This window comes from Alteromonas sp. Cnat3-28, from assembly GCF_022348265.1.
Taxonomy (GTDB): domain Bacteria; phylum Pseudomonadota; class Gammaproteobacteria; order Enterobacterales; family Alteromonadaceae; genus Alteromonas; species Alteromonas macleodii.
The window spans coordinates 1-57,671 of the sequence record NZ_JAKREY010000013.1; the positions used below are offsets into that span (position 1 = coordinate 1).

Annotated in this window: 51 protein-coding genes (1 of these 51 running past the window's edge); 34 read left to right on the forward strand and 17 right to left on the reverse strand. The window is 45.3% G+C overall.

Features of this window, described 5'->3' with window-relative positions; genetic code table 11:
• Nucleotides 1–231 precede the first annotated feature (231 nt).
• From rplT to thrS, 4 genes are all read right to left on the reverse strand, one after another.
• On the reverse strand, nt 232–588 hold the full coding sequence (gene rplT / locus MHM87_RS13710) for a 50S ribosomal protein L20 (RefSeq protein WP_012518092.1): 357 nt from the start codon (nt 586–588) through the stop codon (nt 232–234).
• Nucleotides 589–606: 18 nt separating this feature from the next.
• Nucleotides 607–804, reverse strand: coding sequence for a 50S ribosomal protein L35 (gene rpmI, locus MHM87_RS13715; RefSeq protein ID WP_012518091.1), 198 nt, complete (start codon nt 802–804; stop codon nt 607–609).
• 118 nt (nt 805–922) lie between these two features.
• Nucleotides 923–1,462 (reverse strand): translation initiation factor IF-3, encoded by a 540-nt coding sequence (gene infC, locus MHM87_RS13720; protein WP_075176350.1) that lies wholly within the window; start codon nt 1,460–1,462, stop codon nt 923–925.
• Between the two features lie 111 nt (nt 1,463–1,573).
• On the reverse strand, nt 1,574–3,490 hold the full coding sequence (gene thrS, locus MHM87_RS13725) for a threonine--tRNA ligase (RefSeq protein WP_239259623.1): 1,917 nt from the start codon (nt 3,488–3,490) through the stop codon (nt 1,574–1,576).
• Between the two features lie 449 nt (nt 3,491–3,939).
• Here thrS and MHM87_RS13730 point away from each other — a divergent pair, with 449 nt between their 5' ends.
• The 3 genes from MHM87_RS13730 (at nt 3,940) to MHM87_RS13740 (ending at nt 6,874) form a co-directional block, all read left to right on the forward strand.
• Nucleotides 3,940–4,824 carry a fructosamine kinase family protein gene (locus MHM87_RS13730; protein ID WP_239259625.1) on the forward strand — a complete coding sequence of 295 codons (885 nt, stop codon included), beginning with the start codon at nt 3,940–3,942 and terminating at the stop codon, nt 4,822–4,824.
• Nucleotides 4,825–4,946: 122 nt separating this feature from the next.
• Entirely contained in the window at nt 4,947–5,696 is a 750-nt protein-coding gene (locus MHM87_RS13735; protein WP_239259627.1) for a pteridine reductase, read from the forward strand.
• An 80-nt stretch (nt 5,697–5,776) separates the two neighbouring features.
• Complete coding sequence (locus MHM87_RS13740) at nt 5,777–6,874, forward strand: DUF3080 family protein (protein ID WP_275443704.1); 1,098 nt, start codon at nt 5,777–5,779, stop codon at nt 6,872–6,874.
• A gap of 153 nt (nt 6,875–7,027) precedes the next feature.
• Here MHM87_RS13740 and MHM87_RS13745 read toward each other — a convergent pair whose 3' ends face one another.
• Entirely contained in the window at nt 7,028–8,281 is a 1,254-nt protein-coding gene (locus tag MHM87_RS13745) for a mechanosensitive ion channel family protein (protein ID WP_239219798.1), read from the reverse strand.
• A gap of 47 nt (nt 8,282–8,328) precedes the next feature.
• Nucleotides 8,329–8,955 carry a CPBP family intramembrane glutamic endopeptidase gene (locus MHM87_RS13750; protein ID WP_014976215.1) on the reverse strand — a complete coding sequence of 209 codons (627 nt, stop codon included), beginning with the start codon at nt 8,953–8,955 and terminating at the stop codon, nt 8,329–8,331.
• A 426-nt stretch (nt 8,956–9,381) separates the two neighbouring features.
• On the opposite strand from MHM87_RS13750, the gene MHM87_RS13755 reads away from it, so the two are divergent.
• The 12 genes from MHM87_RS13755 (at nt 9,382) to MHM87_RS13810 (ending at nt 24,063) form a co-directional block, all read left to right on the forward strand.
• Nucleotides 9,382–10,215 carry a MurR/RpiR family transcriptional regulator gene (locus tag MHM87_RS13755; RefSeq protein WP_039230095.1) on the forward strand — a complete coding sequence of 278 codons (834 nt, stop codon included), beginning with the start codon at nt 9,382–9,384 and terminating at the stop codon, nt 10,213–10,215.
• 200 nt (nt 10,216–10,415) lie between these two features.
• Nucleotides 10,416–10,979, forward strand: a complete 564-nt coding sequence (locus MHM87_RS13760; RefSeq protein WP_239259631.1) for a DUF924 family protein — start codon at nt 10,416–10,418, stop codon at nt 10,977–10,979.
• Nucleotides 10,980–11,160: 181 nt separating this feature from the next.
• Nucleotides 11,161–12,426 (forward strand): amidase, encoded by a 1,266-nt coding sequence (locus tag MHM87_RS13765; protein ID WP_014949091.1) that lies wholly within the window; start codon nt 11,161–11,163, stop codon nt 12,424–12,426.
• Between the two features lie 168 nt (nt 12,427–12,594).
• Nucleotides 12,595–14,172, forward strand: a complete 1,578-nt coding sequence (locus tag MHM87_RS13770; RefSeq protein WP_168533446.1) for a gamma-glutamyltransferase family protein — start codon at nt 12,595–12,597, stop codon at nt 14,170–14,172.
• A 72-nt stretch (nt 14,173–14,244) separates the two neighbouring features.
• Complete coding sequence (locus MHM87_RS13775) at nt 14,245–15,063, forward strand: sulfite exporter TauE/SafE family protein (RefSeq protein ID WP_014949089.1); 819 nt, start codon at nt 14,245–14,247, stop codon at nt 15,061–15,063.
• 10 nt (nt 15,064–15,073) lie between these two features.
• Nucleotides 15,074–16,342: an alanine--glyoxylate aminotransferase family protein gene (locus tag MHM87_RS13780; RefSeq protein WP_239219792.1), complete on the forward strand. Its 1,269-nt coding sequence runs from the start codon at nt 15,074–15,076 to the stop codon at nt 16,340–16,342.
• A complete protein-coding gene (locus tag MHM87_RS13785) occupies nt 16,335–17,579 on the forward strand; it encodes an allantoate amidohydrolase (RefSeq protein ID WP_239259633.1) in 1,245 nt (414 codons plus the stop codon). Before MHM87_RS13780 ends, MHM87_RS13785 begins: the two co-directional genes overlap by 8 nt.
• A 36-nt stretch (nt 17,580–17,615) precedes the next feature.
• The gene (locus MHM87_RS13790) at nt 17,616–17,981 is read left to right on the forward strand and encodes an AraC family ligand binding domain-containing protein (protein ID WP_014976207.1); all 366 of its coding nucleotides are present in this window, start codon (nt 17,616–17,618) and stop codon (nt 17,979–17,981) included.
• A 216-nt stretch (nt 17,982–18,197) separates the two neighbouring features.
• Nucleotides 18,198–18,581 (forward strand): hypothetical protein, encoded by a 384-nt coding sequence (locus MHM87_RS13795; RefSeq protein WP_239259635.1) that lies wholly within the window; start codon nt 18,198–18,200, stop codon nt 18,579–18,581.
• Nucleotides 18,541–20,118 (forward strand): nucleobase:cation symporter-2 family protein, encoded by a 1,578-nt coding sequence (locus MHM87_RS13800; protein WP_239259637.1) that lies wholly within the window; start codon nt 18,541–18,543, stop codon nt 20,116–20,118. The genes MHM87_RS13795 and MHM87_RS13800 overlap by 41 nt, the downstream gene beginning before the upstream one ends.
• A 241-nt stretch (nt 20,119–20,359) precedes the next feature.
• Nucleotides 20,360–22,795 (forward strand): TonB-dependent receptor, encoded by a 2,436-nt coding sequence (locus MHM87_RS13805; RefSeq protein WP_239259639.1) that lies wholly within the window; start codon nt 20,360–20,362, stop codon nt 22,793–22,795.
• Between the two features lie 131 nt (nt 22,796–22,926).
• A complete protein-coding gene (locus MHM87_RS13810) occupies nt 22,927–24,063 on the forward strand; it encodes a purine nucleoside permease (protein WP_239259641.1) in 1,137 nt (378 codons plus the stop codon).
• A 14-nt stretch (nt 24,064–24,077) separates the two neighbouring features.
• Here MHM87_RS13810 and MHM87_RS13815 read toward each other — a convergent pair whose 3' ends face one another.
• The 3 genes from MHM87_RS13815 to MHM87_RS13825 all read right to left on the reverse strand — a co-directional run bounded on the left by MHM87_RS13815 (nt 24,078) and on the right by MHM87_RS13825 (nt 27,649).
• Nucleotides 24,078–26,081 (reverse strand): ATP-binding protein, encoded by a 2,004-nt coding sequence (locus MHM87_RS13815; RefSeq protein WP_061094750.1) that lies wholly within the window; start codon nt 26,079–26,081, stop codon nt 24,078–24,080.
• 159 nt (nt 26,082–26,240) lie between these two features.
• On the reverse strand, nt 26,241–27,161 hold the full coding sequence (locus tag MHM87_RS13820) for a diguanylate cyclase (RefSeq protein WP_239259643.1): 921 nt from the start codon (nt 27,159–27,161) through the stop codon (nt 26,241–26,243).
• A gap of 236 nt (nt 27,162–27,397) precedes the next feature.
• Nucleotides 27,398–27,649 carry a GGDEF domain-containing protein gene (locus tag MHM87_RS13825; protein WP_239259645.1) on the reverse strand — a complete coding sequence of 84 codons (252 nt, stop codon included), beginning with the start codon at nt 27,647–27,649 and terminating at the stop codon, nt 27,398–27,400.
• Nucleotides 27,650–27,819: 170 nt separating this feature from the next.
• Here MHM87_RS13825 and MHM87_RS13830 point away from each other — a divergent pair, with 170 nt between their 5' ends.
• Nucleotides 27,820–28,182: an Hpt domain-containing protein gene (locus tag MHM87_RS13830; protein WP_187447046.1), complete on the forward strand. Its 363-nt coding sequence runs from the start codon at nt 27,820–27,822 to the stop codon at nt 28,180–28,182.
• A 65-nt stretch (nt 28,183–28,247) separates the two neighbouring features.
• On the opposite strand, the gene MHM87_RS13835 is transcribed toward MHM87_RS13830, so the two are convergent.
• The gene (locus tag MHM87_RS13835) at nt 28,248–29,246 is read right to left on the reverse strand and encodes an adenosine deaminase (protein WP_239259647.1); all 999 of its coding nucleotides are present in this window, start codon (nt 29,244–29,246) and stop codon (nt 28,248–28,250) included.
• 322 nt (nt 29,247–29,568) lie between these two features.
• Here MHM87_RS13835 and MHM87_RS13840 point away from each other — a divergent pair, with 322 nt between their 5' ends.
• Complete coding sequence (locus MHM87_RS13840) at nt 29,569–30,900, forward strand: NCS2 family permease (protein ID WP_187447044.1); 1,332 nt, start codon at nt 29,569–29,571, stop codon at nt 30,898–30,900.
• A gap of 107 nt (nt 30,901–31,007) precedes the next feature.
• Here the strand turns inward: MHM87_RS13840 and MHM87_RS13845 are convergent, their stop codons facing one another.
• The 4 genes from MHM87_RS13845 to MHM87_RS13855 form a co-directional block, all read right to left on the reverse strand.
• Entirely contained in the window at nt 31,008–31,175 is a 168-nt protein-coding gene (locus MHM87_RS13845) for a hypothetical protein (RefSeq protein WP_231514267.1), read from the reverse strand.
• Between the two features lie 266 nt (nt 31,176–31,441).
• Nucleotides 31,442–31,576, reverse strand: a complete 135-nt coding sequence (locus MHM87_RS19895) for a hypothetical protein (protein WP_275443701.1) — start codon at nt 31,574–31,576, stop codon at nt 31,442–31,444.
• 52 nt (nt 31,577–31,628) lie between these two features.
• Entirely contained in the window at nt 31,629–32,558 is a 930-nt protein-coding gene (gene puuE / locus MHM87_RS13850; protein ID WP_014949074.1) for an allantoinase PuuE, read from the reverse strand.
• A 1-nt stretch (nt 32,559) separates the two neighbouring features.
• Nucleotides 32,560–33,204 carry a TetR/AcrR family transcriptional regulator gene (locus MHM87_RS13855; RefSeq protein ID WP_014949073.1) on the reverse strand — a complete coding sequence of 215 codons (645 nt, stop codon included), beginning with the start codon at nt 33,202–33,204 and terminating at the stop codon, nt 32,560–32,562.
• A 408-nt stretch (nt 33,205–33,612) separates the two neighbouring features.
• Here MHM87_RS13855 and xdhA point away from each other — a divergent pair, with 408 nt between their 5' ends.
• From xdhA to MHM87_RS13890, 7 genes are read left to right on the forward strand one after another with little or no spacing between them, the layout of a single operon-like run.
• The gene (xdhA, locus tag MHM87_RS13860; RefSeq protein WP_239259649.1) at nt 33,613–35,058 is read left to right on the forward strand and encodes a xanthine dehydrogenase small subunit; all 1,446 of its coding nucleotides are present in this window, start codon (nt 33,613–33,615) and stop codon (nt 35,056–35,058) included.
• Nucleotides 35,051–37,417 (forward strand): xanthine dehydrogenase molybdopterin binding subunit, encoded by a 2,367-nt coding sequence (gene xdhB, locus MHM87_RS13865; RefSeq protein ID WP_239259651.1) that lies wholly within the window; start codon nt 35,051–35,053, stop codon nt 37,415–37,417. Before xdhA ends, xdhB begins: the two co-directional genes overlap by 8 nt.
• Nucleotides 37,414–38,313: a xanthine dehydrogenase accessory protein XdhC gene (gene xdhC, locus MHM87_RS13870; protein WP_239259653.1), complete on the forward strand. Its 900-nt coding sequence runs from the start codon at nt 37,414–37,416 to the stop codon at nt 38,311–38,313. Before xdhB ends, xdhC begins: the two co-directional genes overlap by 4 nt.
• Nucleotides 38,303–38,806 (forward strand): 2-oxo-4-hydroxy-4-carboxy-5-ureidoimidazoline decarboxylase, encoded by a 504-nt coding sequence (gene uraD / locus MHM87_RS13875; RefSeq protein WP_061485521.1) that lies wholly within the window; start codon nt 38,303–38,305, stop codon nt 38,804–38,806. Before xdhC ends, uraD begins: the two co-directional genes overlap by 11 nt.
• A gap of 58 nt (nt 38,807–38,864) precedes the next feature.
• Nucleotides 38,865–39,191 carry a hydroxyisourate hydrolase gene (uraH, locus tag MHM87_RS13880; protein WP_014976192.1) on the forward strand — a complete coding sequence of 109 codons (327 nt, stop codon included), beginning with the start codon at nt 38,865–38,867 and terminating at the stop codon, nt 39,189–39,191.
• Nucleotides 39,192–39,196: 5 nt separating this feature from the next.
• Nucleotides 39,197–40,489: a guanine deaminase gene (gene guaD / locus MHM87_RS13885; protein ID WP_049588801.1), complete on the forward strand. Its 1,293-nt coding sequence runs from the start codon at nt 39,197–39,199 to the stop codon at nt 40,487–40,489.
• Between the two features lie 47 nt (nt 40,490–40,536).
• The gene (locus MHM87_RS13890) at nt 40,537–41,796 is read left to right on the forward strand and encodes a urate hydroxylase PuuD (protein WP_239259655.1); all 1,260 of its coding nucleotides are present in this window, start codon (nt 40,537–40,539) and stop codon (nt 41,794–41,796) included.
• A 43-nt stretch (nt 41,797–41,839) separates the two neighbouring features.
• Here the strand turns inward: MHM87_RS13890 and MHM87_RS13895 are convergent, their stop codons facing one another.
• Nucleotides 41,840–43,117 carry a diguanylate cyclase gene (locus tag MHM87_RS13895; protein WP_239259657.1) on the reverse strand — a complete coding sequence of 426 codons (1,278 nt, stop codon included), beginning with the start codon at nt 43,115–43,117 and terminating at the stop codon, nt 41,840–41,842.
• A gap of 293 nt (nt 43,118–43,410) precedes the next feature.
• On the opposite strand from MHM87_RS13895, the gene MHM87_RS13900 reads away from it, so the two are divergent.
• On the forward strand, nt 43,411–43,686 hold the full coding sequence (locus MHM87_RS13900) for an antibiotic biosynthesis monooxygenase (RefSeq protein ID WP_014949064.1): 276 nt from the start codon (nt 43,411–43,413) through the stop codon (nt 43,684–43,686).
• A 49-nt stretch (nt 43,687–43,735) separates the two neighbouring features.
• On the opposite strand, the gene MHM87_RS13905 is transcribed toward MHM87_RS13900, so the two are convergent.
• Entirely contained in the window at nt 43,736–44,095 is a 360-nt protein-coding gene (locus MHM87_RS13905; RefSeq protein WP_239259659.1) for a helix-turn-helix domain-containing protein, read from the reverse strand.
• Nucleotides 44,096–44,406: 311 nt separating this feature from the next.
• Here MHM87_RS13905 and MHM87_RS13910 point away from each other — a divergent pair, with 311 nt between their 5' ends.
• From MHM87_RS13910 to MHM87_RS13920, 3 genes are read left to right on the forward strand one after another with little or no spacing between them, the layout of a single operon-like run.
• Complete coding sequence (locus MHM87_RS13910; protein WP_239259719.1) at nt 44,407–44,898, forward strand: (2Fe-2S)-binding protein; 492 nt, start codon at nt 44,407–44,409, stop codon at nt 44,896–44,898.
• Complete coding sequence (locus tag MHM87_RS13915) at nt 44,895–47,192, forward strand: molybdopterin cofactor-binding domain-containing protein (protein ID WP_239259661.1); 2,298 nt, start codon at nt 44,895–44,897, stop codon at nt 47,190–47,192. Before MHM87_RS13910 ends, MHM87_RS13915 begins: the two co-directional genes overlap by 4 nt.
• 7 nt (nt 47,193–47,199) lie before the next feature.
• Entirely contained in the window at nt 47,200–47,949 is a 750-nt protein-coding gene (locus MHM87_RS13920; protein ID WP_239259663.1) for a hypothetical protein, read from the forward strand.
• An 89-nt stretch (nt 47,950–48,038) separates the two neighbouring features.
• Here the strand turns inward: MHM87_RS13920 and MHM87_RS13925 are convergent, their stop codons facing one another.
• Nucleotides 48,039–48,533, reverse strand: coding sequence for an acyloxyacyl hydrolase (locus tag MHM87_RS13925; protein WP_239259665.1), 495 nt, complete (start codon nt 48,531–48,533; stop codon nt 48,039–48,041).
• A gap of 554 nt (nt 48,534–49,087) precedes the next feature.
• Here MHM87_RS13925 and MHM87_RS13930 point away from each other — a divergent pair.
• From MHM87_RS13930 to MHM87_RS13955, 6 genes are all read left to right on the forward strand, one after another.
• Entirely contained in the window at nt 49,088–49,738 is a 651-nt protein-coding gene (locus tag MHM87_RS13930) for an NAD(P)H-dependent oxidoreductase (RefSeq protein WP_239259667.1), read from the forward strand.
• 1 nt (nt 49,739) lies between these two features.
• On the forward strand, nt 49,740–51,677 hold the full coding sequence (locus tag MHM87_RS13935) for a monovalent cation:proton antiporter-2 (CPA2) family protein (RefSeq protein ID WP_239259669.1): 1,938 nt from the start codon (nt 49,740–49,742) through the stop codon (nt 51,675–51,677).
• A 266-nt stretch (nt 51,678–51,943) separates the two neighbouring features.
• Nucleotides 51,944–53,077: an efflux RND transporter periplasmic adaptor subunit gene (locus tag MHM87_RS13940; protein ID WP_239259671.1), complete on the forward strand. Its 1,134-nt coding sequence runs from the start codon at nt 51,944–51,946 to the stop codon at nt 53,075–53,077.
• Between the two features lie 3 nt (nt 53,078–53,080).
• Nucleotides 53,081–56,128, forward strand: a complete 3,048-nt coding sequence (locus tag MHM87_RS13945) for an efflux RND transporter permease subunit (protein WP_239259673.1) — start codon at nt 53,081–53,083, stop codon at nt 56,126–56,128.
• Nucleotides 56,129–56,371: 243 nt separating this feature from the next.
• The gene (locus MHM87_RS13950) at nt 56,372–57,439 is read left to right on the forward strand and encodes an MBL fold metallo-hydrolase (RefSeq protein ID WP_239259675.1); all 1,068 of its coding nucleotides are present in this window, start codon (nt 56,372–56,374) and stop codon (nt 57,437–57,439) included.
• Nucleotides 57,440–57,634: 195 nt separating this feature from the next.
• Nucleotides 57,635–57,671, forward strand: partial view of an EAL domain-containing protein gene (locus MHM87_RS13955; protein ID WP_239259677.1) — the start only. 1,898 nt of this gene lie beyond the right edge of the window; 37 of the gene's 1,935 nt are visible here — the first part of the coding sequence; its start codon is at nt 57,635–57,637; its stop codon lies beyond the right edge, outside the window.

Here is a 57,671-nt window from a genome sequence, read left to right on the forward strand (position 1 = left end):
GAGCTTGTGCCTGTTTATAAGTGAATTCGCCTTTTTCTACACGCTCAACCACACCCAATTTAAAAGCTAATGTGTAATCACGCTGTGTGCGCTTAGGTCTTTGATTACTTGAAGTTGTCATAAAGAAGTCCTCTTTACGTCAACGTATTTTAGGACGGGACACTAAAACGAAAAAAGGCGAGCATCCTGCTCGCCTTTTTCCGAAAGAACTTAAACTTAATTAGTTAATAATTAAGCTAATGCGCCTTTAGCCGCTTCGACTAGTGCGCTGAAAGCTGCTTTGTCATGTACTGCGATGTCGGCAAGGATCTTACGATCGATTTCAACAGACGCTTTCTTCAAACCGTTAATGAAACGGCTGTATGACATACCATTTTGACGAGCAGCAGCGTTGATACGTGCAATCCATAGTTGACGGAATTGACGCTTGCGCTGACGACGGTCACGGTAAGCATATTGACCAGCTTTAGTTACAGCTTGTACCGCTACGCGATATACACGTGAACGTGCGCCGTAATAACCTTTTGCCTGCTTGAGGACTTTTTTGTGACGAGCACGTGCGATGGTGCCGCGTTTTACTCTAGCCATTAATCAGTCTCCTAAGTCTTATACGTAAGGCAACATGCGCTGAACCAATTTGGTATCAGAGTCATGAACCAGTTTTTTGCCACGAAGGTGACGTTTACGCTTAGAGCTCTTCTTAGTCAGAATGTGACGTAAGTGAGACTGTTTGCTTTTAAAGCGGCCAGAACCCGTTTTCTTAAAACGTTTGGCGGCACCGCTTACAGTTTTCATTTTAGGCATTGCTAAAACTCCGCATTGTTTAATATCGGTATTTTTCGTGTTGCAGTCACTTCATACCGGTTAATGTTTAGCAGCAAGGTGTTTAAGGGTGCAGATTCCTTAAAACTTTAGACCGTTACTACTTCTTATTTGGGGCTAGCACCATGATCATCTGACGGCCTTCCACACGACGTGGGAAAGACTCGCATGTAGCGATATCTTCTAAATCGGTTTTAACGCGGTTTAGTAGATCGATACCGATGTCTTGGTGCGCCATTTCACGACCGCGGAAGCGGATCGTAACTTTGGCTTTATCACCACCTTCAAGAAAGCGACGCAGGTTGCGCAGTTTGACCTGGTAATCGCCTTCATCAGTGCCAGGGCGAAATTTAATCTCCTTGACCTGAATTTGCTTCTGTTTTTTCTTCTGCTCTTTCTGAGCTTTACTTTTTTCGAAGAGGAATTTGCCATAGTCCATAACTTTACAGACTGGCGGCTCGGCATTCGGACTGATTTCTACTAGATCTAGGCCCGCGTCTTCTGCGTTACGAGTAGCTTCTGCTAAAGAAACCACACCAACCTGTTCACCGTCTTTGCCAATTAATCTTACTTCTCTGGCTTTAATCTCATCGTTAATGCGGGCTTTGTCGCCCTGAGCCTTGTTGTTAGCGCCTTTAATGTGCTATTCCTCCAAACATTTAATTCTTTTGTCTGCTTTTGGGAGGTCGGTTGACCCAAAGTAAAACCAAAAGCAGACACCTTGATTGTGTATTATACACAATTTGCTCAACTACTTAATCGTCTTTTCAACAACTTCTTGTTGAGCCATGGCAATAAAGTCTTCCAGGCGCATTTTGCCTAGGTCGTCACCGCGACGAGAGCGTACTGCTACTTCGCCCGCTTCCATTTCTTTATCGCCCACAACTAGCATATACGGAATACGCTTCAAAGTGTGCTCGCGGATTTTAAAGCCGATCTTCTCATTTCGCAAGTCAGACTTTGCTCTAAAACCTAATTCTTGCAGTTTTTTTACACAATCTGAGGCATATTCAGCTTGTTTGTCGGTAATATTCATTACCACAACCTGCTGAGGTGCCAACCAGAGTGGGAAGAAACCTGCAAATTCTTCGGTCAATATTCCAATGAAGCGTTCTAGTGAACCCAAAATAGCGCGGTGAATCATAACCGGTACTTTGCGTTCGCCATCTTCTGCTACATAAGTAGAGCCCAAGCGACCTGGCATTGAGAAATCTAGCTGTACGGTTCCGCACTGCCATGCACGGTCTAAGCAATCGTGCAGCGTAAACTCAATTTTCGGCCCGTAGAACGCACCTTCTCCAGGCTGATAATCGAACTCGATGTCATTAGCTTTAAGTGCATCTGCAAGCGCAGCTTCTGATTTGTCCCAAATCTCGTCAGCACCTACGCGCTTTTCTGGGCGAGTAGACAACTTAACTTTGATGTTTTCGAAACCAAACGCAGCGTATGTCTCGTACACCATCTTAATACAGCCACTCACCTCTTCTAGGATCTGTTCTTCAGTACAGAAAATGTGAGCATCGTCCTGCGTAAAGCCACGAACTCGCATTAGACCGTGTAGTGCACCCGATGGTTCGTTACGGTGACAGCAGCCAAACTCAGCCATACGAAGAGGTAGATCGCGGTACGATTTCAAACCTTGGTTGAAAATTTGTACGTGGCCTGGGCAGTTCATTGGCTTAACGGCATATTCACGCTTTTCAGATTCAGTCGTAAACATGTTTTCAGCGTACTTGTCCCAGTGACCTGATTTTTCCCAAAGCGAGCGGTCCATCATTAATGGGCCTTTAACTTCGTCATAATCGTATTCACGAAGCTTCTTACGCACATAGCTTTCTAGCTCGGTGTAAATTGACCAACCGTCGTTGTGCCAAAACACCATACCCGGCGCTTCTTCTTGCCAATGGAAAAGGTTAAGTGCTTTACCAATTTTACGGTGGTCGCGCTTTTCAGCTTCTTCTAAGCGCTGTAGGTAAGATTTAAGCTGCTTTTTATCTGCCCACGCAGTCCCGTAAATACGCTGAAGCATTTTGTTGTCGCTATCGCCACGCCAGTAAGCACCTGCCACTTTCATCAGTTTGAAGTGATGGCAGAACTTCATGTTTGGCACGTGAGGGCCACGACACATATCTGTGTATTCTTCGTGGTGATACAGTGCTGGGCGGTCGTCCTTGCTGATGTTCTCATCAAGAATTTCCATTTTGTAGCTTTCGCCGCGCGCTTCAAATGCGTCGCGTGCTTCTTGCCAGCTCACTTTATTCTTAACCACGTTGTAATTGGTTTTAGCCAGTTCAAGCATACGCTTTTCTAGTTTGGCTAAATCTTCCTGGGTTAGGCTTTCTTCCATATCAACATCGTAGTAGAAACCGTTGTCGATAACTGGGCCGATAGCCATTTTGGTGTTAGGCCAAAGTTGTTTGATAGCGTGACCTAACAAGTGCGCGCAACTGTGACGAAGAATTTCTAAACCTTCATCGTCTTTTGCAGTAATAATTTGAAGTTGTGCGTCCGCGTCAATCATATCAACGGCGTCAACTAACTCACCGTTTACTTTTCCTGCAATGGTTGCTTTGGCTAAACCAGGGCCAATATCATTCGCAACATCTAATACAGAAACAGCATTATCGAAAGCGCGTTGGCTTCCATCAGGAAGGGTAATTACAGGCATTTTAATTCCTTTACAGTGGTGACGCCTACTCTGCGCCACATGCATTTTTTTAAAAAAATTTAAACGTGCTTGTTAGCACTCGAAACTTACTTTATTTGCATCGACCGAATTACAGCATGTAAGCACAGCAAATTAGGTACAGTAAAAACGTACACGCGTCGAACTTACTGAGTTTTCTCAGTATTAAAGCAAGTGGTGGATTATAACTAGTGTAGGGGCAACTTCAATATCGAAAAGCCTTTATTGGCTAATTTGTGAAGGTTTGATTTCGTTTAAGAAGATTTTGAGTAGGAATTTATGCATTTCACCGTTTTTATCCCATACTTTAGTGTAAGGCGATAAAGGTTGCTGGACTGGCTCTTCGCTGGTGTTCTAGTGTGCCATAGGAAAGAGTCACTCAACACTCCAATCGCCTTGAAAAAAGCATTAAAACAAGCAGAGCGTGCAATATGTGGCATTTTATCAGCGAGCATATTTCAGATGAAACCCAGCAGTTTTTTAGCTGCCAAAAAGCCGAACGAGTAAGTGGCGGAGATACACACGAAAGTTACATCATAAAAGATACGACCCATCGCTACTTTGTTAAAACCCGCAAATATGATGATACTCAGCAATTATCTCATGAAGCCGAAGGACTAGCGGCCATCGCTAACACGCAAACCATTGCTTCCCCGCGAGTCATTTGCCATGGAATTACAACCAATGAAACGCCTAATATGGAATATTTGGTACTTTCTCACGTTCGATTTATTGAACCCACTGATAATGACTATTTCATTTTAGGACAGCAACTCGCTGCACTTCATGCGGTTAATGCCTACACCAGCTATGGATGGCCGCATGACAATTACATTGGTGCCAGTGTACAAACCAATGGAAGAATGGCGTCTTGGGCTGACTTTTTTGCAGAAAAACGGATTGGTAGTATGCTAGAACGCTTGGCATCAATTGGTACATGGAAAAGCGAAGATGGCAATATAGACGATATTGTTACTCGAGTAAGACACCTCTTGAGCTTACATCAACCTCATCCTTCACTACTTCATGGCGATTTATGGGCGGGTAACGCGGGATTTAACAAGAAAGGGCCAGTCTTATTCGACCCAGCGGTGTACGTTGGGGACGCCGAAACCGACCTTGCCATGGCTGAATTGTTTGGTGGCTTTCCCCAATCATTCTTTGAGGGTTACCATCACCACACCCCAATCGAAAAAAATTACCGCTTAAGAAAACCAATTTACCAGCTTTACCATATTTTAAATCACGGGTTATTATTTGGCGCGCACTACATAGCGCAAGCAAAACAAATATTAGACGACATTTACAAGCGTTAATGTAACAAACAAATTCGCTTGCATTTGTTGCCCATCAGCCTTTTTACCTGCGGATTAGGAAAGAAAGCACCGCAAACTGTAAATAGATATAAGTCGATTTAAAATAGAGAGTAGCTTTTATTATGACAAACTCAGGCCCTGTAGCACTCATAACCGGGGCAGCAAAGCGAATTGGCGCCGCCATGGCGTGTCAGCTTCATAGCGAAGGCTATCGCGTTATTATCCATTATGGGCATTCTAAAGACGAGGCACTTGCACTGGCTGAAAAGCTAAATAGTCACCGGGAGGACTCTGCTACCTGTCTCCAAGCCAACCTTTGTAATTCAGACGAAGTAAGTGCACTTGGGCAGCGAGCATTAGGCATTTGGGGTCAGATAAACGTTTTAGTAAATAATGCTTCTAGTTTTTACCCCACTCCGGTGGGCGAAATTTCAGAAGACGACTGGGTATCTCTGATAGGCAGTAACGTGAAGGGGCCATTGTTTTTGTCACAAGCATTGGCACAAGCATTAGCGGTAAATGAAGGCTGCATTGTCAATATGGTCGACATGCATATCGACCGTCCACTCCCCAAACACAGTGTTTACCTTATTGCTAAATCCGGTCTTGCCTCACTAACCCAATCGTTAGCTATAGACTTAGCCCCCAACGTTCGCGTAAATGGTATTGCGCCAGGAGCAATTTTGTGGCCAGAACGGGAAATGGATGAGGACGAAAAAGACAAACTGATATCAAGTATTCCACTGGGTGAACTAGGTACACCAAATGATATTGCTAAAACATTGTCGTTCTTAGCATCGGCCCCTTACATTACTGGACAAATCATTTATGTCGATGGAGGGCGCGGACTTCATACTGGTGCCTCCGCGTGAATATTTCCCAAGTAAAACCATGGCACCTAAAAGTTTCGCAACTAAGAAACGCTTGCCGCGCTGGTGTCATCAGCGTTGCTATGTTTGCTTTGCTAGGCTGTTTTGGCGGTAGTACCGTAAAGCAAAGCATTGACGATTACGCCGCACGACTCTCGCGTGTACTCGATACGCCCCTCCCCGATTCGTTTAACGATAAGATCACCACCCCGCTTCCCAAACTTGCTGACTCCGCCACGCTTAAACACACTATTGAGGGCGTGAGTATAAACTTACGCGAGTTTTATGCGCTGCAAGATTGTGAGTTAGGCACAGTGGTTGCCGAACGCAATACGTCGCTAGGAAAAAGTCAGCTGCCATCACAGCGGCTTGTTTATGAGAGCAAGCTGCTTAATGTACTCAAAAGCTGTGAAGCAATGCTCACGAGAGAAAACGAGTCTAACCAGAGAAACGCGGCACTAACAGCAACCATCGCATCGTGGCGTGAACAAAAGACACAAAACTACAGTAAAACCTGGGCAAACCTAGTCCAAGGGAGCCAAGAGTTGCGTCTGGCGCTTAATACACCTGAACGTCTTTTCTCAGTTGAAAATAATAAAGACACACTTTCTAGCGTAAACGCGCTTTATTACATCAATAGCTTAAGTAACAAAGAAGTGCTCTTGAGCGATATGTATTTCTCAAATACAGCACCGAGCGATACAGAAACAGAGGCTACGAATGAAAATAATAGTGAGAGTATTATTGAGAGCAGCGAGCTTGAACAACAGTTGAAAATTATACGCTCAGCCAGGTTACCCGCTACACTTTGGCATACACAACAAACCTTAACGCAAAACCTCTCATTGCTTACAAATATGCTTGAAACCGAGCTTGATGCGGTAAGCTGCCCAGAAGGCCGCGCCAGCGACAAAGCAAAAATATTGCGTAATGTATTCTATCTTTTTTTTATTGAGGAAATTCAACCTGTAGGAAGCTTGGTAAATCAATACCACTACAAACTAGCGCCATTATGGGAAGAGTGGCTTGCGCAGCCGTCGCTGCACGAGGAATTCAAACGCTACATCAGGCAACAGTCACAAGACGGATTCAACCAATACAGCAGCGTAATGAAAGCGCATGTCAACTTATGGCAAGGATTCCTTGGTAGATGTAATCTATCGCCCGTCGCGCCTATTTAATAGCGCGACGAGCAAATCCACCAGCCCAGCTTTTGCTGAACATCTCCTCACCTCTGGCTAGCTTTGCCGAAGCACGCTCAATTTGCACGGTTCCCTTCTAGATTTGAAAAGAGGGCAAATTACACATTCCAATAATCCTTCACATAACAAATGCTAAAGAATATTTTCTCCTGCTTCCGGGTCTCTCGACTTACGGGCCTGCTCTCGAATCTCATGGGCTTCGGAAGACACATCATCATTGACTTTCGATTCCTGTGGACGCGTTGTTCCAGCCCCTTTAGCGCTTGACCTCTCGTTTCGATTTTCTGTGGCCTCTCCACTATTTTGTTCACTATCAAAACTTTTTACGTTCTTTTGTTCAGTCGTACTTTCACTTAACTCATTTGCTACGTTTTCTGAAGAGTTAGCGCTTGAAGCGTCTTTCTCGGAAGCGTGGTAAATATCCATACCCTCAGGGAAAATGCGCTCTCTCGCGTCATCAGGCATACTGATATTCGCCTCTAAGAAGGCTTGGGTGATTTTACGCATCAGCACCGACGCCATTTTTAGTACACTCGTTTTCTCTACATCCACCCAAAAATAAACCTTGATGTTGTAGGTCGAGGGGCCTAATTCGTCGATAAGAATTTGCGGTTCAGGGTCGATTAACACGTTGTCTTGTGCTGACGTAATTTCTTGTGCAATTTGCTGCGCCTGTTGTATATCAGCATCGTAGCCAACGCCAATAACAAACTGCCCTCGCATTAGCGGGTTGGCCGTAAGGTTTTTGATTACCCCTTTGTAAATAGTCGCGTTAGGTATTTGAATATGGTTGCCGTCAAAATCCACCAGTGTAGTCGCACGTGCCGTAACTTTCTGAATGATGCCGGTGAAATCGTTGATTTGTACGATATCCCCTATTCTAAAAGGGCGTTGAATAGTAAGCAGTAGACTAGAAATAAAGTTTTCTGCGATGTCGCGAAAGGCGAAACCAAGAATAAGCCCCACCACACCTGTACCACTCACCACCGCGATTGCAAAACCAGTGAGCCCAGCTAAGAACAAAAATAGATAAATACCGAGTAAAATTAAGACTAAACTGACACTTCTTTGAATGACTGAGCGCAGCAGTGGAGATGTGGTCGTACGGGTTAACGGTTTAACTAAAACCTTGGCAATATGTGGCGCTAAAAGGATAAACGCCGCCATGATAACTAAACCTAGCGCCAACCCCGGTAAACGATAAACAAAGTTCTCCCAAAGCTGAGAGAGTAGCGACTGTGCACTTGATAAACTGCTTATTGCGCCACCTTCGTCACTTTGTTGAAGCAAAGTTTGTATAAAAGGTTCGCTGTCGGTTTGCGAGAAAGAAAGCCCCGTTCGCTTATTCAAAATAGAGGGCTGTAATATTTGTTGCGCACTGAACATCACCTCACTCCTTGGCGTTCATGTGTTTCGGTTTTTAATATAAATAACTACGACGCGATAACTAAATAAGATCCCAGCCCGATGGTAAATAAAAAACTGCCCCATATAGCGTGTTCTATAACCACCACGGGCGTCGAGTTAGTTTGCATATACCTATAACCGAAAATGCCACCGCCAATCCAAGAAATGACTACAGCAATCCAGTTACCGTACACTAAGTGGGCTAAACCAAATAAAAAAGTACTTAAGGCCCACCTTGCATATTTCGAAGGCAGTATTCGCTTGTAACGGTGAAAAAAGTACGTTCGAAAAATGATCTCTTGCGGGATGACCGACACTAACGGATAAATCAATAATGTAGCTACCCACATCCATGGCTGGTTCATAGGCCAATGTAGGAACAATTCCGGTTTAAAAAAGTAAACTACCAGCGCCAGTAAGCTCGCCCAAGGCAAAAATAACCTTAGCGTACTTTTTAAATGCGTTCGATAGTCTTCCCAATGCCACAATTTAATGCGTTTAAATTGCTTATCTGCTAACAAGATAGCTAAGCAACAAAGTCCCATAACACCTAAAATAGGCATGAGATAATTTGCAAAATGCTTTATCCAGTAGAGAACGGCAAAGGGAATCACCACAAAGAGCAAGATCAATTCAGACCACAGCTTTGCCACAACTCACCTCTTTCTCTCAATCATGCTAGGTTCGCTGATCTATTCCCCAAACGTTTTTACTAACTAGAATCGATGCTAAACCAACAAGATAATTACCAACCGATGACACTTTTGTGAATTTTTACGGTTTATGTCTATGAAAGTGTAGTGCCAATTTGCAAAGCATGAGTGATTAATTAAGTGCTACTTTAGCCCTATACTTTACTGCGCATTCGTAACTCTCTATATAGATAAGGTTTTTTAAGAGTAGTGGAAACTTGTAAGCGTTTTTTAGTAATGAGCAACAACGCTTATTATAGTGTTCTACTTCAATAAACGGCTTCGAAAAATCTATTTTGAAGTACGTGAACGCGTTGAATTCAGGTAGTGTTTGTATATCGCACAAAAGTCGTGAAATAATTGCATAAGATGTATAAGGCGATACCAATGACAAAAAATAGCCCTAGCGACGTTTTACAGCAAATTGAAAACCACTATGCCTCTTTGTCCCCTTCGGGCAAGGCTATTGCGCATTATATTCAGCAGAATCCTATCGCAGTATTAAGCCAATCTACGTCTTTAATTGCAGAAAAAACGGGGACGTCAAAGGCCACAGTCAGTCGCTTCTTTCGCCAGCTGGGTTTTGACTCGCACCAGCAAGCTAAAGAGGCGCTTGTTCAGCTACGTGAGCAAGGCGTGCCTGTTGTAAGCCCTTCAAGTGGCGTACTTCAGCATGAGAATGATAGTAAGAATTTGGCCAATACATTTGATAGCACTTCCTCAGAGGCATTGACAGATATTGCTAAATTGCTGGCATCAGCAGGCCAAGTCACCTTGATTGGTTTTAGAAACGCCTACCCCATTGCACTTCATTTTAGGCAGCAACTCAAACAAATTCGTGCGTCGGTCCGTGTGCTTCCCCAGCCCGGTCAAACACTTAGTGAAGATATTATCGACCTAACCGAAAATGATCTTGTCGTACTTTTTGGTTTTCGTCGTAGAACCCGACAATTCAAGTTTGTTTTAAATAGCATTAAACACTGTAAAACCGTATTAATTACCGATCCAACGGGGCAAGGATATCGTCACGATGTCGACCACCTGCTGGTTACCCACATTGGCAGTGATTCGCCTTTTGATAGTTACGCGGCTCCAATGAGCCTGGTTGCATCACTGTGTAACCTTACCTACGAAGTATTAGGAAGCCAGGCCGCAGACCGCGTCGACGCTATTACTGACATCTACATTCAAATGGATGAACTAGAAAGTCCAAAGCGTTAACCCTTCCCACAAAACACTTTTTAAGCAATACTATAAAGAGAGCGGATAGCAGAGAATTGTTATTTTGCAAGCGTAAAGGGAACTAAAGCGCTTAAAAATGGGTATAAGTATTAATTCACAACGCTTATTTTGGGTTTTAATGCATAAAAACGTACCTGTTAATTTAATTTCACTGCTAAAAGCGTGTGGTTGGAGTTGATATGGATAAAACGCAAGTAGTCATGGAAGAAGCTAACGGTGTGCTAGACTTTTGGTTTGGAGAACTCTCCCCAGAGCAATGGTTTAAGGAAGATGCAGCACTAGATAAAACGATCACTTCGCGATTTTCAAAATTGCGCGCAGCAGCCATAAAGGGCGAGTTGTGGCCTTGGCGAGCGACGGCTACCGGTCGTCTTGCCGAAATAATTCTTCTCGATCAATTCTCGCGAAATATTCATCGCAATGACAAAGATGCATTCAGTGCAGACAGCATTGCTTTGGTTCTTGCGCAAGAAGCGGTAAGTGTTGAAGCCGATAAAGTACTTACACCGCAGCAGCGCGCGTTTCTGTATATGCCGTTTATGCATAGTGAATCACTCGCAATCCACGACGTCGCATTGGAACTATTTTCACAAGAAGGCCTTGAAAGAGAATTCACCTTTGAAAAGCGCCATCAACAGATAATTGAAATGTTTGGCCGCTACCCCCACCGCAACCGAGCTTTAGGGCGCGAGTCGACACCAGAAGAAGTTGCATACCTGAAGCAAAACCCCCAAGGTTTCTAGCAACTTATCTAGTTTTTTAACGATTTACTCAGCGCTTTACCAATTATGTAACTCACAGAGAATAATGTACGTACTAAAATGCCCAATGAAGTAACGTTCGTTTCTCTTGACTTTTTAATGAAACAGTTGTTTCATTAATCTAAAGACGAATAAAGAAACAATAACGAATAAGTAACGCGCTGTGAGCTCTCCTTTTGTACTGAAGCCCTGTGATGCCAAGTTCACACAGGCAATTAAAAACCTAGAAATCGCATTCAGTCTTGACGGTAGTGTTAAAGATGACGCATTTTCGGCGTCAGGAAAAGCGCTGAATCAGGCAAAAAGTCAAAGTAAATTGCCGCTTAGCGGACTAGGTCTGGCAGTGAAAGATTTGTTTCACATTGAAGGATTGCCAACTGCAGCAGGAAATCCTGATTGGTTAGCCACACACGCGATTCCGAAAAACACAAATCGTTGCGTAGCAAAGATGCTTCAAGCGGGTGCCACGTTCAAAGGCAAAACCATCACTGATGAACTTGCCTACAGTTTACACGGGCAGAATAAGCACTACGAAACACTGGTAAATCCAGTGGCACCAGCTCATATACCTGGTGGTTCTTCGTCAGGTTCAGCGGTGGCCGTTAGCGCGCACCTTGCCGACATAGGGCTTGGCACCGACACCGGCGGCTCTATTCGCGTACCGTCTAGCTATCAAGGGTTATGGGGGCTTCGCACCACGCACGGCGTTGTGGCCTGCGACAATATGGTGGCACTTGCTCCGTCGTTTGATACCGTGGGCTGGATGACACGCGACCTAAACACGCTGACTAAAGTTGCCAATGTCTGCATAGATAGCGCAACACAAAGTGAAATATCAGGTTCGCCTCGATTTGGCATAGCAGCGCATTTATTTGAGCAGGCCGCTCACAAATCGCTGTGCAAAACATGGCTTGCAGCGCTGGCTGATAACAACGACTGTATTGTATTGTCAGAGACACAGCTAGATTTAAAAACCTTACAAACTGCCGCTACCTTTCGTACCTTACAGGGCAATGAAATATGGCAGCAACATGGCGAATGGATTGAATACACTCAACCCGATATCGCCAAAGATATAATGTTGCGCTTGAATTGGTGTAAAACCATAACAACGCAAGAAGTAGAACAAGCTAAAGCGCAACAATCTGTGGTAATCAATCATTTAAACACGCTGTTTGAAGAAATAGATGTATTGATTATTCCCACGACACCCGGTGTAGCACCTCGATGTGATGCCGATGAAACAACGCTGGCAAATGATAGAAACGCTCTGCTCGCACTCACGGCGATAGCTGGGCTTGCGGGATTACCCCAACTTCATTTGCCGTTGTTTACCCTACACAACGCCCCATGCGGATTATCGCTAGTGGGCAAAAAAGGCAACGATCTTGCACTTCTCGCGTTAGCAAAAAAGCTAACCACTCGCTAAACGTGTAAAGCGCGCCTGTTTTTTTAAGTTGCACTTAAAAAAAGCATTAGCGCCCTATCGCATTCAAGTTGAAACTAGAAAGCGGAAGTAAGACCTAAGCGCCCGTCATTTTGCCTGATTTGGGCTTAAACTGACTGCGCGGTTGCCGAGTTTTTGAAGGAATTAAAAATGAGTGAAAAACCAAATATAGCGTTTACTGCCCCTCACTTTGCGGCATCGCAAGTGGGCTTAAACATATTAGAAAAAGGCGGCACCGCTATTGAAGCTATGGTAGCTGCTGCAGCCTCTATCGCGGTTGAATACCCGCACATGAATGGCATGGGCGGTGATGGATTTTGGCTAATCAGTGAACCTGGTAAAAAGCCGATTGGCATTGATGCATCTGGCGTAGCAGCAAAGGGCGCGACACCTTCTTTCTACGAGGGTAGCGATGCCATACCTAGCCGAGGCGGAAAGTCAGCATTAACCATGGCAGGCGCAGTTGCTGGTTGGCAAGCCGCGCTTGAATTAAGTCACAAATGGCAAAGCGGTTTACCGTTAAGCACATTGTTCGATACGGCGATTAGTCAAGCTAACTGGGGGATTGAAGTTACCCAGAGCTTGGTGGATGCCAGCAACAAAACCTTTGAAGAGCTAAGTGCGGATGAAAATTTCGCTCAGTTTTTGATAAAGGGGAAAGCCCTTAAAAAAGGTAAAATTTTAAAGCTAACAAAGCTCTCTGAAACTTTGAAGCATTTAGCAGAAAAAGGGTTAGATGATTTTTATCACGGTGAGTTAGCTTCACAGCTGGCTGAAGACTTAGAAGCCGCCGGCTCCCCTATTCGTCTTGAAGATTTTAACAATTACAAAGCGACAATTGTTGAGCCATTGTCAGTGTCCACCAGCAAAGGCAAGCTTTATAACTTGCCGGCGCCCACACAAGGTGTGGCGTCGCTCATTATTTTAGCCCTGTACGACAAAGTTCAGCATTTAGGGAGCACCGATGCTGACATGGTGCATTTACTTATCGAGTGCACAAAACAAGCTTTTATTGCGCGCAACGCGAACGTTACCGACCCGTCTCGTACGCCCGTTAACTTACAAAGCCTGTTAAGTGATGATGTACTTGATGAAATGGTGAAGAACATTTCTTTAGATAAAGCACTTCCTTGGCCCCATGAAGCCAAGCACGGCGATACTATTTGGATGGGTTGCTGCGACTCTGAAGGTCGAATGGTGAGCTATATACAGTCGCTATATTGGGAGTTCGGCTCGGGCGTAGTGAGCCCGCAAACAGGCATTGTGTGGAACAACCGTGGCACTTCGTTTTCACTCGATCCAAACAGTAACCAATATTTGGCGCCAGGCTTAAAACCATTTCACACACTTAACCCCGCTTTCGCTGAGCTTGTTGACGGTCGACGCATGAGCTACGGCACCATGGGTGGTGAAGGTCAGCCTCAAACCCAAGCGGCGCTGTTTGCTCGTCATGTGTACCACGACCAACCTATCGCCAAGGCTATTTCCCTAGGCCGTTGGCTACTTGGTAGAACATGGGGCGATCAGAGTCACAATTTAAAAGCAGAGCGAGATTTAGTTGAGTATGTGGGTGAGAGCTTACTGGCACGGGGCCACGATATGGTGACGGTAGATCCTTGCAACGAACTCATGGGTCATGCTGGTGCAATTATTCGCGACACAGAAGGTACGGTTAGCGGCGCAAGCGACCCAAGAAGTGACGGCAAAGCCTACTTTGGACATCGCTAGTTTATTCCCAGTGGCTAAGACGCAGCACTGAAAAATAGTTAAACCAACAAACGTTAAAGAGAAAGAAATCACATGCAGTTTTTAATGGATAACCTAACGGTTATATTATCGCTAGCAGGAACAGGCGTGTTCGCAGGCATACTAGCAGGAATGCTTGGCGTAGGTGGCGGTATTGTCATCGTGCCGGTACTGTTTTTCTTGTTCCAAGCCCTCGGTGTGTCCCCTGAGAGCGCAATGGTTATAGCCACGGCAACGTCTCTGGCAACCATCGTCCCTACTTCAGTAAGCTCTATTCGTGCTCATCACAGTAAAGGCAATGTAGACTTTGCATTGCTAAAAGCGTGGGCAGTATTCATTCTAATTGGCGTGCTTGCCGGAAGCTATGCGGTGACGGCTGTTAACCCGACGTTCCTTACCTTACTGTTTGGCATTATTGCAACCTTGTCTGCCATTAATATGCTTATTGGCAAGAAAGACGCGCTATTTAAAGGGCTACCGGGCCGCGCGGGTCAGTCGATTATGGCAACCTGCATTGGCCTATTTAGTTCTATGGTAGGCATTGGTGGCGGTACGTTAACCGTGCCGACTCTCACATTTTGTAACTACCCAGCACACAAAGCGGTGGGTACCGCTGCTGCAGTCGGTTTAATTATTTCGCTTCCAGCGGCACTCACGCTGCTATTTGTTGGTACCACTCCTGTTGATGCGCCCTTCGCTACGTACGGCTATGTAAACTTGCTGGGGTTTGTCTGCATTGTTCCGCTCACCGTGTTATTTGCGCCTGTCGGAGCAAGCATAGCCAACAAGCTAGACGCTGGCTTACTTAAGAAAATCTTCGCCGTTGTTCTCATCATCACTGGCTTGCGCATGCTAGCGCAAGTGCTTATCTAGGAGTGCCCACATGTCTAAAGAAGCTTCTAACAGAACGTTTGCTCCACTATCCCCGCCGCCTCGCTTGCTAATGGGCCCGGGCCCAATTAACTGCTACCCCCGTGTGTTAAGCGCCATGTCTACCCAGTTAGTAGGTCAATATGACCCTGTAATGACTGGCTACATGAACGAGGTGATGCAACTTTACCGCGATGTTTTCAATACGAAAAACCAGCAAACTTTTTTGGTTGACGGTACGTCGCGCGCTGGAATTGAAGCTGTATTGGTTTCGGCAATAGAGCCAGGCGATAAAGTCCTCGTGCCTATCTTCGGGCGTTTTGGGCATTTGCTTGCTGAAATTGCAGAGCGCGCCGACGCTGAAGTTCACACCATTGAAGTGCCGTGGGGCGAAGTGTTTTCACCTGAACAAATTGAAAAGGCGATAAAAGACGTAAAACCAAAACTGCTTGCCATTGTTCAAGGGGATACGTCCACCACCATGCTGCAACCGCTTGCAGAAATTGGCGCGATTTGTGAAGCAAACGATGTGTTGTTTTACTGCGATGCAACAGCGTCAATAGGTGGGAACCCGCTAGACGTTGATGCTTGGAAATTAGATGCGGTGTCAGTTGGCCTGCAAAAGTGCTTAGGAGGCCCATCAGGCAGTGCTCCTATTACACTAAGCGACAAGTTTGTTAAAACCGTGCGTACCCGTCACCACGTTGAAGCCGGCATTCGCGATGCTCACCATGAAGCTGCGCGTGGCCCTAAAATTCGTTCTAACTACTTCGACTTGCCCATGATCATGGATTATTGGGGCGAGGAGCGACTAAATCACCACACCGAAGCGGCCAGTATGCTCTATTGCGCCCGTGAATGCGCGCGCCTGCATTTAGAAGAAGGCCAGGAGAGCGTGATTGCTCGTCACAAAGTAGCGGGCGACGCGATGCTAGCCGGTATTCAGGCCATGGGACTTGAGCCCTTCGGCGACCTGAAACACAAAATGTACAACGTTGTAGGTGTTCATATTCCCGAGGGTGTTCATGGCGAAGAGGTACGCGAAACCTTACTTCTGCGTTTTAACATTGAAATAGGCACTAGTTTTGGTCCGCTAAAAGGAAAAATTTGGCGCATTGGCACTATGGGCTATAACGCCAGAGAAGATGCCGTGTTACATACCCTCCAGTCCCTTGAAACTGTTCTTCGTATGCAAGGGTTTGCGCTACCTGCTGGTAAAGGTGTAGATGCTGCGCTTAGCGTTTATGCTAAGGCTAAAGCGGCGGGAGTCACCAATGGGTGAATTCGCAGAATTTGCTGAATTGGCTACGCAAGTCATGGCAAGGTGCGAAACATTAGGCACCTTAAGCCAGGATCCAGCCTGTTTAGACAGGCGCTATTTGACCGAACAACACAAGCTTGCAAATCAACTCACCTCAGGGTGGATGATTGAAGCCGGAATGACCACCTGGCAAGACGCTGTTGGCAATATATGGGGGCGCTATACATCAAGCGTGCCCAACGCACCGCGATTAATTCTAGGTAGCCACCTCGACACTGTGCCTAACGGCGGAAAGTACGACGGAATGCTAGGCGTGGTCGCCGCTATTTCGCTGGTCGCTATGTTTGATGGCACGCAAACCAAGTTCCCTTTTCATATAGATATTGTGGGTTTTTGTGATGAAGAAGGCACGCGATTTGGCACCACCCTTTTAGGAAGCCGCGCGCTCACCGGTAAATGGCAAGAGCAATGGCGTCATTTAAAAGATGAAAATGGCGTGAACTTAGAGCAAGCCATGGCGAACTTCGGCCTTAATTTCGACGCAGTAAACAGTGCCGCTATTTCCCGTACCGACATTTTGGGCTACATAGAGCTTCACATTGAACAAGGCCCTGTTTTAGAGCAAGAAAATCTGCCAGTTGGCGTTGTCAGTGCTATTGCAGGTGCAAAACGTTTTAATTTTTCAATAGAAGGCATGGCGGGTCACGCTGGCACTGTGCCAATGTCTATGCGACGAGATGCGTTGTGCGCAAGTGCAGAGATGCTATTGGCTGTAGAGAGCATAAGCTTGCAGCGTCCGGGCGTTGTAGCCACGGTAGGTAAAATTGAAAATGCGCCAAACGGCGTTAACGTCATTTCTGGTCGCACACGTTTTTCTCTCGATATCAGAAGCGAAGATGATGAATTGCGAGATTCTGTATTGGCAGAAATATTGCAAAAGTTTGATGCCATTGCGCATGCAAGACAAATAACGCTAACACGGGAGCAAACCCACAGCGCACCTGCGGTGCATTGCGATAGCCAGCTAAAAGAAGCGCTAGTTCGAGGCGTAGAAGAAAGCGGAATTAAGCCAAGAGTCCTTGCCTCGGGAGCAGGTCATGACGCTATGGCTATTGCTGATATTTGCCCTGTGGCCATGTTGTTCACACGTTGTAAGGGCGGAATAAGTCACCACCCTGCAGAATCTATTACCATTGATGACGTGGCCGCAAGTTTGTCAGTACTTTATAAAACCATTAGCAAGCTCAAGCATACGTAGTGGTCAAATCAGTAAAGTTTCAATGAAGGGTTAATAATGAAAATAACAAGGATTTACAACGATGAAGCAGGCAAAAGTCACTTTGGCGAAGTGGAGATTGCGCTAAAAGACGGCGGTCCTATCGGCATGCTTTCAGAAAAATTTGGAGCCGATAAGATCATTTTTCGCGAAACGCCTGCAGATTATGATTTTAAGTGGCATCCAGCGCCGGCGCGACAACTCCTTTTCATTATTAAAGGGCGTGCTGAATTTACGGTGTCTAACGGTGAACGCCACGTGTTTGGAGCAGGTGACGTACTATTGCTAGAAGACACAGAAGGCGAAGGCCATTGTTCCCGCGCAATGTACAATGAAGTGCGCCACTCAATTTTTGTGACGTTAGATGAAGGCGTAGTCCTATAAAACGACCGTTCGCACTGCTCTGAAAAAATGCGCTAATTTAGCGCATTTTTTTGTTTAGGCACCAAAATGGGGCTTACGAATTGCCTAATTATTTGCTCCTACCCCAAACCCACATAAAAAACACTTTAAAACAACAACTTAAAAACACATTACTAAGCAGACCAACTGGTCAATATCTTGCAACTACAGAGCAACTATTGCTAAGAAAAATTGCTCATGTCATTTGTTGTACGAACCCTGTTCATTCTGTCTTTATCCTTTGTTGGTCTTTATTCCGCCGCAAGCCCCTTTGCTACTGAAGAAGACGCAAACAGTTGGTTTAAGCAATATACACAGTCATTGACCGACTCACAGACCTATCAACTACTTAAACAGTTTCCAAAAGGCGGTGACTTGCACCATCACTTATCAGGTTCGGCGTACGGCAAATGGTGGTATGAGCTAGCAACTAATCAAGCGCTAAACGGCGGCTATCAGTACTTCACTAAGATAAATCATAGCGAGTGTGACTCGGCGCCGTCTCCGTCTTCGCCAATTAAGGAAATAACAAGGAATAACCATGTCTTCAAATCACAGCGAACTACTTTACGATTTACATGATAGTCCGGCATTTCTTCCTTCACTTACCGCGGCATTTCAGCATTTACTTGCAAGCTTTGTCGGTGTCATTACCCCGACTCTTATTGTTACATCAACACTGGGCCTTACTGAATACACGCCTTATCTTATCAGTATGGCCTTGTTTGTAAGCGGCTTAGGCACGGCAATTCAAACAAAGCGTATAGGCCCGGTAGGCAGTGGATTGGTAGCCATCCAAGGTACCAGTTTTGCGTTTATTAGCGCATTGATACTGGCAGGAAATCAGGTCAAGGCGGATGGAGGAACATCCGAAGATGTCTTGTCTTTGTTGTTTGGATTAACTATGGCGGGTGCCATGGTCGAAGTGGTGTTTAGTCTATTTGTACATAAGCTCAAACGTATCATTACACCATTAACTACAGGAATTGTAATAACTGCTATTGGGCTAAGCTTGATAAACGTAGGCATGACTGATCTTGCGGGAGGCTTTCACGCCGCTGACTTCGCCAGCACAGAAAACTTAGCCGTCGGCCTAGGCGTGTTGCTCATCATTGTTTTCTTGAACGCCTCAACAAATCATTGGCTGCGTTTAAGCGCCATCTTTATTGGTATGGCGATTGGCGCAACCTATGTTGGCATTACAAAAGGATTAGATTTCAGCGGCCTTGCTTCGCTTTCCGTCGTAGCGATCCCCACCCCTTTTGCCTTTGGCATTGCATTTGATATCACTCTCTTTTTACCTATCGCGCTCATCTATTTGTTTAGTGCAATAGAAACGGCCGGCGACTTAACCGCAAATAGTCTTTTCTGCAAGCAGCCTGTGAGCGGTCCGATTTATCTTGCAAGAGTGAAGGGCGGGATTTTGGGCGACGGCGTTAATTCGTTACTTGCTGGCATGTTCAACACCTTTCCAAATACTACATTTGGCCAGAATAACGGGGTTATCCAATTAACCGGCATCGCCAGCCGTAAGGTCGGCTTTTTTGTTGCAGCGCTATTCGTTGCTATTGGGTTCTTCCCCATTGTAGGTGGTGTGCTGCAGGCTATTCCCAAGCCAGTTCTTGGCGGTGCTACTCTGGTTATGTTTGCCATGGTGGCCGTGGGCGGTTTAAAGCTATTAGCCAGCTACGCGCTTGATAGGCGCAGTAGTTTGGTGACAGCGTGTGCGCTAGGTATGGCGATTGGTGTAATGATGGTACCAGAAGCCCTTTCTGAATTGCCTTCATGGCTTGAAAATATCTTACTTTCCCCAGTAACCTCGGCCGGCCTTACCGCCGTCATCCTTGATTTAACCTTACCTGGAAAAAAGCCCCTTGCTTCCCCACACGCTAGTGCACAAAAAATTGAAAGCAGCACTGGCGTTGCTCAGGACACCCCTGCTTACGAGCTTATTCACAACCCAAAGCCAGAAGGTAACCGTAGGGCGCCGAAAGCACTCAATGAAAAAGCCGTTGTAAACCATGAGGTTGTTAAGCACTCAGCTCACTCGACATCCATTTTAAGTATAGACGGGCAACCGGGCGTAACCTCTGCTCTTTTTAGTGCAAAAGCTCGCTAAAAATCACCTTATAAGTGCATGCATTTATGCGATTGAGTTTATTTACATAAAAACAACAATATAAGAACAACATTATATATTTTTATCCCTATAATTCAGCAACTTAAGAGAAGGTTAAAAGTTGACCAACTGGACAAGTAGTTGGCACTCATCCTGCTAACTCTCTTGCCAATAACAAAACGCATATAAAAATGCGTGAAAAGAGCCCTAAAAAGGGGCAACTAAAAATAACGAGGAAACCATGAAAAACACTACATTCAATTTATCTCCTCTAGCAAAAGCTTTTGCAATGACTACCGCGGTCGCGCTATCGTCGCAAGCTTTTGCTCAAGAAGAGACAGAGGTTAAAGAAAAAGATGTTGAAAAAATTCAGGTAACAGGATCCCTTGGGAGCCTTCCTGGCCAAGACGTTGAGTCAGTTTTTGGCTTTGGCAAATCTATTCTCGAAACGCCTCGCTCAGCGTCCACGATTTCTCAAGAGCAAATGGAGCGCTTCAACGTTTCAGACATTGATGAACTCGTCGCGTTCGCACCAGGTACATTCACACAGTCGTTCTTCGGTGTTGCAGGCTCTCTGGATGTGCGGGGCACGCCCGGGGAAACTTACTTCCGCGGTGTTAAGCGCTTAGACAACCCAGGTAACTACCCTACGCCTATTGGCGCGTCCAGCCGAATCGACATCGTTCGTGGTCCGGCATCACCTATTTACGGCCCATCAAAAATTGGTGGTTATCTGAACTTTAATCCCAAGTCTGCCCGTGCGTCATCGGGGCAGTATTTAGATGCACCAACAGGCGCGTTGTCTTACACAACGGGGTCGTGGAACAAGAGCATTTTAACCGCAGAAGTTGGCGGACCGACTAGTGTTGCCGGTAAAGAAATGGGCTATTACATATACGGTGAGCTAGAAAACTCTGACAGTTACTACGACAATACCCAGACTGATCAAACCGTACTTCAAGCATCATTTAATATCGATATTACCGATAACCTTCGTTTCGAATTTGGTGGTATGTACCACGACTACGATGGTAACCAAGTGGCCGGCTGGAACCGATTAACTCGAGAGTTAGTTGACGACGGAACCTATATTACAGGTACGGCTCAACCATTAGATACGGACGGCGACGGTCAAATCAGTCACGAAGAATATGCTGAAGTCGCCGACTTGATTTCACCGTTTATTTTCACGCCAGCTGTCCCATTAGATTCGGTTACAGGCGACTTTTTCGATCCTCTAATGGCATTACAAAACCCAGGTACTACGACCTTAAGTGGTAGCCAAACTTTGGTAGCACCTGATGACCAACTTGGTAACGAAGCCATAACGCTCTACTTCGACACCATTTACTACACGGATAATTGGGAAATTCGCAACCAGCTTTTCTATGATGCATACGACAACATAAACGAAAATGCTTATGGCTTCTCACAATTCCATGACAGCTGGGTTATAGAAGACAAACTAATTTTTGCGACAGAATATGAGAACGACGGACTATTAGCGCAATTTCAATTTTCTCCATCTGTGCGCTATACCGACTTTGAGCACGGCGATGACTTCACTTACGAGTTCTTTAATCGTCGCGACCTAACCATGCCGTCTTCAGCGCTCGATCGCCGCCTTTTGTCTACCCGCTCGGGTAAAAACTACGACAACTATGACGTAGGTAATTACTTAGACTTAGGCATTGCTGCAATGACCGATTTAACTTGGGACTGGGGTTTAAACTTAGTACTAGGTTTACGATACGACACTATTGATATTGAAAGCACATCACGCACGGATTTACTTCTGGGTGCTACTGGAGATGAAACACCAGTTTATGCTGAAGAAACCGTAGATGGATGGTCTTGGAACGCTAGTATTTCATATGAATTTGAATTTGGCCTTATTCCTTATATCACTGCAGCAGAGCAAGCTACCCTTGTTGCAGGCCAGGGCGCCGAGATTGGTGTTGGCCAACTCAATCAACCTGGTGGTGGTGGTGCATTCGACACGTCTGAGCTGATGGAATACGGTATTAAAGGTTCTCTCGTTGACGATACACTCTATTTTGCCCTTTCATTCTTTGAGCAAGAGCGTACCGACTTCAATACTCAGAATACGGTTACCAACAACACAACCAATAACGAAGGCACCGAATTTGAACTTCGTTGGGTAGTCAATGAGAACCTTGTTGTTTCTGCTGGCTATACAAATATAGAAGTTATTAACTTAACTGCACTTGCCAATGGAAACCAATTTGGATTCTTAGGTGCTGACGATTTAGTTGCTCTTGATGATCCTTCGTTAATTTTTGGCGGGAACGTAGTAGGTCTTAACCTTGTTGGTGAAGGAGAAACAAACTCTGACGGTCGAAAGGCCGGTATTCCTGAAAATATTTACACGCTGACAGCAACCTATGACTTCCAAAATGGTTATGCTGCCAACGTGAGTATTGTGGATGTGGATGAGGTCGCGTCTGGCTACTCAGCTGCAGTGACACTTCCAGCCTACACGTTAGTCAATGCTGGCTTGTCATATCAGGCAGAAGATTGGTCGTTGAACTTAACCGTTAAAAACTTAACTGACGAGCGTTATTTCCGCTCTAACTTCCCTGATCTATTTGGTAGTCAAATTGTACTACCTGAACTACCGCGTCACTGGAATGCTAAATTTACTTACTCATTCTAAGTTCGCATACTCTTTGAGCGTGGTCGTGCTTCATGTGTAGATTGAACGTTCGACACACGCTCTCAGGCCTGTAAGTTTTTTCGATAAGAAGCCCAGTTTGATTATGCTGGGCTCTTTTTTAGGAGTACTAAATGCATCTTTCTTTTTATCCACTGCTTAAACAAAAACGGTCTGCCTTTTTCAACGCTTTGCTTATTTTGGCTATGTTTTTGGGTTTCTGTAGCAGTAGTTATTCTGCCAATGTTAAAGCCAATGACGCTAAGCCGCCAATGAAAGTGAAGGTTGTTGTAGTAAGTATGTTCGAAATTGGCAACGACGAAGGCGACGCGCCTGGTGAATTTCAATTGTGGAAGGCTCGCCAGAAACTCACAACCCAATACCCTTTGCCTCATGGATTTCACGATATTTACGCCAATCCTGATACAGGTGTAATCGGTATGGTTACGGGAATGGGCATTGCGCGCGCTTCAGCAGCAATAATGGCACTAGGTCTTGATCCTCGCTTTGATTTATCCCAAGCCTATTGGTTGGTCGCTGGGATCGCGGGAGTCGACCCAGCGGATAACACCATTGGAAGTGCAATTTGGACCGATTATGTAGTCGATGGCGACCTAGCACATCAAATTGACGCTAGAGAAATTCCGTCTCAGTGGAGTACGGGTTATTTCCCCCTCTTCACTCATGCGCCCTTTGAAAACGCTGATGCTGTAGACGTAAACAACAGCCCAAATGGCGAGGTGTACGCGCTGAACTTACCGTTAGCAAAGTGGGCCTATTCGTTGACAAAAGACACCAAGCTTTTAAACAACGAAGCGATGGATGCACTGAGAGCAAAGTACACCAACTCAGCTAGTGCTAAAGCACTTCCAAATGTGTCGATGGGTGCGCATTTATCTGCTTCTACCTTTTGGCATGGCGAAAAACTAAATGCGTGGGCAAACGATTGGGTAGCATACTGGACGCAGGGCAAAGGAAATTTTGTTACCTCGGGCATGGAAGACTCAGCAACACTTCAAAGCTTGAGCTACTTGGACAATGCAGAGGTAGTCAACAAAGACCGCTTACTTATTCTTAGAACAGCGAGCAATTTTACCATGCAGCCACCATCGTTGAGCGCTGCGGAGAACTTAAAGTTAGAGAGTTCTGGCGATGGATATGCAGCAATGGGAGCCGCTATAGAAGCCGCCTATAATGTCGGCTCGCAGGTTACAGACTATATTGTAACGCATTGGGAAACCGTAAAAGATACGCCCCCTTCAGCGGAATAAACACACATTAACCTCTACGCTGTCACTGATTTGGCCTTTAGTGCATGGCGCACCTGAAGGGTAACGTCATTTTGTACCACGGGCTTGGCAAGAAAATCGGCCATGCCCGCATTGCTACAATCAGTCTTATCTTCAGGTGTAGTATTTGCCGTTACAGCCACAATGCGGCCGTGCTTAGGCAATAAGTTTTCTTGAACAATAATCTTAGTCGCACTTACCCCATCGAGCACTGGCATAGCGCAATCCATAAATATAATATCGTATTTTTTAGCTCGGGCCATTTGAACGGCCACTTCGCCATTTTCGGCTTCATCTGGAAGGTAATTAAACTTCTCTAGCATGGATGCAAGCACGAAACGGTTTATATCGTTGTCATCAACAACCAAAACGTTAAGAGGAATACTAAGCAGGTCTGAAGAGAGGACAACGTCACTTTGCTTTTCTTTATCTAAAACTGCCATTTCTACAGGTATAGCAATATCGAAACAGGAGCCTTTCCCTACGCTTGACCGCACTTCAAGCTCGCCATCCATTTTGTCAACAAGTTGATTGACGATAGACAACCCTAAACCGTTTCCATTTAACTCTTCAGAGGCACTGGCGGTATCGTTTTGAAATGGTCTAAAAATACGTGACAATATTTCATCACTCATGCCCACCCCAGTGTCTTCAATTGACGCAAGTAAGATAGGCACATCGCCTTGATGCTTTAACGTAACTTGCACCGAAATATACCCTTTCGGTGTAAATTTAACCGCGTTCGATAACAAATTTGTAATGACTTGACTGATTCGGGCGGCATCTCCGTGAACATAAGTGTTTTCGTCAAAAGACAGCACTGCGTAAAGCCTTACGCCTTTCTCTACGCATTTTGTTTTAAATACATCCAGGATATCTTCAATTAACGAACGTGCACAAAAGTCGCTATATTTTAGTGAGAATTCGCCGTTAATGATGGAGGTGTAATCCAAAACATCGTTTATAAGAGACAATAAACGGTCTGCGCTATGAAGCGCCACATCCGCTTTGCGCATTCGTACATTTTCTTTATTTTCGAACTTAATCGCCTGCAACATGCCGGTTATGCCATTGAGCGGCGTCTTTAACTCGTGGCTTATACGAGATAACAATATGCCACGTTCTTTAGACGCAGCTTCGGCTTCTCTTCTTCTCTCTTCCAATTCGAGTCTAAGTTGCACCGATTTGTTAACGTTTTGGCAAGTTCCAAACAAACGAACACACTTTCCGTGCTTCATCTCAGCCATGCCGTGGGTTTCTATCCAAACCGAATTACCTTTGGCGGAGACAAGTTCAAGCGTTGCACTCCACGGTTCACCCGTAGCCACCGCGTGGGAGACAATGCGGTTAATCTCATCCCTATCAAACCCCTCTTTATAGAAGTTGATAGCTGTTTCTAATGTGGGTTCAAAGTCCTCTGAGACTTCGTGAATACGCCGAGTTTGTGAAGACCAGCTAAGTGCATTAGTGGTCAAATCAACTTCCCATGTGCCTATGTTCGCTACACTTTGTAACTTTTCGTACAACGTGTTTTGATTGGTCTCTGCTTTTTCGAGATGAAACTTATTCAACATCACGCTCAGCCAATCGTCTAACAGCGACAGCTTGTCGAGGTTAACCGGCTGTTCCGGGCACGCATTAATAAAGACCAAGCACACTTGGCTTCCATCCAGGGTATGAACACGGCCTCGGATGTACTTTTCGGCATTAAAATAAGTAAAAAACCATTGTTTAAATGCAGTAGAACACTTAGCGCTGTTTACAGGAAAGCAGTTGTCTACAGGTACACAGGTAGAGAAAGAAGGGACCGACTTAAAGTTGGGTGCATACGCCGACGAAGCTTTAACCAATATATTAACTGTCTCTTCGTCCAACTGTAGAAGTAAACCTTGAAACACGCCAAACGAATCACAGCCTCGCTGTACCAAACTGGTTAGCGATGCCTTCAACTGGTGTTCCAGTTTCACATTCAAACTCGATTGTTCGTCAAAATAAACCATGGTTCGCTACCCAAGCGTAAAGACCACAAGATTCTTGCCGCCTTGCTCGATTCATGCATAGCGGCCCCGCATTTATAAAGATAGCTTGGAATTTGAATACGGGATATTAAACAATAGGCTAGAAATTCTATTTTTATGATGGGATATTGGACGGTGGCCTCAGCCCTTGGCTTGGTTTCGCCCTAATTCTTTTGCTTCAAACAGTGAAATGTCAGCGTCTTCTATAAGCGCAGCTACATCGTCTTCAACCACATCCGTAGCTTTCCAAACTGCAAAGCCTGCACTTATTGATACGCGGTTTTCTATCCCTTTACCATGTGGAATTTTTGCATGGGCAACAGCCTCAACAAGCTGATGTGCCACTAATTTTGTGCCCTGATGGTCGATATAGGGGAGGACGACTAAAAACTCTTCGCCGCCAAAGCGAATAACGGCGTCTTTGGGGCGTTTAACTGTATCCGATACAGTTTGCGCCACTTTTTGAAGGCAAATATCGCCTTCAAGGTGACCGTACGTATCGTTGAAAAGCTTAAAGTAATCGATATCGATCATTATTGCTCCAACTGTACCATTGTCTCTCGCAACTTGCTTAATAAGTAACGGAATTTCGTTGGTTAAATACATGCGATTGTACAAGCCCGTTAGCTGGTCGTGAAATGTCATCATTTCAAGAAATTCGGTGCGAAGCTTATTTTGCAGATGTGTTCTGATGCGATGCGTTAACGTGGAAGCGTTAACCGGTTTCATCACAAAGTCTGACGCCCCTACTTCCCAGCACGCATTTTCACTTTCAATATCCATTGTAGATGTAACGAAAATGACTGGGATATGATTCGTTTCAGGCGAGGCCTTTAAGGCTGTGCAAACGTCTAGACCATCAATATCTGGCATGTTCATATCCAGCAAAACTAAATCCGGCAAATTAGCTTTACAGTAAGATATGGCTCCTTCTCCCGACTCGACTGTAGCACAGGTAAACACCGACTCAAGGATGGATTCAAGCAGCATACGGCTCATCGGCTCATCATCCACAATAAGCACGTTACACTCTGCGTAGGGTTTTATTTCTTTTCGATTCATCGGGTACTTTTATTGTTACTACACCAAGGCGGCCATTCTCGCTTGCGTTGTTTCTGCTTTTACAATATCAAAGTAATGACAACGCTTTATGCAAGTCTAACACCTTACATCCAAATTTGTATCGAAAAGTCAGCTAGTTTGCTTCCAAGTAGGTATGGTTTGAAAGACAAGGTTATAAAGAAGGTCTATCGATAGCGTTCTGCACGCCGCCGAGTGAACCTTACGCAACTTGGCAATCATCGATGAACTTTGTGAAGAAATCCGCCACCACCAAGGGACGACACATAAAATAACCCTGCCCTAAGTGACACCCAAGAGCTTTGAGTGCAGCTAAGTTGATGGGCCTTACCGTTTATTTCAATGGGCTCTCTACCCGCCTTTAAACACGCCATAGCAATACTGTCTGCACTGTAACCCGAGCCAATTTCAGTAAGTAAGCAGGCAAACTCATCGCCACCCACGCGGGCCAGCGTAGCGCTATAAGACATAGCTACCGGGTTAACAAAAGTTACATTGCCTGAGATACGTAAAAAATATTAGTCTTTCGTCTAGGTTTTGCCGATTTATGAACCGTTGTTTGCTAAGCGGCTGAACTTGCTGTTTTTTGTTTAGAACATTTATTGTACACTGGTATAACGCTTCAATTACGGTGGCACATATGGACACATCTAACTCAAACGATACGCCCACTCGAGAACAATTATGGAACCGCGATGCCGCAATAAGCAGGCTGGGTGGAAATGAGGGGTTATTGAACCGTATTGTTGAAATGTTCCTAGCGCAAATAGAACAAAAACAACAAGCACTTCAAAGTGCAGCGACCGCATTAGATATTGAAGCCGTTAGATTCAACAGTCATGCTATGAAAGGTGTGTCGGGCGATGTAGGTGCCGATGCCATTCGGGAAAAGGCATCGTCTATTGAAAACAAAGCCAAGCAAGACGATTTAAGCGAAATCGTTCAAGATATCACAGAATTAGACAGTTTGATTAAGCAAACTATTGCAGTCATGAAATCGTAAAATCACATTAGCTCCTCGCATTAATCGCCAGAAGCTAACTCGACTATCATCCACTCCTCGCCTTGCTAGGCTGAAAGAACCTTTTCAACAAACTGGTTTTTCTGCTCCTGCGGTAAAAAACTTGCCTTGAAACTATTTGCTACCAACGTACGAATTGTTTTTTCGTCAATACCCAGCGACTGGTGCAACGCTTCAAAATTGTCATTTAAGAAACCACCAAAATACGTAGGATCATCAGAGTTAACCGTGACCAGAAGCCCAGCATCAAGAAGCTGGACAATATTGTGGTCTTTCATGTCATCAATTACGCAAAGCTTGAGATTGCTCAACGGGCAAACAGTAAGTGGAATTTGTCTTTCTTTCAAGAGGTCCATAAGCGCCTCGTCTTCTTGGCAGCGCACACCGTGATCAATACGATCAACGTCCAATAGCTCGATGGCTTCCCAAATGTAAGATGCCGGTCCTTCTTCTCCAGCATGGGCGACAATTTTAAATCCCAGCGCTTTGGCTTTTTTGAAAACACGTTCGAACTTTGATGGCGGATGGCCAAGTTCGGAGCTGTCTAACCCTACCGCCGTGATGTGCTCGTAGTAGGGCTCTGCTGCAGAAAGCGTATCGAAAGCAGCATCTTCAGGCAAATGACGAAGAAAAGACATGATTAAATAGCTACTGATACCGTATTCATCTTTTGCTTTTTCCATCGCCTTCAAAAAGCCTGGCATGAAAATATCGAAACCTATGTCACGCTCTGTATGGGTTTGCGGATCAAACATAATTTCTGTGTGGACGATATTGTCCTCATGACACCGCGTTAAGTATTCCCACATTAAAGCAAAGAAATCATCCTCATCGCGAAGCACGCCCGCCCCTGCATAATATAAGTCAAGGAAGCTTTGTAGATCTTCAAAGTTATACGCCGCTTCTATCTCTTCCACGCTAACATAAGGAAGTGATACACTGTGCTTTTCAGCTAGGCGCCACATAAGTTCAGGCGTTAAGCTACCTTCTATATGCAGATGCAGTTCGGCCTTTGGAATGTTTTTAATTATTGATGACAGCGACATGGCCCCTCACTTATTTGCACCACAACAATGCAATGGCATTTAATTGGTGCGTAATAGTTTATCTTTAATGCTATCTGTAAACGAGTTCTATTGCTCATTTAGGTTTTGTTTGCGGTTTTTTTGACTTCATCTATGTTGATTACTAACCGTTTGGCTGGCTTTGTGCTGCCTGGCTAGTGACCTTGAGTCACGCAATGGCTATTAATTAGTCATTGTACTGAAAAGTAAGTTAGCACAAAACACACCAACAAGTTGACTAATTGGTCAGTTTATTGCTTTCAACGCACAAAACACACAATGAAATACTAACAGAGAACTCTTGATGTCCAACAACGTAATCGAACGGCTATTTAAGCTGCAGGAACACGGAACAACAGTAAGAACAGAGATCATTGCAGGACTTACTACGTTCGCAGCCATGTCTTATATACTCGTGGTGAACCCAGGTATTCTTGGGTTAAGTGGCATGCCCGTAGAGGGCCTAATTACAGTGACAGCAATAGCGGCGTGTATTGGCACTTTAATGATGGCGCTAATGACTAACTACCCTATTGCGTTGGCACCAGGTATGGGCTTGAACGCCTTTTTCGCGTTTACCATTTGTCTTGGTCGTGAAATTCCATGGGAAGCAGCGCTTGGTATTGTATTCTGGAACGGCATTCTCTTTTTACTCCTTTCTCTCACCGGAGTTCGAACCAAAATAGCCGAGTCTATACCGCCTTCTCTTAAAATCGGCGTGCAGTGTGGCATAGGTTTGTTCATTGCCTTTATCGGCCTTAAAAATGCGGGGCTGATTGTTGATAATCCCGCAACCTTCGTACAGCTTGGCGACCTTTCTGAGCCAGCAGTAATGTTAGCGCTCATCGGCATTATTTTTACTATCGTTTTGATGGTGAAACGCGTTACAGGCGCTATCTTAATCTCTATCATAACACTCACCTTAATTGGTGCTTTTATCCCCACTGAAAACGGTACCTTAACTGCAACGCCTTCTGCTGTAGTTGGCATGCCAGAATCTATTTCAAACACCTTTATGGCAATGGACTTTTGGTACCCAATCGATCACCTTGCTGAAACGTGGGACCTCATTTTCGCACTTATGTTTGTGAACATGTTCGATACCATAGGTACCTTAATCGGCGTATCTCGAAAAGCCAATCTACTTACACCCGAAGGCAAGCTACCGAAAATTGGCTCAGCAATGACAGCCGATGCATCAGCGAGTATTGCTGGCGCATTAGTGGGTACATCTCCAGTAACTAGCTATGTGGAGTCCGCTACGGGCGTATCGGCGGGCGGCAGAACCGGGCTTACCGCAGTAGTGGTTTCTGTCTGCTTCTTACTCTCGCTATTTTTAACACCGCTAATGAAAGTTATCCCGCTAATGGCCACTACGCCAGCGCTATTGATGGTAGGTATTTTAATGATGGAATCGATTCGACAGGTTGATTTCGACGACTTAGGTGCGTTAGCCACTGCTTCTGTTGCACTTATCGCCATGCCGCTCACATTCAGCATTAGCGAAGGCATTGCCCTTGGTTTTATTACTTATGTTGGCATTAAGGTAGGTACGGGAAAATTTAAAGAAGTAACACCGCTCACTTATGCACTAGCGATTGTTTTCTTATTACGATACTTATTGGATTTAAAATAATTCAACGGCGCTTATTGCGTGCCTGTAAGTTAACGCTTTAGATACAAAAAAGGTGGCTTTCAACGCCACCTTTCTTATTAGACTAGGCAAGTGAAAAAGATATACGTTTACTTCAATCCATCGTAAGTGAAGGTAACGGCTTTATCACCCATAAATACGATTTTAACGTGCTTACTGTCTTCATTGCCCCATGTACATGCCATGGTACCCATTGTTTTTCCGCAGTTGTCAGCTGAACCCAGAATTGCTTCAACTTCGTCCTGAGACATACCCATATTAGGGGCTGTTAACCTTTTCTGTGCATTTTTGCAGCGTCTGTATGTCATCTAGACAAGGAGGATGTTTGAAGGTCTAGTGGGCCTAAATCGAAAACATTCAACGCAGTATAGATGACATACAGGCGCTGCCCGGAGGGGTCGTCATGGAAGCCTTTTACTCTTTGTCACAGCCCTTTAACTTAGCCCACTAGGCCTGCAGGACTGTTTCGCGATTAAAAGGCTTCCATTTAGACCAAAACTGCACAGAAAAGGATAACAGCCCCTTAGTTATCGTAGTTTTCTTTAGCCAGCTTTGAGCATGCTGTCAGCGCTAGCGCCCCAAGGGCAATAATGGCTAGTTTTGTTTTCATGGTTTTGTCCTTTATTAAGTGAAGGCGATAGCGCTCCATTTGTTTCACTTTCGTCTCTTCACTTTACTGTACTTCAAATATAGTAGGCGTACTGTAAACGCTACGTACGCGGCTTGTCACCACCATCTTTAGGATGAAGCTCCAACCAGTGACGGGCAATTTGCTCTCGTGTCGCTAGCCATACTTTATCATGAGACTTAACGTACTCGATAAAGCGCTTAAGTGCGGCGAGTCGAGCAGGCCGTCCTATTATGCGATTATGAAGGCCGATAGATAGCATCTTAGGCGCTTCTTCTCCTTCTTCATATAACACGTCAAACGCATCTTTTAAGTAGGTGAAAAACTGTTCCCCACTGTTGAAGCCCTGAGGCGTGGCAAAGCGCATATCATTGGTGTCTAATGTGTACGGCACCATCAATAACGGCTTGCTGTAATGGCAGTCGTAGTAAGGTAAGTCGTCAGCATATGAATCGGCGCAATATAAGATATCGTCGCGCTCTGCAATCAACTTCAGCGTATTCGGACTCGTTCTTCCTGTATACCAACCTACAGGTTTACTGCCCGTTAACTGCTCATGAAGAATAATCGCCTCATCAATTTGTTTACGCTCTTGCTCTTCGTCCATGTCTTGATAATGCACCCAGCGCATGGCGTGGCTGGCGATTTCCCAACCTGAATCCATCATGGCTTTTACGGCGTCAGGGTGTCGTTGCATAGCCATAGTGACGCCAAACACAGTAACGGGAATGTCGTATTTATTAAGCAAACGGTGTAAACGCCAAAACCCTGCACGACTACCGTATTCGTAAATAGACTCCATGCTGAGGTGGCGGTCTTTATACGCTTGTGCGCCGATAATTTCCGATAGGAATATTTCCGACGCCTCGTCACCATGAAGCACGCAATTTTCGCCACCTTCCTCGTAATTTAATACGAACTGAATCGCGATTTTTGCTTCGCCCGGCCACTTAGCGTGAGGTACATGTTGACCATAACCAATCAGATCACGAGGGTAAACAGACTCTGTCATGCTACACCTCGAAGTTTTCTGGCACAGATAACCCACAGCCACCGAGCACGAGTTTTACCACTTGTTTTGTAGCGTCTTCAAAATCTGATTTTGTCATCTTTTTACCGCGTAGACGGGTTATTTGCGCAGAGAAGTCAGCATAGTGCTGGGTACTAGCCCAAATAGTGTAAAGCAAGTATTCACCTTCAACAGGAGGCAGTTTGCCGGCCTTTACCCATGCATCAATAACCGCAAGTCGCCCCTTCATCCAAAGCGCATGCTCTTCATCAAAGTAGCCACTTAAGTTTTGTGCACCATTGATAATTTCCATCGCAAAGATCTTTGAGGCCATTGGATGCGTTCGCGACACTTCCATTTTCTCGGCGATATAATTGGCGAGTACCTCGGCTGGGTCGTCTTCTACTGTGGCTTTATCAAAACGTGAGTTCCACAGCGAGAGGGTTTCTTCTAGTACCGCTACGTAGAGCTCTTGTTTTGTTTTGAAATAATACAAAACGTTAGTCTTAGGAAGTCCTGCTTCATCAGCAATTTTTTGTACTGCTGTGCCTTTGAAGCCAAACTGTGCAAAACATTTTTCAGCGGCTTGGAGTATTTTTCTTCTGTTCATAGCGCCAACGCCAGCGTCAGCACTTTTTACCTTCATCATTATTATTAAAATTCCTTTGCAATCTACTTTGCAAGCGCACGGGCAGTATAAATGCTGCATGCCTTTTCGATAGGTTAGCATTTATTGCCGACGAGTTGCTATGCTCTTATAGATCATACATACCCTATGCAGGGAGTGTTAACCATACTAAAACACGAATTACGCGAATAGTTCAAAACCTTGCACGAATCTTGCCTTATTCTTTATTAACAAATCGACGTAGTGCTTAGCAAAAGAAAAATAGAAAGGTATCACTTCTTTTTTTCCAATCAAATTTGCGCAAAATCATGGCCTTTTAGAACTCGGCCTTTTTTTATAAGCAATAAATTGACCAAATGGTCTACTTTTATTGAAAAAATACAGCTATATTAATGAATACAAGAATGAATATAACAAGAAGGTGTGAGTATGATTCGCTTTCTAATAAATAACGATGTCGTTGAATTAAATGAAGCGCGGGCCGACCTCACCCTTCTACAATTTATTCGCGAACATCGCAAAAAAACAGGCACAAAAGAAGGCTGTGCAGCAGGAGACTGCGGTGCATGTACCGTAGTACTTGTGGAACCAGCCTCTTCAAATAGCGCTGCAGAACTTAATTATCGAACAGTGAATAGCTGCATCACGCTAATGAGTGCAGTTCATGGGAAGCAGCTTTTATTTGTTGAGCATTTGAACGATGGTAAACACTTACACCCCGTACAGCAGGCGCTAGTTGATCACCATGGTTCTCAGTGTGGCTTTTGCACGCCTGGTTTTATCATGTCGATGTTCGCCTTATATCACAGCAATACAAAACCAAATCGCGACGATGTGCTGCACGCTTTGTCAGGCAACTTATGTCGCTGCACAGGCTACCGCCCTATTATCGACGCTACAATGGCGGTGTGCGAACAAACACCTGATGATCAATTCACTGCACGCCAAGCTGCCACCCTTTCTACATTACTGTCATTATCTGGAGAGAAACCCACAGGTACGGGAAATATCCATACGCCAACGTCTCGCGAAGAACTGAGGACTCTGATGCAAGCGCATCCAACTGCACAGCTAGTCGCTGGCAGCACGGATTTAAGCCTTCAGTTCACGCAACAGCTAAAAGATGTAGAAACGCTTATCAGTGTGACGCATATTAATGCACTAAAACAATGCACCAAAAGCGAGCATTCTCTTATTCTTGGTGCAGCTGTACCGCTAAATGATGCGGCACCTTTATTACTAAATGCATTTCCGCAAGTGGCTGAGCTTGTTACCCGATTTGCTTCGTTGCCTATCCGCAATCAGGCTACCATTGGCGGTAACGTGGCTAACGCTTCCCCTATTGGTGATATGCCGCCGTTATTACTCGCATTGAATGCCATACTGCATTTAGATAACGGCGAGAGAGTTCGTATGATCCCAATTAGCACATTCTTCACAGGCTATCGCGAGACCATGCTGGCGAAAGATGAATGGATAAGTGCTATAGAAATACCATTGAAACAGCCCAATCAAGCATTAGCTGCATATAAAATATCGAAACGAATTGAAGATGATATTTCAGCTGTATGCGCCGTATTTAATGTCACACTCGACAACGGCAAGGTAGAAGCCATTAGCAGTGGCTTTGGTGGTGTGGCAGCAGTTCCGTCAACCTGCAATGCGTTAGAAAACGTTTTGAAAGGTAAGCAGTTCGCTAGCAACGAGTGTTTAACGTTGGGCAAACAAGTCTTATTCGATGCATTCTCACCTATCGATGATGTGCGCGCTACAGCCCAATACCGTAAAACTGTTTTAGCTAACCTGTGGCATCGCTTCTGGTTAGAAAACCAAACAGCAAACCAAATTGAAACACGGGTGGTGCAGCATGCGTAAGTTAATTGACGCCCCTAATCCACAGCAACAAAACGACAAACAGAGCGTCGTTCACGTATCTAAAGAGCACGAGAGCGCAACACGCCAAGTACAAGGCAGCGCCAACTATGTTGACGATGTTATTGAACCTCAAGGCACTCTTTATGCCGCAGTTGGTGTAAGCCAATGCGCAAAAGGTACGATTAACTCGATAAATCTTGACGCTGTTCGCCAAAGTGAAGGCGTTGTAGATGTGGTTACGATTGACGACGTGCCTGGCCATAAAGATATTGGACCTGTGTTCGAAGGCGATCCGTTACTTGCTAATGGCGAAATCAAATTCTTCGGTCAGCCTGTATTTGCAGTACTTGCCACTTCGGTAAACCTTGCCCGACAAGCTGCGCTAAAAGGGAAAGTAGAGGTGAGTGAAGCCAAACCTATACTTAGTGCCGAAGCTGCCCACCAGCAGCAAACGTTTGTGCGTCCCCTACATCGGTTTGGCCAACATACTGACCGCGTTGAAAGTACATTTGAAAAAGCGATCCACCAAGCACATGGCACGCTCAGTATTGGTGGACAGGAACATATGTACTTAGAAGGACAAGTGAGCCTTGCGATCCCTGATGAAGAAGATCGCATGAAAATCTATACGTCTAGTCAACATCCCAGTGAGGTACAAAAACTCGTTGCCGAAGTGCTAGATGTAAAATTGCACCGTGTAATGGTAGACATGCGACGTATGGGCGGCGGCTTTGGCGGAAAAGAAACGCAAGCCGCGCAATGGGCCTGTATAGCGGCTCTGCTGGCATCGCGCAATCAATGTGCGGTTAAGCTTCGCTTACCACGCTTCACCGATATGCATGTTACTGGCAAACGTCACCCATTCGAAAACGAGTTCGACGTGGCCTTTGACGGGACAGGTAAAATTGAAGCCACCCGCATGACAATCAACGGTATTTGTGGGCACTCGCCTGATTTATCTGACGCCATTGTCGATAGAGCCATGTTCCATGCGGACAACGGTTATTTCTTAGGTGATAGCGACATTGTTGGTCACAGATTGCAAACCAATATGGTATCGCACACCGCTTATCGAGGCTTTGGCGGACCGCAAGGCATGATTATGGCTGAAGCCATGATTGATAAAATTGCCCGTGCTATTGGCAGCGACCCCCTATCGGTAAGAAAACGTAATTTATACGGCCCCACGACAGGTAGTTTTACCCCCTACGGAATGAAGGTAGAACATAACCTTCTGCCCGATATGATTGCCGAGCTAGAAGAAACCGCTCAGTATTGGCAGCGCCGTGAAGCTATTGCAGCCTTTAACCGCGAAAGCCCGGTGATTAAGAAAGGTTTAGCGCTAACGCCTGTTAAGTTTGGCATTTCATTTACCGCGAAGCATTTAAACCAAGCTGGCGCTTTGGTGCACATTTATACTGATGGTAGTATTCAGGTGAACCATGGTGGTACTGAAATGGGCCAAGGGCTTCACACCAAAATAGGCCAAATTGCAGCCAATGAATTTGGACTAGATTTGGATATGATTGAAGTCACTGCTACACGCACTGACAAAGTACCTAACACTTCACCAACAGCAGCTTCAAGCGGCACTGACTTAAACGGAAAAGCCGTACAAAATGCGTGTATTACGCTAAAAGCCCGTTTGGCCGAGTGCTTTGCCAAAAGCTTAGGTCTAGAGGACCGCGCTGGCGACGTGCTATTCATTAATGAGCACGTGGTATTGGATGAGCACAAAATTACCTTTACCGAGCTTGTGCAGCAAGCGTATTTTGCTCGTGTATCTTTGTCTTCAGGCGGTTTCTACAAAACCCCAAAATTACAGTATAACCGCGATACCGGTGAAGGCCGTCCGTTTTTCTACTTTGCTTATGGCGTCTCAATGAGCGAAGTCTCTGTCGACACACTTACCGGTGAATATACGGTAGATAAAGTTAACGTGCTCCACGATGTTGGCAACAGTCTTAACCCTGCCATTGATATTGGCCAAATAGAAGGCGCGTTTATTCAAGGTATGGGCTGGCTTACCACAGAAGACCTTAAATGGAATGAAGCGGGTAAGCTGATAAGTGAAAATATGGCGACCTATAAAATTCCAGCCATTGGCGATACGCCAAAAGAGTTTAATGTGAAGCTGTTCGGTAGAAAAAATGCTGAAGATAGCATTTACCATTCAAAAGCGGTTGGCGAGCCACCATTTATGCTGGCTATTTCAGTGTGGTGCGCCCTTAAAGACGCCATATCTAGCCTATCTGGCTACACAGTTGATCCGCAACTAGATACACCAGCCACACCAGAACGGGTGTTAAATGCAGTAAGTGCTATGCAGCATTCTTCCAGTCGAGGCGGTGTTTTATGACACTCACTGCAGCAAAGTCATCTCGCGCGCCCCAATCATTTCGTGCAACAAACTGGTATGAGGGAATAGCCGAATGCCAAGCGCGTAATGAAGGCTATGTGCTTGTGACTGTGGTTGGCACTGCAGGCTCTACTCCTCGTGAACCCGGGAGTAAAATGGTAGTTACCGCTTCACAGAGCATCGATACCATTGGCGGAGGGCACCTTGAGTTTGATGCCATTGCCCGCGCACGAGAGTACCTTGCAAAAGGCGAAGCATGCACTGAACTTTACAGCTACCCGTTAAGCAGTTCTTTAGGACAGTGCTGCGGCGGCGCAGTAAAGGTGCTATTTGACGTGTGTAACCTTCATCAGCAGCACATCGCCATTTTTGGTGCTGGCCATGTTGCAAAAGCACTGGTGCCTATTTTGGCTCAATTGCCTGTACGCATTTCGTGGATAGACAGTCGCGAGGAACTGTTTCCATCGTCTTTGCCAGCCAACGTGCACAAAGTCGTGGAAGAAGCACCAGAGAGCGAAGTTAGACACCTTGATGAGAACAGTTGGCTGATTATACTCACCCACGATCATCAATTGGACTATCGCATTACAGAGCAGGCGTTAAAGCAACCTTCCCTCCCCTTTGTTGGGTTAATTGGTTCAGACACCAAAGCAAAGCGCTTTATTACCAAGCTGACTCAGCGTGGGTTTGACGACAACGCGCTGGCAAGGCTATTTACGCCAATAGGTAACCGAGATATTCCTGGCAAGCAACCAATTGAAGTTGCCGTTTCTATATCTGCGCAAATTATCGAGCGTCTTCATGTAAAAGAAGTAACGGCAGGCAACAGTAACAAATACAGTGAGAAACCCGCTATAGCGTTTCACAAAGAAAAGGACACCATCAGTGATACTTAAAGAATTAAATACGCTAAGCGCTGAAGAGGCGTCATCTTGGTTTGAGCAATGCTGCGCGGCGAAAACCTGGGTTTATCAAATGGTAAAAGCACGCCCCTACAGCGACAAGAATGCTCTTGTTAATCAAGCGAAGAGCGCGTGGGCCAAATGCAGTGATGACGACTACCTTGAAGCTTTTACGGCACACCCCATGATTGGCGACGTTGATTCGTTGCGCAAAAAGTTTGCAAATACCAAAGCCATTGCTGCGGGCGAGCAGTCGGGTACAGCCAGCGCGTCCGAGGCCGTTTTACGCCAGTTAAAAGAAGCCAATCACGCCTATTTAGACAAGCACGGGTTTATCTTTATTATTTGTGCCACCGGTCTTTCTGCGCAGACTATGTTAGAAGCATTACAAGCTAGGCTACCTAATACCACACAGCAAGAGATTACCAATGCTGCTGCAGAGCAAATAAAGATAACCCTATTGCGTATTAACAAAGCGCTGGATTAACCCCCGAATTTTCAAAAATATGGTCAATACGCATTGAATAGTTTTTAAGGAAAACAGTATGAATACGCTTTCTAGCCACGTACTCGACACTACATTAGGTAAGCCAGCACAAGGCATTGCCCTTACACTTACACTACCTGACGGTAGCACCCTTTCGGGTGAAACGGATAATGACGGGCGTTTTAACAACTGGGGCGTTGAAGACGGTTTTGCCGCAGGCGTTTATACCCTGCGCTTTCACTGCAAGCCTTACCTTGTAGAAACGCATGGCAAAAGTTTCTACCCACACATTGATATTACATTTGAACTTGATGAGAATGGCGGTCATTATCATGTGCCACTTCTAATCTCTCCATTCGGTTTCAGCAGCTACAGGGGCAGCTAACAAACATGCAGCTTTTTCGTGCAAGCATTGCGCACTTTCCTAACCAAACTACACAGTTCGATAATGACATCGCTATATTCAAAGACGGTGGTTTGTTAGTAGACAATAAAGAAATAAAAGACATTGGCACATTTGAAGAGATAGCAAAGCGCTACCCGGCTGCCACTGTGACAGATTTTTCAGGCAAGTGGATTTTGCCAGGTTTAATAGACAGCCACCTGCATTATCCGCAAACACAGAGCATAGCTCATTATGGCGAGCAGCTGTTGAGCTGGCTTGAAAACTATACGTTTCCCACAGAAATGCAGTTTGCTGACAGTGAACACGCTAAAACCATTGCTAATGTATTTTTACGCCAATTGCTAAAGAACGGTACTACCACAGGTTTTGTTTTTACTACGGTTCATAAAAGCAGTAGCCACGCATTATTTAGTGCAGCAAGCGAAATTGATATGGCAATTGTGGCCGGTAAAGTATGTATGGACAGGAATTGCCCTAGTGCGCTTAATGACTGCGCCGACACAGCACAAGCTGACAGTGCAGAATTAATCGAAGCTTGGCATAACAAGGGCCGCAACCGCTATGCGCTAACGCCCCGTTTTGCGCCAACCAGTACTGAAGCGCAGCTTGCTGCATTAGGGGAACTTGCCAAGCAGTATCCCGACGTTTTCATTCAAACACACTTGTCTGAGAACTTAGACGAGATTGCATGGGTGAAGAGCTTATTCCCTAAAGCGGACGGCTATTTAGATGTATATGACACCTACAGCCTTGTGCGTGAACGTGCGGTGTTTGGCCATGGCATTCACCTTACGCCTAACGAATGGGCACGCTTAGGCGAAAGCGGCGCTACGGTGGCCTTCTGTCCGACATCTAACCTGTTTTTAGGAAGTGGCCTTTTTGATATGACCGCAGCGCGTGCTAACAAGGTCCATGTGGCCATGGCCACCGATGTGGGTGCAGGCACTACGTTTAACATGTTTAAAACCTACGGCGATGCATACAAGGTTAGTCAATTGCGCAGCGAGCCCATCAGCCCGTTAGAAGGCTTTTATCTTATGACCCAAGGCGCGGCCGTAGCTCATGCGCTTGATCATGAAATAGGCAACTTAAACCCAGGCACCACCGCTGACTTTATCGTTGTTGAGCCTAGGTTTGACGAATTGACACAATTGAGAATAAAAGAAGACGCGGACTTTGACGATGTGTTTTTTGCCTTGAGTATTTTAGGTGATGACCGCGCTATCGACCAAACGTGGATAAGCGGCACCTGCCGCTATAAAAAAGAACATCATTAATAACAGGCTGCTGTAGGGCCTTTGGGCCCTAAATAAGGAGAACAATAATGCCGTGGCTAGATTGGATAAGTTTATTTGTACGTTGGTTCCACGTTGTAGCGGGTGTAGCGTGGATTGGCGCGTCGTTTTACTTCATTTGGTTGGATAACAATCTACGCACGCCACCTAAATGGAAGCAGGATAAAGGTATCAAAGGCGACTTATGGGCTATTCACGGTGGCGGCTTTTATGAGGTCGCAAAATACGCCTATGGCCCAGAGAAAATGCCAGAAACACTGCACTGGTTTAAGTGGGAAGCCTATACCACGTGGTTATCGGGCTTCGCACTACTCATAATTGTTTATTACTTTGGTGCTAGCGCTTATCTTATCGACCCTTCGGTAAACGCCATGTCACCGACCACGGCAATATCTTTAGGTTTAGGGTTAATCTTTGGCGGACTAGGCTTATACGAATTTGCTTGTCGCAGCCCATTGGCAAAATATCCACTTGCCTTCGGTATTGGATTAGTCGCGCTTGTTTGTATTGTCAGCTACCTGTCTACCCAGTGGTTTAGCGGTCGCGGTGCCTATATTCACGTTGGTGCGCTTATTGGCACTATCATGGCAGGGAATGTCTTTTTCAACATCATGCCGAACCAGCGCAAAATGGTAGCAGCTGTAGCCGATAAGAAAGATATTGATCCTACTTGGGGTGCGAGCGCTAAATTGCGTTCGGTACACAATAACTACTTTACGCTGCCTCTGCTGTTTATCATGATTTCAAATCATTACCCCATGACGTATCAACACCCGCAAAATTGGCTGGTACTGATTGCGATAATGGCCGCTGCCGCTTGGATACGTCATTTCTTTAACTTGCGTCATGTAGGCACCACTAAACCTGGTATTTTAGTGTCTGGCGCAGTCGCCATGCTAGCAATCGCCCTATGGGTGTCATGGCCACAGTCGCCATCACATACATCGAATGAAGGACATGAAGATGTGAGCCTTGTCGATGAAGTAGGTAAAAAAGTAACGGCTAACAATGCAGTCGCCCAAGCGAGTTCTGAAGTAAGCAATGAGCGAGTAGTAAGCTTAATTACAACCCATTGTGTGGATTGCCACTCGCGCACGCCAACCGACGATATCTTTAAAGTCGCGCCTTTAGGCGTAGTATTAGATACATGGGAAGATATTGAAAGGTTTGCGCCACAAGTGGTTCGAAGAACCACTGTGACCAAAGACATGCCATTTTTAAATAAGACAAAAATGACAGACAAAGAGCGTCAGGAAATAGCGCGCTGGTTCGCTCAAAGACAACAATAAAATGGCGAAAGCGATGTAGATATCGAGTCTCAGAAATAGCTATCTACATCGCTTTATCAATCGCGGTTAAAACTTGTTGATAACGCTTTTTTCCGTACATTACCTCATCGGCCTTATCTAGCCACTCCTGCACGGTTTCAATCCCTTCGCTCCACTCAATCCAGCCCACACTGAAGCCAATTGGTACTACCTTATTGCCATCTACATTAACTTCAAAGCCGCTTTGGGCAACCCTATTGAAAAAAGCTTCCGTTTCCTTTTCACCCGTGCCATAGAGCAGGATCACAAATTCATCTCCGCCAATACGACCGAATCTATCACTATCACGAAGCAAACCACTCATTCTTTCAGAGAACTCAACAAGCGCCTTGTCTCCTACCTTGTGACCGTATTTATCGTTAATTTCTTTGAATTTGTTTAAGTCTATATAAACAAGCGTTGACGTTTGTTGGCCACGATCCATACGAGAAATTTCGTCACTTAACTGGCTAAATATCTCTCTCCTATTGGCAAGTCCAGTGAGCGAGTCGGTTTTCGACAGGTGCTCTAATTTAGTGACGGCGCTCATCAGAGCTTTTTGTTGCGTTTTCTCTCTTGTTATGTCGTCGGCTGTACCTAAGATAAGCGACTGCATTTCACGGTCGTCAAATATCAAGCTTCCGCGATCGTGAAGGTACTTCACTTCGCCTTTCGAGTCGTATATACGATATTGAATATCCCAATTCTGCAAAGGGCGTTGACTGAACAGTTTTAACACCCGTGCTTTATCATCTTCATGTACATGATCAATAAAGCTCATAGGGTTACAGTAAAGTTCGTACTCGTTGCGACCGAATATGTTTGAATAGCCATCGTTAACGTATTGCAGTTTAGACAAGTCTGGCGTCGCCACCCATATAAATGTTCTATCAGAAAATGCGCTAACAATTTTGCTAAACAAGGCATCAACTTGAAAGAGCTCAGACTGGATGCGCTTTTTCTCGTCGATATCTTCCACAATAGAAATAAAATAGTCTGGGTTGCCGCGCTGATCTCTTACTAAAGACACTGTTAACTTCGCCCAAACTTGCTCGCCATCGCGCCTTACATATCGCTTTTCAATCGCATAGTCATCGATATCACCTGCCATCAGGCGCTCTACGTAACTTAGATCTTCATCAAGATAATCTGGCGCAGTTAATTCTTGAAAGGTTAACGTCGTTAGTTCTTCATCAGAATATCCTAAAAAATCACACAGTCGCTTATTTACACGTATAAAGCTTCCATCCACGCTTACGTGAGCGAGCCCAACAGGACAAAAGTGAAAAGTTTTTTCAAACATAGGGCATCGCCCCGTTCGGTAATTGCATTCCGTCGCCTCAAGAGGTGGCACTCAAAGGATAATGAGCACCCTTTTATACTTTAGTATAAATCATTATAGATTAACTTTTTTCATTCGCTAAAAAATGCATCTAAGAAAAAGGCTTAGATAGCGTCTAACTGCGACATAGCGGTAAAAGGCATTTGATGGTGGAGATTGCTTTTCACCTGAAAAAAGTTGCTAGTCAGCTTTAAACGCTAACCATTACTCCGTTAGTTGCCTATGTTAGCGTTTTTTCTCAATAGGACAGTAAAATGATCGAGTTTTCAGTCGTAATCTATTCTCAACCAAACCAACAAGATGCACTTTTAGACGCATTGTTACCCTTGGTTAAATCAAGCCGAGAAGAAGTCGGCGCAGTGATGTATGACCTACATGCAAGTGAAGAGGGTGTGTTTGTTATTACGGAGAAATGGCAATCTCAGGATGCCCTTGATGCTCATGAAGCTACTGAACACTTTGTCGGTTTCCAAGAAAAAGCAGGAGAGCTTGTTGAAAAAGTACTTCGATTACCGCTAGTGTCGGTCTAGCTCTTTATAAAGCAAATGCGGTGAGATAAATGCTCACCGCTAGCGGTATTTAATCATTCGTGTGGTTTTCAGACCAGACTCTTAGCTGTTCAAGAATATCTAGCGCTGAGCGCCCAAACTCGGTGAGACTATAAGCAACCGCAATTGGACGAGAGTCGATAACGTTGCGGATCACCATACCGTTGTTTTCCAGCTCTTTAAGGCGCTGATCGACCATCTTCCGGCTGGCGCCGCCAAGCATTCTACACAGGTCGTTAAATCTAACAGGCTCATCTTTGAGATGATAAATAATAGAACCCGTCCACTTTCCACCAATTAGGCGCATTCCACGCTCTATAGCACAAGGCTCTGTACAAGTATCTAGAACGGTTTTTCTACCCTTAGCGTCTGTTTTTATTTCACTTCTCATCTATTTTCCTAAAAAAGCCACCTAGTTACTAAAAGTATACTAATTGTTTGTTTGAACAAGGTAACTAAAATAGACTACATAAGCAAGTTTGGCCTCTAGTATACCTTTAGTTATTAGTCTAACTCCAATTCGAAAGGTTCATTTGGTGCGTCTATGGAGTGAGAGTCATTAAAGGGAGAGCCATTAAAGGGAGAGCCAACGCAGCCAGATATTTAATAATATCAATTGAAACAGGCAAAACAGACCGTTCAAACCAAGTGCAGCGCCTTGGCGAGAGCATATTAAACATTAACTTCACGGTGACACAAACCATGATTGAATTTACGTTAAATGGAAAAAAAGTGCAGACAGATGCTGCATCTGATACGCCTCTTGTTTGGGTAATACGCGATGAGTTTGGATTAAAAGGTACCAAGTTTGGGTGCGGTGTAGCGATGTGTGGCGCATGCACGGTACATATTGATGATAACGCTATTCGCTCTTGCTCCTATCCCGTTTCGTTAGTTAAAGGTAAGAACGTAAACACTATTGAAAGCTTCAACAACGCGCATCCCTTGCAATCTGCCTGGGTTGAAGAACAGGTTCCTCAGTGTGGCTATTGCCAGTCGGGTCAAATCATGCAGGCGGCGACATTGCTAGACAGAAATCCAAACCCAAGCGACCAAGATATCGTTAATCACATGAGCACCAATTATTGTCGCTGTATGGCTTACCCGCGCATAAAAAAGGCGATTAAGCGCGCTGCAACGTCTTCCGTTCAATACTTTGATCCAACCGCTTCATCAGAAGGGGAAAGCGCATGAGCATGAAAAATATCTCACAAGAAAAGAAAGATATGATCAACTTATCTCGCCGTTCTTTCATGGTGGGATCAGTGAAAACGTCTTTATTCATGGCATTTGGTGCTGCCGCTATTCCATCCCTGCTGTCGGCGAAAGAAAGTATTAAAACTAAACAGTTTTCTCCAAATGTTTGGTTTGAGATGGATACAGATGGCAACGTGACCGTCAACATAGCCAAAGCGGAAATGGGTCAGCATATCGGCACGCCAATCGCTAGAATCTTGGCTGATGAGCTTGAGTGCGACTGGGAGAAAGTGTCTATTGTGCATGTTGATACAGACCCTAAATGGGGCTACATGATAACAGGCGGCTCTTGGTCAATTTTCCATACTTACAAGCCTATTTCTCAGGCGGGCGCCGCTGGCCGCATGGTGTTAACTGCTGCAGGTGCGAAGCTACTTGGCGTGCCTGTCGATAGTTGTAAGGCAGAAAAAGGCTTTGTTATCTCAGGTAACAAGAAAATTAGCTATGGCGATATCGTAGCGAATGGCAAAGTAGACAAAACATTCAGTGCAGATGAGCTTGCGGAACTGCCGATTAAGCCGGGTAAAAAACGCCACCTTATTGGCGTTAATGCAGACTACAAGGCTCTCGACATTCCGCCTAAAACTAACGGTACTGCGGTATACGGTATTGATGTTGAAGTGGAAAACATGCTTTATGCACGCCCCATTCTGCCGCCAACGCGTTATGGCAGTACAGTAACGAATGTCGACGACAGTAAGGCTAAGAGTCTTCCGGGATATAAAGGTTATAAAGTGCTTACCGATCCAAGCGGTACCATCGAAGGCTGGGTCACTGTATTGGCTACAGACTACCCCACCGCGATTAAAGCTGTTGATATGGTAAAAGTCAGCTATAACGCCGGTAAAACCGCTAATGTTTCTGAAGCTGATATACAAAAAGAAGGCGAAAGAATTGTACGTGACCGCAATGAAGGCACTGTCTTTGTTGACGAAGGCGACGTAGTTAAAGCACAGGCTAATGCTGCCTCTACTATTGAAGCGATATATACAACCTCTACGGCGAGTCACTTCCAACTAGAACCGTTGAACGCTATTGCGGAATTCAAAGAAGGTAAATGGCACATCCATACAGGCAACCAGTGGCAAGGACTGACGCTGCCGGCCGTAGCCAAAGCTGCTGAAGTGTCGGATGACGAAGTCGTTATGCATCAATACTACCTAGGTGGTGGTTTTGGACGCCGTCTTTTCGGTGACTGGGTTATTCCAGCTTTACTTACTGCTAAGGCGGCAGGTCAACCAGTAAAACTGGTATTTATGCGCCCAGACGATGCCCTGTTTGACCAACCTCGCTCTGCATCAACATCATTGTTTAACGCATCGTTTGACGAAAATGGTGAATTCACAGGAATGGAACATGCACTCGCTGCCGGTTGGCCAACCTTACACATGGCGCCAGATTTTCTTGTACCTGGCGTTGATGGCAAGGGCAAAGTAGACATGTTCTCAGCGTCGGGAGCCGATCACTGGTACACCATGTCACATCACCGTGCTCGCGTTGTTAATAACAAGGTCGCGCAAGATACTTTCACACCAGGCTGGCTGCGTTCGGTAGGTCAAGGTTGGATTGTATGGGGCTTAGAATCGTTTATTGACGAAGCTGCCATTAAAGCCAACAAAGACCCTGTCGACTTCAGGCTTGCGATGTTAGACGGTAAAGGTAAACAAGGAGGCAAAGCGCCAGAAAGTGTGGGCGGAGGCAAACGACTTGCCAATACTCTTGAAATTCTTAAGAAAAAGACCGCAAATATTAAACTTGGCGCTGACGAAGGCATTGGTTATAGCGTGACAGCAGGGCAAGAACGTACAATGCCAGCGTGGCTAGCCACCGCTGCACATGTCCACGTTAATAAGCGCACAGGAAAAATAACCGTTAAGAAACTTTGGGTAGTATCGGATGCCGGTATTGTTATTCACCCAGATGGCGCCATGGCGCAGCTTGAAGGTTCACTGTTGTGGGGGCTCAGCTTGGCCTTATTTGAACACAATGAAATAAAAAATGGTCAAGTCGCGAAAACCAACCTACATACTTATCTTCCTTTACGCATGAACGATGTACCAGAAATGGACATTGAACTGGTAGAGAGCGATGAATTCCCAGTTGGTCTTGGTGAACCTGGCGTTATTGGTGTAGCCCCTGCTATCGGCAATGCAGTATACCAAGCGATTGGTGTAAGACTGCGTCATTTGCCTATGCTCGCGCAGCACGTGACTGCAGCATTGAAAGCATAAGGACAGTATGATGAGATTGAAACCAACCCTATTAATTAGTGCTCTTTCTGTGCTCGCGCTAAGCGGGTGTATTGCAAACAAGAATGACGATAGCGATCATAGTAATTTGACCGCTAGCACGTCGAAAGCAGCTAATTCAACACCTGCTTTTGAAGCTTATCAGCAAGATCCTAACCCAACGACTGCATTTAATTATTTGTTCGATGTAGCAACGCATCCACGGTGTGTAAACTGCCACGGTGTTATTGAGGACGGTGCTCACCGTCCAACAGTGGGCGACAACAAAGTTCCTCACCCGATGAACATTACCTCTTTAAACAACCTTAAAATGGCTGTTCAAGACGGAAAGTTTGTTCAAGTTGGCGAAACGCACCCTGTAAACTGCCGTGGATGTCACCAGGATGAAAATGCACAAGAGCCAGGTCGACCGCCTGGCGCCGCAAACGACCTAATGCCTGGCTTTGTTTGGCATATGCCACCTCCGACAATGATTATTGCCGACGACATTACGCCTTCTCAGCTATGCAGTAATTGGTTGAACCCACAGCTAAACTCTTTTCTTGTTCAACGTGGCGGAAGAGATGACATGAAGACGTTCAAAAAAGAATTTGAACATCATGTCAATGACGATCCATTAGTGAGATGGGCATGGAGTCCCGGCCCAGGCAGAACACCTGCTCCTGGGACACATGCACAGTTTACTAAAGCAATGTCTGTATGGATTAACGGCGGCGCACCTTGCCCGACAGAAAGTTAAGTTAAAAGCGTCTTTGTGCAAAATTGAACAGCCCGCGTTTTAAGCGGGCTGTTCAACGAACGAAGTAGGCAAAGCTTGTTTAGACGAGATTAGAAATGGTAGTGAGCGCTCAATACAAACGATTCTGAACCAGGGTTTGTGTCCCCTAGCCCACCGTTAGAAATGTGGCCAATTTCAGCCTCTAGCGAAAAAGATTCAGAGAAATTGTAGAGTGCGGAAAGTGATGAATAGAACTCAATGTTGTCGCCTAAATCTTCAGATTCATCAACAATTCCCGCGTGAAAAGCAACGCGTACTGAAAAGTCATTGTATTTGTAGACATCTTTTGCCACACCCGCTGCGAAGTAATGATGGCCTTGGTCCGCATTTACCAGAAGTACAGTAGGTCGTAAACCGTAAAACGAGTCCAGCGGTTTATGGATGTAGGCGACGTGCAGCGCGTAACGGTCTGCGTCATCAAACAAGTTCCATACCGCAGCCCCAGCTTTAAGTTCACTTCCTTGCGGCAGGGCTTCAGTAGAAAGAGAAACAAAGGGAGAAATTAAAGATAATGCAAGTGCTAGTGTTTTTACTGGTGTTTTCATGTTTATACTGTCCTAGGGCCTGCTGACCTTTGCTGTACAATTTTGCAGCGGTCTGTGTGCCATCTAGACAAGACGAATGTTTGACGGTCTAGTGGTTCTAAATCGAAAACATTCAACGCAGTATAGGTGGCACACAGGCGCTGCCCAAAGGGGTCGTCATGGAAGCCTTTTACTCTTTGTTACAGTCCTTTAACTTAGCCCACTAGGCTTGCAGGACTGTTTCGCGATTAAAAGGCTTCCATCTAGACCAAAATTTGTACATCAAAGGTCAACAGGCCCTAATCAAAAGTTAAAAATAGTGTTCCGTCGACGCTTCTATTTGAAGCTGTTTTTATACGTGAGTACATAATGGTAATCAGGTTACTTTTTTCAACCTAATAAATATTAGTAACCTTATAACTTTGAGGAAAAACACATTCTTATTTGTACTAAACGTACAGATTGAATTAATGAATAACCTAGGGTCTTTTGACATTTGCTGTGCTTTTGCGCATCAAAAATCAACGGCTCCTTATAACTCAACGAGAGCAGGCTGTAACACTGAGTAGAAATGTATGACCGACGAGAACATCATTGAAAGCAATGTAGAGAGCACCAAGAAAAGTAAGAAAGTACTGGTTCTCTTTGCCCACCCCTCGCAAAACCGTTCAGAAGTAAATGTGCCGCTTTTTCACGAAGCAAAAATGAATAAACACGTTACTGCTGTTGACTTGTATGCAGAGTATCCAGATTTCAATATTGATATTGAACGGGAGCAGCAGCGTTTAATCGACCACGATGTCGTTGTTTTTATGTTTCCACTTTACTGGTATTCCACACCTTCAATCCTGAAAGAGTGGCAAGATTTAGTGTTGGAATATGGTTTTGCCTATGGGCAAGATGGCACTGCACTTAAAGATAAATTGTTTCTTTGCGCATTAAGTGCAGGCGGTAAGGAAGAAGCCTATCAAACTGATAGCTATAATTATTACACCATCAGGCAACTACTCCAGCCTTTAGAGCAAATGGCTCAGGTCACGCACATGACCTACATTGCTCCTTTTGCGATCTTTGGCTCTCGTACTGCGCGAGAAGAGCATCGCATTGTTGAACATAGAGGTAAGTGGACAACCTTGCTAAACAAATTGACCACTAACACCCTGAATCTAGAAAAAGCAAAGCGCATCGAGAATCTCGCTGACCTTTGTACGTCGCAAGGAGAGTAACGTGACTAGCTATTTCTTATGTGCATTTATCTATCTTGCCGCCGCTGTAATTGCAGTGCCAATTGCGAAGCGTCTTGGATTAGGGTCTGTACTAGGCTATTTAATAGCAGGGCTAGTGATTGGCCCGATATTCGGCCTTGTTGGTGACGAAGTTGTTGCCATTCAGCATTTTGCTGAATTCGGCGTAGTCATGATGCTGTTTTTAGTTGGACTGGAACTAGAGCCTCGCTCGTTGTGGGCGATGAAGTCAAAACTTATGGGATTAGGCGGCCTTCAATTAGCGTTAACCACCGCCCTTATCGCAGGCGTAGCCATATTGCTTGGTCAGCCTTTTAGCATTGCCCTTACAGTAGGCTTTATATTCGCCCTTTCTTCAACCGCCATCGTTTTACAAACACTACAAGAAAAAGGGCTGCAAAAAACAGAAGGCGGTAAAAGTGCATTTTCCGTTTTGCTGTTTCAGGATATCGCGGTTATTCCCATGCTTGCACTTATACCCCTCCTTGCCATACCCGAACTGATCGAAGCAGGAAATGCACATGGCGCCGACACAGGGTCACACGATAGCTTTAATTTAGTTGAAGGGCTTGCCCCTTGGGCTTCAGGTCTTGTGATCATTAGCTCAATTGCCTTTTTAACTATCGGAGGACACTACTTAAGTCGCCCTTTATTTAAGTTTGTTGCTGCATCGGGTTTACGGGAAATTTTTACCACCACTGCGCTCATGCTCATTATAGGAATTGCAGCACTAATGGGACTTGTAGGTCTGTCTCCCGCCCTAGGTGCATTCTTGGCTGGTGTAGTTTTGGCAAACAGTGAATTCAGGCATGAACTTGAAGCAAACATCGAGCCGTTTAAAGGCTTATTGTTAGGCCTCTTTTTTATAACGGTAGGCGCAGGCATAAACTTTTCTGTGCTTAGTGAGAGCCCAATGCTAATAGCGGGGCTAACCGTAGCTGTTATGCTTGTGAAAGCCATTGTGCTGTTTATCATCGCCTTAATTTTTAAAATAAAAGGCACTAACAAATGGCTGTTCACACTGAGCCTTGCTCAGGCGGGTGAATTTGGCTTTGTGCTGTTGAGTTTTGCCTCGCAAAACTATGTGCTGCCCAGCGACATTATTTCTGTTCTCTCGCTTGTTGTTGCCATTTCAATGTTCCTTACGCCAGGACTTTTTATTCTTTTCGACAAGGCCATCATTCCTCGCTACAAAAATGCGAAATCACAGCGAGCTGAAGATGAGATTGACGAGAAAGGCACAGTCGTTATTGCTGGAATTGGGCGCTTTGGACAAATCATTAACCGTCTTTTAGTAGCCAACGGTGTTAATACCGATGTGCTTGATATTCGCTCTGAGCAAATAGACCTTATCAGACAAATTGGCACCAAAGCCTATTTTGGCGATGCATCCAAACCAGACATTTTGCATACTGCTGGCGCCCATGAAGCATCGTTATTAGTTATTGCTATAGACGATAGAGAAACCGCTGCCGAAATGGTGAAATACGCCAAGCACGCCTTTCCTAACATTAAAGTGCTTGCGCGTGCCTTTGACCGCGGCCACGGGTATCGCTTGCGCCAGTTGGGCGCAGATTTTGTGGTATCTGAAACGTACCACAGCGCTCTTGAAATGGGTGCAGAGGCACTTCGCTCACTCAATATTCACCCTTTCCAAGTTGAGCGACAAAAAATGGCGTATAAAAATATTGAGGCTCAGCAAAACGATGTGCTGTATCACGCGTGGGCAGCTGAGGCCAGAGGAGAACGAGTAGACAATAATTATCTAAAACTCTTTATTGAACTTGAGTCGCTAATCGAAAATGCGCTAAAAGCAGATTTACACGACAAGCATTCGAAAATGCGTGGCTGGACGCCACCACCGAAAGGCTATGCTGAAATACTCGCGCCCGATGAGAAACCTGATAAGGGTGAATTGTGAGCTAGCCAGCGGCATTTCGAGAGGGTAATTGTCTTATAGTGACCGGACACCCACGAATGTTCATGGGCGATAGCGTACTATCGCCTTGTAAAAATAAACAAAAAGCTGATCGAAAAGGGAAAAAAGCACTATAACCTGTATGTATATCAAACTTGTCGTATATTGGCTTTTTATCTTTCAAGTTCAGAAGTTGACACACGCCTTGTACAAGATAACTCATTGCCTTAGTGGGAATAAAAAGTGGTCTATTTAAATGGAGAGTTACCATGTTGTCTGAAAAAAGTCTCTTTCACGGCTTAGCCCTGCGCACTGTGATGGTATTTACTGCACTTGCTGGCTTAAGTGCCTGTGAAGACCCACCTACTCCTCCTAAAGCTGTATCTTCAACACCGGTAACCCTCTATAGCGTTCAGCACTCAGACGAGACCATTGCAAAATTCCCGGGGCAAGTTGAAGCAGCTGAATATTCCAACCTTTCGTTTCGCATTGGTGGAAAGCTTCAAGAGCTTAAAGTAAAAGCAGGTGAAGAAGTTAAAGAGAACCAACTTATCGCTAGACTTGATGATAGAGACGCGAAAGCACAGTTAGCCACCGCCCAGTCTCAGTTTGACGTGTCATCGGCTATGTTTGAACGTATGGAGGCTTCCGTTGAAAAAGGCGCGGTAAGCCGCTCTACTTTTGATGAAGCGAAAGCCAATTTTTTAGCCGCTAAAGCCAGTCTGACCAACGCACAGGACCAGCTAAGCTATACGGAGCTTCGCGCACCGTTTGCGGGGCTTATTGCGTCTGTTCCTGTTGAAAATTACCAAGTCATTGTACCGCAGCAAACCATTGCCGAGCTTCATATGCCGGGTGCAATCGACGTTACGTTTCAATTGCCAGAGCAAAAAATGCGTATGATTGATCGCTCACGAGCCCGTGAAAATCGAACATCTGAAATGGCATGGGTGAGCTTTTCAGGTATGCCAGATAAACGTTACGCGGCCATGTATAAGGATCACGAAAGCACCACGCGACAAGGCGAGCTTAGCTATGAGGTAACAATTACTCTGCCAGAACCAGACGACATCAATGTTCTAGCGGGCATGAGCGCCACCGTATTACTTGATATGTCGAAACTCATTGAGTCTAACGCAAAACTTTGGCTAGTGCCTTTTGGTGCGGTGGTTACCGACAATGCAGATCCAGACAAAGCGATTGTATGGCGTTTTAAACCCAGTGATAGCGACGCGACGAAGGGCACCGTAGAAGCAGTAGAAGTGATGATTACGCGCGGTATTTCCAACGGTCTGTTAGTTGAAGGCCCGCTAAACGACGATGATAAAATCGTTGCTGCTGGAGCTCATCTTGTAAAAGAAGGCCAAGCTGTTACGGAGTGGACGAAAGAAGGGGGCCTATAAGCCATGGTCGAGTATTTTTTTCGTCAAAAAGTAATTAGCTGGATGGTCGCCATCATCTTGGGTGTTGGCGGCATTGTGACTTTTCTTGGCTTAGGTCAGCTAGAGTTTCCCGAATTCACCATTAGAAATGCTCTGGTTATTACTCAATACCCAGGGGCAACGCCTGAGCAAGTTGAGGAAGAAGTTACGCTGCAGCTTGAAAAGGCGATTCAGCGTATACCCAATGTGAAACGAATTAGCTCAGTAAACATGGTTGGGTTATCGCAAATTACCGTTGAGCTTAAAAGCAGTGTCCAGGCCAAGGACCTAGAGCAATACTGGGACAACTTGCGCCGTAAAGTGGGCGATGCACAAGCATCGCTGCCACCTGGCACCAGCACCTCGATTGTGAATGATGACTTTGGTGACGTTTTTGGCCTGCTGCTTACTCTTAAAAGCGAAGACCACTCCCTTAAGCAAATGGAAGACTTTGCAGATTTAATGCAGCGAGAGATTCAGCTTGTTGACGGTGTAAAAAAGGTGTCGATTGCCGGTACCGTTAATGAACAGATTATTGTGTCGTTAGATCACGATAAAATGAAAACCCTTAATGTTTCTGCAGAATCCATTGCTGGCCTTTTAACCGCACAAAATGTAGTGGGCAACGCGGGTTCGATTAAGGTTCAGGGCAAGCGCCTGTCCATACAGCCCACTGGCGAATTTGATAACCTAGAAGCGTTAGGTCAGGTGGTGATTGGCTCACCGGCAAGCGGCCTTATTCGCTTAACAGATATTGCGACTATTGAGCGCAAGCTTAACGATACACCTTCAATCCTTTATCACAGTTCTGGCACGCCGGCTCTGTCAATTGGTGTGTCGTTCGCGTCGGCGGTAAATGTAGTTGATGTAGGTAAACGGCTTGATAGCAAAATTGCCGAGCTAGAGCAGCGTATGCCCCTAGGTATGACGCTGGATACCGTTTACAACCAGCCCACAGTGGTCGACGATTCTGTAACTGGCTTTCTTATCAACCTTGTTGAAGCCGTGGCCATCGTTATTTTCGTGCTGCTACTTTTCATGGGCTGGCGCAGTGGCGTTCTGATGGGGCTCATTCTTGTGCTTACCATTCTTGGCACTTTTATATTGATGTCGGTAAAAGGCATTGAGTTGCAAAAAATCTCCTTGGGTGCGCTTATTATTGCTCTTGGCATGTTGGTCGACAACGCCATCGTGGTCACCGAAGGCATGCTAATTGGTGTGAGAAAAGGACAAACCAAGCTTCAGGCGGCAAAAGACGTGGTGTCGCAAAATGGGTTGCCGCTGCTTGGCGCGACTGTGATTGCCATCACCGCTTTTGCGCCAATTGGTCTATCGCCAGATGCCACAGGTGAATTCGTCGGCTCCCTCTTCTGGGTACTGTGCTTTTCGCTTTTCTTAAGTTGGATCACCGCACTTACCATTACCCCCTTCTTTTTCGACTTACTGTTTAAAACTGAAAAAGAGCGCGGTGCTAATGACGAAGATGACGACCCATATAAGGGCATTATTTTTACGGTATACAAGCGTGTGCTTACTGCTGCTATCAATCATCGTTACGTGACAATTGTACTGGTACTTGTTGCATTAGTAGGCAGCATGGCGTCAGGTAAATTCGTAAAAAATGCATTTTTCCCAGATTCATCCACACCGCTGTTTTTCGTCGATTTGTGGTTGCCTGAAGGTAGCGACATCTTAACCACCGAGCAGTCTATTCGTCGCTTAGAAGACAACGTGTTAGGCATGGAGAATATTGCCAACGTAACAAGCGTTATTGGCGGTGGAGCACAGCGCCTTACCCTCACCTATGCGCCAGAAGACAGATACGCCAGTTATGGTCAGCTTATCGTTGAAACTGATACGGTTGAGTCTCGTGATGCTCGTATGCGAGAAATTATCGAGCTGGTGCGAGAAGACTTCCCTAATGTGCAATACAAGGTAAAAGCACTTCAAGTAGGCCCTTCTGCAAAAGCGGCAATTGAAGCGCGAATCTACGGACCAGAGCCTGAAGTTTTGCGTGAGATAAGCAGCGACATTGAAGCGATATTTCAAGCAGAGAAAACCATGGACAGCGTTCGCTTGTCGTGGAGCAACAAAGTCCCATTTGTTGAACCTGTGTTTCTGGAAGAACAAGCCAGGCGTATCGGCGTAACGCGAGATGCCGTTCACACCGCATTTTTACTGAACAATGAAGGTGAGACTGTGGGCCTTTACCGCGAAGGTAGCGATTTAATACCTATTGTCATGCGCAACGATCCAAACCAGCGCTATGACATAGATAACCTCGCCTCACTCAACGTATGGAGCCAAGAGCAAGGTAAATATATAAGCATGGCTGATGTTATCAGCAATGTGGATGTATCGCTTGATAACCCTATCATCAAACGCCGCAACCGGGTGCGGATGCTGGCGGTTTATGCAGAGCCCATGCCTTTATCCGGTGAGACGGCTGCGAGCGTGCAAGCTAAAGTTCGCCCTCTTGTAGAAGAGCTTCAACTGCCTGATGGCTACCATATTGAATGGGGCGGCGAATACGAGACCTCAACAGACGCGCAAAGCGCCCTATTTGCAAGTATGCCTATTGGTATATTAGGTATGTTCATTATCACCGTTTTGCTGTTTGGCAAGCTTCGTCAGGCGTTAGCGATATGGGGCGTAATTCCACTCACCACTATCGGCATTATTGGCGGGTTGGTGCTAGTTGGTGCACCCTTTACGTTCATGGCGCTGCTCGGCAGCTTAAGCCTTATTGGTATGGTGCTTAAAAACGGAATCGTATTAATGGAAGAAATAAACGTACAGGCAAAGGGTAACAGTGGCGCATTCGATGCCGTAGTAGCCGCGTCAGTATCTCGTGTACGTCCCGTTTCAATGGCAGCCATCACCACCATACTGGGTATGATCCCGCTGTTTTCTGATGCGTTCTTCGCGTCAATGGCAGTTGTTATTGTATTTGGTCTGACCGTTGCCACCGTACTTACACTGCTCATATTGCCTGTGCTGCACTGTACGTACCACGGTATAAAGTCAGAATAAAAGTACGCACTACAAATTCAATTAGTTGTGCGCTAGTTCGTGTAGGTAGCGCAAAAACGGTGCGGACCTAATATTGTTAACAGCCAGCATGAGGAGAGTCTACTCATGCTGGCTGCATACTATCGCTTAGCTGCAATCTATCCTTCTCAACAAAAACTACACCCACCAGTTTACTTTTAACAAAATAAGTTTATTATGGGTAAACTACACTGTGCAGTATACTTTTTTATTTAAGGTGAGAGCATGCCCGTTTTTAATCGCACACGCTTTCTTGTTGGAGTTTTATTTATGACATCTTTCTGTGGTTCTTCAAACACCCTTGCTGCAAGCGCGCCGCAACCTGAAAAATTCACTAATACTCATATTGAATATAAAACGACGTGGCGAGACATGTGGAAAGTCACCAAAGCGTATTTTCGTGACAATAGAGATGCTGCAACGCCAACGTTTGACATACCCGTGTCGGCACTTACAGCACAAATGCTTGACGCAGTTGCAGAAGACAGCGTGATAAAGCTGGGCCACTCTACTACCCTATTGAAACTCGCCGAGCGTTATATATTGATCGATCCGGTCTTTAGTGAGCGTGCTTCTCCCGTCCAATGGATGGGACCCAAGCGTTTCCACCAAGCGCCAATTTCACTGGAAGATTTGCCTAAATTAGATGCCGTTATCATAAGTCACGATCATTACGACCATTTAGATAAGGGCAGTATTGAAATACTGAAAAACAAAGTCGACGTGTTTATTACACCGCTAAAAGTAGGCAATCATTTACGTGACTGGGGTGTGGATGCAAATAAAGTTGTTGAGCTAAATTGGTGGCAAAGTACAAAAGTGAGCGACATTGAAATAGTGGCCACACCGTCTCAGCATTTCTCAGGGCGAGGTTTATTTGATAGAGACGAAACTCTTTGGGCAAGTTGGGTTATCAAATCTGCAAATACCAACATCTTTTACAGCGGTGACTCGGGCTATTTTGACGGATTTAAAGCTATTGGTGAAAAGTACGGTCCGTTTGATTTATCGATGATTGAAACCGGCGCATACAACGAGCTATGGTCTGACATTCACATGCTGCCTGAAGAGAGCTTGCAAGCCCATATTGATATTCAAGCGAGTGTCATGATGCCTGTGCACAACAGTACCTTTGATTTAGCACTACATAATTGGAATGAGCCTTTAATAAAAATCACAGACCTTGCTGGTACTAAGGGTGTTCCCACCAGTATTCCTATCTTTGGCGAAGTTGTTCCGGTTAAGGGTGCAGGCGAAGCTCCGAACAAAACCTGGTGGTTAGACGAAAGGTGAGTAGCTAATAAACAGCGCTTGCTTCATTATTCTGGGCTTTTAATTGCTCGCTTAACTCTATGTTTTGCAGTACATTTATTATTCGCCGCTTAGGCACTATTGGCGGGTACAACAAAAGCCTCAATCAAAGTGATAGCACTCGATTTGGTTGAGGCGAATAATAAATTTCTCAGTTAAAGGAGCTAACTGCTAGCAATGAAGCTGTCTAGTCAAATTAATTTGGGCGTTTTTG

What these genes read in the sequence shown, in the direction of transcription:
- rplT (WP_012518092.1), bottom strand. Translation starts at nt 588, where the DNA reads ATGGCTAGAGTAAAACGCGGCACCATCGCACGTGCTCGTCACAAAAAA.
- rpmI (WP_012518091.1), bottom strand. Translation starts at nt 804, where the DNA reads ATGCCTAAAATGAAAACTGTAAGCGGTGCCGCCAAACGTTTTAAGAAA.
- thrS (WP_239259623.1), bottom strand. Translation starts at nt 3,490, where the DNA reads ATGCCTGTAATTACCCTTCCTGATGGAAGCCAACGCGCTTTCGATAAT.
- MHM87_RS13730 (WP_239259625.1), top strand. Translation starts at nt 3,940, where the DNA reads ATGTGGCATTTTATCAGCGAGCATATTTCAGATGAAACCCAGCAGTTT.
- MHM87_RS13735 (WP_239259627.1), top strand. Translation starts at nt 4,947, where the DNA reads ATGACAAACTCAGGCCCTGTAGCACTCATAACCGGGGCAGCAAAGCGA.
- MHM87_RS13740 (WP_275443704.1), top strand. Translation starts at nt 5,777, where the DNA reads ATGTTTGCTTTGCTAGGCTGTTTTGGCGGTAGTACCGTAAAGCAAAGC.
- MHM87_RS13745 (WP_239219798.1), bottom strand. Translation starts at nt 8,281, where the DNA reads ATGTTCAGTGCGCAACAAATATTACAGCCCTCTATTTTGAATAAGCGA.
- MHM87_RS13755 (WP_039230095.1), top strand. Translation starts at nt 9,382, where the DNA reads ATGACAAAAAATAGCCCTAGCGACGTTTTACAGCAAATTGAAAACCAC.
- MHM87_RS13760 (WP_239259631.1), top strand. Translation starts at nt 10,416, where the DNA reads ATGGATAAAACGCAAGTAGTCATGGAAGAAGCTAACGGTGTGCTAGAC.
- MHM87_RS13770 (WP_168533446.1), top strand. Translation starts at nt 12,595, where the DNA reads ATGAGTGAAAAACCAAATATAGCGTTTACTGCCCCTCACTTTGCGGCA.
- MHM87_RS13775 (WP_014949089.1), top strand. Translation starts at nt 14,245, where the DNA reads ATGCAGTTTTTAATGGATAACCTAACGGTTATATTATCGCTAGCAGGA.
- MHM87_RS13780 (WP_239219792.1), top strand. Translation starts at nt 15,074, where the DNA reads ATGTCTAAAGAAGCTTCTAACAGAACGTTTGCTCCACTATCCCCGCCG.
- MHM87_RS13785 (WP_239259633.1), top strand. Translation starts at nt 16,335, where the DNA reads ATGGGTGAATTCGCAGAATTTGCTGAATTGGCTACGCAAGTCATGGCA.
- MHM87_RS13790 (WP_014976207.1), top strand. Translation starts at nt 17,616, where the DNA reads ATGAAAATAACAAGGATTTACAACGATGAAGCAGGCAAAAGTCACTTT.
- MHM87_RS13795 (WP_239259635.1), top strand. Translation starts at nt 18,198, where the DNA reads ATGTCATTTGTTGTACGAACCCTGTTCATTCTGTCTTTATCCTTTGTT.
- MHM87_RS13800 (WP_239259637.1), top strand. Translation starts at nt 18,541, where the DNA reads ATGTCTTCAAATCACAGCGAACTACTTTACGATTTACATGATAGTCCG.
- MHM87_RS13805 (WP_239259639.1), top strand. Translation starts at nt 20,360, where the DNA reads ATGAAAAACACTACATTCAATTTATCTCCTCTAGCAAAAGCTTTTGCA.
- MHM87_RS13810 (WP_239259641.1), top strand. Translation starts at nt 22,927, where the DNA reads ATGCATCTTTCTTTTTATCCACTGCTTAAACAAAAACGGTCTGCCTTT.
- MHM87_RS13815 (WP_061094750.1), bottom strand. Translation starts at nt 26,081, where the DNA reads ATGGTTTATTTTGACGAACAATCGAGTTTGAATGTGAAACTGGAACAC.
- MHM87_RS13820 (WP_239259643.1), bottom strand. Translation starts at nt 27,161, where the DNA reads ATGAATCGAAAAGAAATAAAACCCTACGCAGAGTGTAACGTGCTTATT.
- MHM87_RS13825 (WP_239259645.1), bottom strand. Translation starts at nt 27,649, where the DNA reads ATGTCTTATAGCGCTACGCTGGCCCGCGTGGGTGGCGATGAGTTTGCC.
- MHM87_RS13830 (WP_187447046.1), top strand. Translation starts at nt 27,820, where the DNA reads ATGGACACATCTAACTCAAACGATACGCCCACTCGAGAACAATTATGG.
- MHM87_RS13835 (WP_239259647.1), bottom strand. Translation starts at nt 29,246, where the DNA reads ATGTCGCTGTCATCAATAATTAAAAACATTCCAAAGGCCGAACTGCAT.
- MHM87_RS13840 (WP_187447044.1), top strand. Translation starts at nt 29,569, where the DNA reads ATGTCCAACAACGTAATCGAACGGCTATTTAAGCTGCAGGAACACGGA.
- MHM87_RS13845 (WP_231514267.1), bottom strand. Translation starts at nt 31,175, where the DNA reads ATGGGTATGTCTCAGGACGAAGTTGAAGCAATTCTGGGTTCAGCTGAC.
- puuE (WP_014949074.1), bottom strand. Translation starts at nt 32,558, where the DNA reads ATGACAGAGTCTGTTTACCCTCGTGATCTGATTGGTTATGGTCAACAT.
- MHM87_RS13855 (WP_014949073.1), bottom strand. Translation starts at nt 33,204, where the DNA reads ATGATGAAGGTAAAAAGTGCTGACGCTGGCGTTGGCGCTATGAACAGA.
- xdhA (WP_239259649.1), top strand. Translation starts at nt 33,613, where the DNA reads ATGATTCGCTTTCTAATAAATAACGATGTCGTTGAATTAAATGAAGCG.
- xdhB (WP_239259651.1), top strand. Translation starts at nt 35,051, where the DNA reads ATGCGTAAGTTAATTGACGCCCCTAATCCACAGCAACAAAACGACAAA.
- xdhC (WP_239259653.1), top strand. Translation starts at nt 37,414, where the DNA reads ATGACACTCACTGCAGCAAAGTCATCTCGCGCGCCCCAATCATTTCGT.
- uraH (WP_014976192.1), top strand. Translation starts at nt 38,865, where the DNA reads ATGAATACGCTTTCTAGCCACGTACTCGACACTACATTAGGTAAGCCA.
- guaD (WP_049588801.1), top strand. Translation starts at nt 39,197, where the DNA reads ATGCAGCTTTTTCGTGCAAGCATTGCGCACTTTCCTAACCAAACTACA.
- MHM87_RS13890 (WP_239259655.1), top strand. Translation starts at nt 40,537, where the DNA reads ATGCCGTGGCTAGATTGGATAAGTTTATTTGTACGTTGGTTCCACGTT.
- MHM87_RS13895 (WP_239259657.1), bottom strand. Translation starts at nt 43,117, where the DNA reads ATGTTTGAAAAAACTTTTCACTTTTGTCCTGTTGGGCTCGCTCACGTA.
- MHM87_RS13900 (WP_014949064.1), top strand. Translation starts at nt 43,411, where the DNA reads ATGATCGAGTTTTCAGTCGTAATCTATTCTCAACCAAACCAACAAGAT.
- MHM87_RS13905 (WP_239259659.1), bottom strand. Translation starts at nt 44,095, where the DNA reads ATGAGAAGTGAAATAAAAACAGACGCTAAGGGTAGAAAAACCGTTCTA.
- MHM87_RS13910 (WP_239259719.1), top strand. Translation starts at nt 44,407, where the DNA reads ATGATTGAATTTACGTTAAATGGAAAAAAAGTGCAGACAGATGCTGCA.
- MHM87_RS13915 (WP_239259661.1), top strand. Translation starts at nt 44,895, where the DNA reads ATGAGCATGAAAAATATCTCACAAGAAAAGAAAGATATGATCAACTTA.
- MHM87_RS13920 (WP_239259663.1), top strand. Translation starts at nt 47,200, where the DNA reads ATGATGAGATTGAAACCAACCCTATTAATTAGTGCTCTTTCTGTGCTC.
- MHM87_RS13925 (WP_239259665.1), bottom strand. Translation starts at nt 48,533, where the DNA reads ATGAAAACACCAGTAAAAACACTAGCACTTGCATTATCTTTAATTTCT.
- MHM87_RS13930 (WP_239259667.1), top strand. Translation starts at nt 49,088, where the DNA reads ATGACCGACGAGAACATCATTGAAAGCAATGTAGAGAGCACCAAGAAA.
- MHM87_RS13940 (WP_239259671.1), top strand. Translation starts at nt 51,944, where the DNA reads ATGTTGTCTGAAAAAAGTCTCTTTCACGGCTTAGCCCTGCGCACTGTG.
- MHM87_RS13945 (WP_239259673.1), top strand. Translation starts at nt 53,081, where the DNA reads ATGGTCGAGTATTTTTTTCGTCAAAAAGTAATTAGCTGGATGGTCGCC.
- MHM87_RS13950 (WP_239259675.1), top strand. Translation starts at nt 56,372, where the DNA reads ATGCCCGTTTTTAATCGCACACGCTTTCTTGTTGGAGTTTTATTTATG.